Origin of the sequence: Pseudomonas sp. FYR_7 (assembly GCF_043106155.1) — a bacterium.
In the GTDB taxonomy this organism is placed as follows: Bacteria; Pseudomonadota; Gammaproteobacteria; order Pseudomonadales; family Pseudomonadaceae; genus Aquipseudomonas; species Aquipseudomonas parafulva_B.
Window position 1 is genome coordinate 1 of the sequence record NZ_JBICMI010000048.1, and the last position, 49966, is coordinate 49966.

Genomic DNA, 49966 nt, shown 5'->3' on the forward strand with positions numbered 1-49966 from the left:
GCCGGGTTTTTTGCCTTTACTCGAGGGGGCTGACTGAAAGCCGGACACATTGCCCTCTTGGCACATTGCAGAACTGCCAGGTGCGAGCCGGCTCAGGCGCTTGGGCGAGCGCTTGCAATACCTCCTTTTCCATCAACTGATTTGCCTCTGGCCCGCTGAACATGAAGGTCACCGGCTCGCCGTGCACGATTGCGCTTGCGGTTGGCAGGGTCGTGGACGTGATCTTCCGTGCGCTCTGCGCACTGTCCACTGATTCGATACGCGATCCAGCAGGCGTATAGAAAGACTTGTAATTGAAGTTCAGCGTCAAGAAGAACAGGGCGGTCAGGAAGAAGGGAAACCCAACCAGAAACCATGTATACAGCGTCTGGCTGGCTTCGCTGAGAAAGGGCAAGGTAGCCAGGGCGGAGGCTTCGATTATGCCCGCAAAGATAGCGACGATTGTCAGCGGAGCAACGGGTTGTGCTTGATTCATGGAGCCTTCTCCTGCGCTTTCGTACATCTATAACCTAGGTCCTTGCTCAGCTAAACCCTGCACTGTTTCCCATGCCGGGCCTGCGCCTGCCAAGCGCTTCAAGCGTCACGACCACGGTGTCAGTGTTTGATGTAAAAGTTGTCGGGAGTTGCCCTCTAAGGCAGTTCTTATCCGCTTTTATTAATTAGCTTGTAACAACTCTTCATCTTGTGTGTAGGAAACTTCCGTAAGTTTAGTAAGCCGTGTCTGTACGTCCGTTTCTAGGCGAAAACGCCGCGCCATGAGTTCTTCTCTCGGTTATCGTGGCCTGCCAATGCAACAGCAATGAATGGATATCGCATGAACAAAGTGCTTATCGTGGATGATCACCCTGTGATACGTCTGGCCGTACGCATGCTGATGGAGCGGCATGGGTACGATGTCGTCGCTGAAACGGACAACGGAGTGGCCGCGCTGCAACTGACACGGCAACATCTTCCCGATATCGTCGTGCTGGACATCGGCATACCCAAGCTCGACGGCCTCGAAGTCATAGCCCGCATGGCCAGTTCAAGCCCATGCAGCAAAGTACTGGTACTGACCTCCCAGGCACCCGGCAACTTCTCGATGCGGTGCATGCAGGCAGGGGCGGCAGGGTACGTGTGCAAGCAACAGGAACTGACCGAACTGCTCAGCGCGATCAAGGCGGTGTTGTCGGGCTATAGCTACTTCCCCAACCAGGCGCTGCACGCCTCGCGAGGGCGCAGCGGCGGCAGTGAAGCGGAAATGGTCAACCGCCTTTCGGCAAGGGAGATGACAGTGCTTCAGCAATTGGCGCGGGGCCGGTCGAATAAGGAAATCGCCGACAGCATGTACCTGAGCAACAAGACGGTCAGTACTTACAAATCTCGGTTGCTGCTCAAACTCAACGCGCGGTCATTGGTGGACTTGATCGAACTGGCACAGCGACACGGGTTGAACTGATGGTATGCAGAGCCTCCTGCAGGAGGGCTCTGCACCGAATTCGAGGCCTGAACGGAGAGGGAGCGGGTCTTTCGGAGGCCCGCCAGCCAGCACCTCCTAGAGATCGTAATCGAAATCGGCCAGTTGCCTTTGCAGTCGACGTTCTTCCAGCAGATTGTCGATGGTGCGACGCTTGCTCAGATTGGTTTTCGCCGGTTCTACTTGCGGCTCGACTTCTTCTTCAGCGGTCACAAAATCATCTTCAATCGTGAGGTCGTCTTTATCAGTGCTCATGAGTCGCTCCACGGCAAGGGCCAATGGCCGACCTTATAACCATAAAGTGGGCGCTGGTAAAAAAGATTTTTTCAATCGAAGCGCAATCTTTCTACTATTGCCTCAATCATCACTGGTCTTGTGCTTGAATTCACACAGGTCCTCGATTCGGCAGCTGCCGCACCTGGGCTTGCGGGCCTGACATACATAGCGTCCGTGCAGGATCAACCAATGGTGTGCGTCGAGCAAGTAATCCTTGGGGACGAACTTGAGCAGCTTTTTTTCCACCTCCAGCACCGTCTTGCCCGGAGCAATGCCCGTGCGATTGCTGACGCGGAAGATATGGGTATCCACTGCCATCGCCGGTTGGCGAAATGCCGTATTGAGCACTACGTTGGCTGTCTTGCGGCCAACGCCCGGCAAGGCTTCGAGGGCCTCGCGCGTGTCCGGCACCTGCCCGTCATGCCGCTCAATGAGTAGGCGACAGGCCTCGATGACGTTCTTGGCCTTGCTGTTGTAGAGCCCAATGGTCTTGATGTACTGGCTCAGTCCGTCGACTCCGAGCGCGTAGATAGCCTCAGGGGTGTTGGCAACTGGAAAAAGCCGCGCTGTGGCCTTGTTCACACCTACATCGGTGGATTGCGCGGAAAGGGTCACGGCTACCAACAGCTCGAAGGGTGTGGTGTAAGCCAGCTCGGTTTTGGGTGTCGGGTTGTCTTCGTGCAGTCGACGGAAGATTTCTCGACGTTTGACGGCATTCATGAATTCGTAGCGTTCCTGGAGAACGTGAGCAAGGCAGGCAAGGCGCAGCAGCCCGTGGCTGCGCGCCATCGTCGCAAGGCGGGGCCTGATGCAGGTCCCGCTTGTGGGTCACTTGATGCGCTGACCGGGCTTGGCGCCGCTGTCGGGGCTGAGCAGGTAGATTTCTTCACCGCCAGGGCCGGCGGCCATCACCATTCCCTCGGAAACCCCAAAGCGCATTTTACGTGGCTTGAGGTTGGCGACCATCATGGTCAGCCGGCCTTCGAGCTGAGCGGGGTCAGGGTAGGCTGACTTGATGCCGGAGAAGACGTTGCGGCGCTCATCACCGATGTCCAGGGTCAACTGCAGCAGCTTGTCAGCACCCGGTACGGCCTCGGCCTTGACGATCAGTGCCACGCGCAGGTCGACAGCGGCAAAGGTGTCGAAGTCGACTTCCGCCGACAGCGGGTCCTTGTGCAGCTCGCCATTACCCACAGGTGCCTTGGGCTCCTCGGCGGCCAACAGGTCCTCCTTGCTGGCCGCGATCATGTCTTGCACCTTGGCAGGTTCAATGCGGCTGAGCAGGGCCTTGAACGGGTTGAGTGAGTGATTTTCCAGGCGCGAACGGTGATCGTCCCAGGTCAAGGGGGCCACATTCAGGAAGGCCTCGGCATCGGCCGCAAGCACTGGCAGCACAGGCTTGAGGAAGATCACCAACTGACGGAACAGGTTGATGCCCTGGGCGCAGATGGCTTGCACCTCGTCTTGCCTGCCTTCCTGCTTGGCCAGCGACCAAGGCGCTTTTTCGGCAATCCAGGCATTGGCGCGGTCGGCCAGTGCCATGATCTCACGCATGGCGCGTGCGAAGTCTCGGCCCTCGTAGGCCTCGGCAATGGACGGTGCAGCTGCCAGGAAGGCTTCGGTCAGCTCTGGAGCTGCATCACCGGCCACCATCACGCCGTCGTTGCCTTTATGGATGAACCCGGCACACCGGCTGGCGATGTTGACCACCTTGCCCACCAGGTCGGAGTTGACCTTCTGCACAAAGTCCTCAAGATTCAGGTCCAGGTCATCGACCCCGCGACCGAGTTTGGCGGCATAGTAGTAACGCAGGTATTCGGGTTGCAAATGGTCGAGGTAGGTACGGGCCTTGATAAACGTGCCCCGCGACTTGGACATCTTCGCACCGTTGACGGTGAGGTAGCCGTGCACGTTGACCGCGGTCGGCTTGCGCAAGCCAGCGCCTTCGAGCATGGCGGGCCAGAACAGGGCGTGGAAATTGACGATGTCCTTGCCGATGAAGTGGTAAAGCTCAGCGCTGGAGCCCTGGTTCCAGAAGGCATCGAAGTTCAGGTCCGGGCGACGCGCGCACAGGTTCTTGAAGCTCGCCATGTAGCCGATCGGCGCGTCCAGCCAGACGTAGAAGTACTTGCCAGGCTCGCCAGGGATCTCGAAACCGAAATAAGGCGCGTCCCGGGAGATGTCCCACTCCTGCAGACCGGCATCCAGCCATTCGGCGAGCTTGTTGGCCACGGCGTCCTGCAACGTGCCGCTGCGCGTCCACTGCTGGAGCATGGCCTGGAAGTCGGGCAGCTTGAAGAAGAAGTGCTGGGAGTCGCGCAGCACCGGTGTAGCCCCTGAAATAGCAGACTTGGGGTCTTTCAATTCGGTCGGTGCATAGGTCGCGCCGCATTTTTCGCAGTTGTCGCCATACTGGTCTTCGGCCGCGCACTTCGGGCACGTGCCCTTGATGAAGCGGTCTGCCAGGAACATGCCCTTTTCAGGGTCGAAGTATTGGGTCACCGAGCGAGTGGAGATATGCCCCGCCTCGCGCAGCCGGGTATAGATCATGCCCGACAGCTCGCGGTTTTCTTCGCTGTGGGTGGAGTGGAAATTATCGAAGTCCACCAGGAAATCGGCAAAGTCGGCGCTGTGCTCGGCCTGTACGTTGGCGATCAGTTGCTCTGGCGTGATGCCTTCCTTTTCGGCTCGCAGCATGATGGCCGAGCCGTGCGCATCATCGGCACAGACATAGATGCACTGATTGCCGCGCAGCTTTTGAAAGCGGACCCACATGTCTGTCTGGATGTACTCGAGCATATGGCCAAGATGGATGGATCCATTGGCATAGGGCAGGGCGCTGGTGACGAGAATCTGACGTGGCTCGGACATGGTGGCTCGGCTACTTATCTGGCGACGGGTGAAAATGAGGATGATCGGCCACTATAAAGGGCTGACGAATATATTTCACCCCGCGCACGCATCTGCTGACGATTGACGGGTTAGGATAGGCGCTTGTTTTACATTCAGTTTGCCAATGGGAGTGTCCATGAGTGCCCTCAATCGCGCCGCCATCGAAGGCGTGCTTCGCCAGTACACCGACCCCTATCTCGACCAGGATCCGGTCACTGCCGGTTGCGTGAGTGCCATCGAAATCCAGGATGGGTGTGTCAGCGTACAGATGCAGCTCGGCTATGCCGCAGGCCTGTTCAAGCAGGGCTGGGCGCAGGTGCTGGAAACGGCGATCGGTAACCTTGAGGGTGTGACCCGCGCACAGGTGAGCATCGAGTGCGTGATCGCGGCCCACAAGGGCCAGGCCCAAGTGCCCGGCATGGCCAACGTCAAGAACGTCATCGCCGTGGCATCGGGCAAGGGCGGCGTGGGCAAATCCACCACCGCCGCCAACCTGGCGCTTGCACTGGCCCGTGAGGGTGCGCGCGTAGGCATCCTCGATGCGGATATCTACGGCCCCAGCCAAGGCGTGATGTTCGGCATCGCCGAAGGTACGCGGCCGCAGATTCGTGATCAGAAATGGTTCGTGCCTATCCAGGCCCATGGGGTCGAAGTGATGTCGATGGCATTCCTGACCGATGACAATACCCCCATGGTGTGGCGCGGCCCCATGGTCTCGGGGGCGCTGCTGCAGTTGGTAACCCAGACAGCCTGGAATGATCTCGATTACCTGGTCATCGACATGCCGCCTGGCACCGGCGACATCCAGCTGACGCTGGCGCAAAAAGTGCCGGTGGCAGGTTCGGTCATCGTGACCACGCCCCAGGACCTGGCGCTGCTCGATGCCAGAAAAGGCGTGGAAATGTTCCGCAAGGTCAACATTCCGGTGTTGGGCGTGGTCGAGAACATGGCCGTACACATCTGTTCGAACTGCGGCCACGCTGAGCACCTGTTCGGCGAGGGTGGCGGTGAGAAACTCGCCAGCCAGTACGGCGTCGATCTGCTGGCGTCGTTGCCGCTTTCGATGTTGATCCGCGAGCAGGCCGACAACGGCAAGCCTACGGCCATCGCCGAGCCTGAGAGCCAGATCGCCATGGTGTACCAGGAGCTGGCGCGCAAGGTGGGGGCGCGTATCGTACTGCGTGAGGCGGCAGCGCCAGCGATGCCGAGCATCACCATCAGCGAAGACTAGTCGGCTGTAGTACCGCAGCCTTTCAGATCAAGACCAGAGGGCGGCTCGGTGAGCCGCTCGTGCTGACAGGTCGTGCTCAGAGGAGGCCAGGCGCGTATCTGTTCAACGGGCGATCCTTGACCATGGTCAGCGCGCCCTGGCGCCTGCTGACTGAGTAGCAGGCATAAAAAAACCCGCCGAAGCGGGTTTTTTTTGAAAGCTAGAAAGCTAGATCGACTTAGGCGATCTGAACTTCTTCAGCCTGCATGCCTTTCTGGCCGCGGGTAGCGACGAAAGTAACAGCCTGGCCTTCTTTCAGGGTTTTGAAGCCGTCAGCTTGGATGGCTTTGAAGTGCACGAACAGGTCGTCGCCCGACTGAGGGGTGATGAAGCCGTAGCCTTTCTCATCGTTGAACCACTTGACGGTACCGCTTTGACGATTGGACATTTTTCTGTCTCCTTGGACAATTTGATTTCGGTCAGGAAAAACCCTGCCCGGGACTGAGCGCAAAGAGAGCAGAAAATTCAGCGATGGGCCGATCAGGATCGTGCATCAAACTAGAGATTCTCGGTGTCACGTGCAGCACAGTGGCAACACCTTACCCCACTTTGCCCAAGCTGCCAATGGCCAGACGCCGCTTTCCCCGAAAAGAGATCGACGGCGGCTACAAGCCACGCCTCGCGGGCACTGTAGCCGCGGCGGGCGGCAAACGCTGGATGGAACTTTGAAGACCGCGCCGGGACCGGTAAGATGCGCGTCTATCTTTACCTTGCAGACTCTTCAGGACATCCCGCCATGAGCATCAAATCGGACAAGTGGATTCGCCGCATGGCGCAGGAACACGGCATGATCGAGCCGTTCGTGGAGCGCCAGGTGCGTGGCGAACAGGATAACCGGGTCATCTCTTTCGGCGTTTCCAGCTACGGCTACGACGTGCGCTGCGCCGACGAATTCAAGGTCTTCACCAATATCAACTCGGCCACCGTCGACCCGAAGAACTTCGATGCCGGCAGCTTCGTCGACATCAAGAGCGACGTGTGCATCATCCCGCCCAACTCCTTTGCACTGGCGCGCACCGTGGAGTACTTCCGCATCCCGCGCGACGTGCTGACCATCTGCCTGGGCAAGAGCACCTATGCGCGTTGCGGCATCATCGTCAACGTGACCCCGCTCGAGCCCGAATGGGAAGGCCACGTGACGCTGGAGTTCTCCAACACCACCACGTTGCCGGCCAAGATCTACGCCAACGAAGGGGTGGCGCAGATGCTGTTCCTGCAATCGGACGAGCCTTGTGAAGTGTCCTACCGGGACCGCGGCGGCAAGTACCAGGGCCAACGTGGCGTCACCCTGCCACGCACCTGACCGACAGGCGTCGGGAATTTCATCGGCTTTTGACGCTCCAAGTGGTAACCCTGCCGATTTGCATAAAGCGGGTCGGCTGTTGTCAGGAGGTGCCAATGAAACTCCACCCAACGATCAGTGCGAAGTTGGCTGGCTTGCAGCCCAATCACATCGGGCTGCTGTCCTGGTCGCTGTTGGCTGACCCATTGCCGCTGCATGCCGGCGGTGTGCCAGGGCAGCCTGACCCGGACACGCCGCAGCCTGGCCAGCCGGGTGATACGCCTATGGAGCCCGGCGAGCCCACCCTTCCCGATGAGCCGCCTCCGGCGCCTGTGGCCTGATTCATTTCATAGCGGCCACACCCGGCCGGCACCGGCCAGATAGACCTGGCTGGTGCCGGCGGGCTCGATCTCCCAACCGCCTGTGAATTCTCCGAAAGCTGGCAGCAGGCTGACTTTTTCGTCGATCAGAAAGCACGGTAGGCGCAGCCGCTGGCGAGCCCTGCCGCGCAGCACGAAGACCGGGTGGACGTGCCCTGAAAGCACCGTGAGTGCCGGATGCGCCTTGGGTTCGTGTTGCAGGGCGAACGGCCCCACTACATAAGGTTCGTCTACCACGTCGATCCCCAGCTCAACAGGTGGATCGCCTGCGTTGCGGTCATGGTTGCCGCGTATCAGCACGATGCTCAACTCCGGATGACGCTCCCGCCAGGCTTGCACCCGGGCCAGCGTAGCCGGCGCCCGCGCAGTCCGGGCATGCAGGAAATCACCGAGCACGATCAGTTGCTCGCAGTCATGCTCGGCCAGCAGTGTGTCGAGCCGGGCCAACGTGGCTTCGGTAGTGCCTCTGGGAACGGGTTGGTGCAAGGCCCTGTAGCTCGCCGCCTTGCCGATGTGCACATCGGCCAGCAGCAACGCCTTGCGGGCTGGCCAATACACGGCTTTGTCCGGCAGCAGCCAGAGTTTCTGCCCGGCCAGTTCGATGGCGCAATGTGTCGTCATGTGCGGATCGCCAGGCCGTCGATGGCCAGCGATATGACCGCTACCCCATGAATGCGTTTGGTCGTTCTCTGGTTCAACCTGCAATGCTCTCCAATTCCGCTACCATCCGCGCGATGCGGTCTGCCAGTTTTTCCGTGCTGAGGGTTTCACGCAGCCCTTCGACCAGTAGCGCGAACGCCAGCGGCCCGGTGCGCTCCATCACACGCAAGTCCAGCCTGAGGTCGGTCAGTTTCAGCAACTGGGCCCGAAGCCGATCGATTTCCAACTCCTCGCTAAGTACCTCATCACGTGCCTGGCCCAGCAGCAGGTTGCCTGCGTCGTGCTTGCGGAACACCTCGTAGAACAACCCGCTCGAGGCCTGGATCTGGCGCATGCTCTTTTGCGCCGCAGGATAGCCACCGAACACCAGCCCAGCGATCTGGGCGATTTCCCGGAACCGGCGCAGCGCCATTTCCCCGGCATTGAGGCTGGCAAGCACATCCTCCAGAAGATTTTCGGTACTCAACGCCTGGGGCAGGTAGCTGGCCCAATCCACCGGCCCAGGGCTTAGCAGCTCGAAGCCGTAGTCGTTGACGGCGATGGAAACCGACAGCGGTTGCTCACGGCTGACACGCCAGGCGATCAGGTTGGCCAACCCCATGTTGGCCATGCGCCCGGCAAACGGGTACACGAACAGGTGCCAGCCCTGCCTGGATTTGAATGTCTCTGCCAGCAGCGTCCCTGTCGTCGGCAGCGCCGACCACTGGGCTTGTACCGTGAGCAACGGCCTTACTGCGCGCATTTCAGGGCTGTCGAAGCGACCGTGCGCTGCGGCGTCAAGTTGCTGGACCACAGCATCTGCCAGTTCGCTGGAAAGTGGCATGCGCCCGCCGTTCCAGCGGGCCACCGCCGCCTTGCGCGCGTTGCTGCGGCGCACATAGGCGGTCATGTTTTCCACGCGAACCAGCTCCAGCACGCGGCCGGCGAAGACGAATGTGTCCCCGGGCCTCAAGCGTGAGATGAACGCTTCTTCCACGCTGCCCAGGTTCTTGCCGCCACCGCCTTTGCTCCAGTACTTCAGGTGCAGCGAGGCGTCACTGACGATGGTGCCGATGCCCATGCGATGGCGGCGCGCCAGGCGCTCACTGGCGACCCGGTACATGCCGTCTGGGTGCATTTCAACACGTTGATAATCGGGGTAGGCGCTGAGCGAGCTGCCGCCATGGCAAACGAAGTCCAGTGCCCATTGCCACTGGCTGTCACGCAGGTCGGCGAAGGCCCAGGTGCTGCGCACTTCAGCGAGCAGTTGCTGCGGCTCGAACCCGCTGCCCAGGGCCATGCTGACCAGGTGCTGGACCAGTACATCCATGCACAGGCGCGGTGACCGGCGTCCCTCCAGGTGGCCGGCCGCCAGGGCCTGGCGCATGGCGGCGGCTTCCACCAGCTCCAGGCTGTGGGTGGGCACCAGGGTGATACGCGAGCGCCGTCCAGGCGCATGCCCGGAGCGTCCTGCGCGCTGCATCAACCGGGCGATTCCTTTGGCCGAACCGATCTGCAGGACGCGCTCGACCGGCAGGAAGTCCACGCCCAGGTCCAGGCTCGATGTACAGACGACGGCTTTGAGCGTGCCCTCCTTGAGGCTGCGTTCGACCCAGTCGCGGGTGTCACGTGCCAGGCTGGCGTGATGTAGCGCGATCAGGCCCGCCCAGTCGGGGCGCTCTTCGAGCAGGGCCTGGTACCAGAGCTCGGCCTGCGCTCGGGTGTTGGTGAACACCAGGCAACTGCTGCTGGCGTCGATTTCCCGGCTCACCTGCTTCAACATCTTCAGGCCGATGTGCCCTGCCCATGGGAAGCGCTCGATGTGCTCAGGCACCAGGGTATCGACCTGCAGCACCTTGTCCTGGCGCCCGCGGACCAGCTGACCACCTTGGGGCAGCAACACGTCCAAGGCATGTTGCAGGTTACCAAGGGTGGCCGACAGCCCCCAGGTCGGCAGGCCAGGGTGCCAACGCCGAAGGCGGGCCAACGCCAGTTGCAGCTGAACCCCCCGCTTGTTGCCGAGCAGTTCGTGCCACTCATCCACCACCACCATGCGCAGCGTCGCGAAGTCATTGCTGGCCTGTGCCCTTGTCAGTAGCAGGGTCAGGCTTTCAGGTGTGGTGACCAGCACGCTGGGCATGCGCCGGGCCTGGCGTGCGCGCTCGGCGCTGCCGGTATCGCCGCTGCGCACGCCAACGCTCCAGGGCAAGCCCATCTCGTCGATGGGCGCCTGCAGCGCTCGTGCCGTATCGGCGGCCAGGGCGCGCATGGGGGTGATCCAGATGACCTGGAGCGGCGCCGCGTGGCGCCCCTGGGCCTGGGCCTTGAACGCCCGCAGTGCCGCCAGCCAGACCGCATACGTCTTGCCAGCGCCAGTGTTGGCATAGAGCAGGCCCGACTCCCCACGCTCGACGGCGGCCCACACCTTGCGCTGGAAAGCGAACGGCTTCCAGCCGCGTTGGGCGAACCAGGCATTGGCAAGATCGGTGGCGGCGGGCATCAGGCGGGCAGTCCCTCGAAGGCTGTGCTTCTAGAGACCACCGCTGCAAGGCATTGGTTTACTTGTCAGTTGGCCAACAGATTGCCGCTGCGGCACACCTGCTCGCCGGCAACATGGGCGATCACCATGCCTGCCGTGGCCATGCGCCGCACGCTGCGCGCATACAGCAGGCCAGGCTGGCTGTTGCGCAAGGGCATGACGCGATCACTGAGCGGGTCGATGACCTCGGCAATCAATTGCCCCGCCTCCAGGTACTGGCCTGGCTTGGCGTGGTAAACCAGCAACCCGCCCGCGGCGGCCGGGATTGGCTCCACGGCAGCCAGTGGGGTGGCTGGCCAGCGCAAGGGCGGCAGGGCAGGGGCATGGCCCTGTATCACGCCGGCATGGGTCAGGAAGTCGAGAATGGCCTGGCAGTCCTGGCGCGCCAAGTCGTGGCTCACATCCGCCTGGCCGCGCAATTCGAGGGTGACTGAACACGTGCCCGCCGGGATGGGGAAGCGTTTGCCAAAGCGCTGTTGCAGCTGCCACCACAGCAGGCTGAAGCACTCGTCGAAAGACTGCCCGCCCGAATCGGTCGCCAATAGACTGGCCTGGGCACCCAGGTAACGGGCCAAGGGCTCGAACTGCGGCCAGGCGTCCGGGGTGGTATAGAGATGTTCGACAGCGTCGAAGTCGCAGTGCAGGTCCAGGACCAGGTCGGCATCGCACGCCAGGCGCTGCAGGATCAGGCGCTGCGCTTGCAGTGGAGTACGCGCCGGATGAGCATCCAGGCCACGGCGCAGGTATTCGCGGATCAGGGCCTGATTGTGGAGCGGGTCCTGGGTCAGGTGGGCCTCGACCTGATCACCGATGCTGTCTGACAGATCGACGAAATTGCGGTTGAAGTTCTCGCCACTTTGCAACTCGAACCGGCCCAGCGGGGCGTCGAGCAGCACCTGCTCAAGGCCTACCGGGTTGGCAACCGGCACCAGGATGACCTCGCACTGCAGGCGGCCTTGCTGGTCCAGTTCCAGCAACTGGCGCTTGAGGTGCCAGGCCACTAGCATGCCGGGCAATTCGTCAGCATGCAGCGAGGCCTGGATGTACACCTTGCGGCCACCGCGTGGCCCGAAGTGGAAGCTGTGCAGTTGGCGGGTTACCCCCGGAACAGGGGAGAGGATGTCGTGGGTCGAGTGGTGCATGATGGTCCTGAATACGGGGCTGGAACGGTCTGGAGCACGGGCTGAGCCTTCAGATGAAAGCACAATTTCGCTGCCAGCGCCTCACGCCAGCCCCTCACAGCTGCCTGTGATCCCTGATCAGGCCAGCAAGGCCTGTAAGGTCGCCAGGTCGTCGGCCTCCTCGACAGGCTTGTCCAGGCGCCAGCGCAACATGCGTGGAAAGCGCACGGCGATGCCGCTCTTGTGGCGCTTGGACAGAGCAATGCCTTCAAAGCCCAACTCGAACACCAGCGTGGGCGTTACGCTGCGCACGGGGCCGAAGGTTTCCTGGGTGGTCTTGCGCACGATGGCATCGACCTTGCGCATCTCCTCGTCGGTCAGGCCGGAATAGGCCTTGGCGAAGGGGATCAACGTGCGGTCCGGGGTGCCGGCAGGGCCGTCCCAGACTGCGAAGGTGTAGTCGCTGTACAGGCTGGCGCGCCGTCCGTGGCCACGCTGGGCGTAGATCAGCACGGCGTCGACGCTGAACGGATCGATCTTCCATTTCCACCAGGTGCCCATGTCCTTGGTGCGGCCAACGCCATACAGTGCCTCGCGCTGCTTGAGCATCATGCCTTCCACGCCCAGGCTGCGTGACTGCTCCCGCTGCCGGGCAAGGTCCGCCCAGTCGGGCCCTTGCAGCAGCGGGGAGAGCAGTACGGGTGCCAATGGGCAGGCTTCAAGCACACGTTCGAGTTGCGCGCGCCGCTCATGCTGCGGGCGACTGCGCCAGTCCTCGCCTTGCCATTCCAGCAAGTCATAGGCCTGCAACACCACTGGGGCATCACTCAACAATTTCTTGCCCAAGGTCTTGCGACCCAGGCGTTGCTGCAGCAGGGCGAAGGGCTGAACGGACGCCTCAGCCTTGGCATCGCTCGCTTTCCAGACCAGGATCTCGCCATCGAGCACCACGCCATCGGGCAGGGTCTGGGCCAGGCTCTGCAACTCGGGAAAACGTTCGGTGACCAGCTCCTCGCCGCGCGACCATACCCACAGCTGCCCGTCGCGCTTGACCACCTGTGCCCGGATGCCATCCCACTTCCATTCGATTTGCCACGCGCTGGGCGGCCCGAGCAGCGTATCGAACTGTTCGACCGGGGCTTGCAGGGGGTGGGCGAGAAAGAAGGGATAGGGCTGCCCGCCACGCTGACTATGCTCGTCGGCAGATTCGGGCGCTATCAGTTGAAGGTAGCGCTCGGCGGTTGGCCGGTGGCGGATGTCGGTATACCCAACCAATCGCTGGGCTACCCGTTTGGCGTCCAGCTCCGCCAACTGAGCCAGGGCGCGTGTGACCAGCAGTTTCGATACGCCGACGCGGAAACTGCCGGTGATCAGCTTCAGGCACAGCATCAGGCTGGGGCGATCCAGCCGTGCCCAAAGAGGTGGCAGACGTTGCTGAAGTTCCTCCGGGGGCAGGCCGCGCAACGGCAGCAGGTAGGTTTCGACCCAATGCGCCAGACCTTCGTCATCGCCCTGCTGGGTGTCGGGCAACAACAGCGAAATGGTCTCGGCCAGATCGCCCACCGCCTGGTAGCTTTCCTCGAACAGCCAGTCCGGCAATCCTGCCATCGCGCCGGCCAGTTCGCGCAACACCCGGGTGGGCACCAGCTGACGCGGGCGCCCGCCAGCCAGGAAATACACGGCCCAGGCGGCGTCGTGGGCCGGTGCGCTGGCGAAGTATTCACGCAGGGCCTGAAGCTTGGCATTGCTGGAGGTGGTGCCATCGAGGCGCAAGTACAATTCGGCAAAGGCTTTCATGCGCCCTTCTCCCCGGCTGTGGCGTCATCTTCCTCACCGTATTCGGTGACGAATGCGCGGGCGTCGAGCCCCTGTTCATTCAGGTAGCGCACCAGCACGCCCACCGATCCGTGGGTGACCATGACCCGTTCGGCGCCCGTCTGGCCGATGGCCCACAGCAGCCCAGGCCAATCGGCGTGGTCCGAGAGCACGAAGCCTTTGTCCACACCGCGTCTGCGCCGGGTGCCGCGCAGCAGCATCCAGCCACTGGCGAACGCGTCGCTGTAATCGCCGAAGCGCCGCATCCAGCTGCTGCCGCCAGCGGACGGCGGGGCCATCACCAGGGCCGTGCGCAACAGCGGATCGTTGCGTGCAATGTCGCCGGCATAGCGGGTTTCGGGCAGGTACACCCCCGCTTCGCGATACACCCTGTTCAGCGGCTCGACAGCACCGTGCACCAGGATCGAGCCAATGCTGGGGTCCAGGCCATGCAAGATGCGCTGCGCCTTGCCGAAGGCGTAGCAGAACAGCACGCTGGCCTTGCCCTGTTCGCTGTTGGCCCGCCACCAGGCATTGATGCCGGCGAACACATCCGCCTGGGTCGGCCAGCGGTAGATGGGCAGGCCAAACGTCGATTCGGTGATGAAGGTATGGCAGCGCACTGGCTCGAAGGGCGCGCAGGTGCCGTCTGGCTCGACCTTGTAGTCGCCCGAGGCCACCCAGACCTCGCCTTGATATTCCAGGCGCACCTGTGCCGATCCCAGCACATGCCCGGCAGGGTGCAGGCTCAGGGTCACGCCGTGGTGCAACAGGCGCTCGCCGTAAGGCAGGGTCTGCAAGTTGATGTCCATGCCCAGGCGGCTGCGCAGGATACCGGCGCCGGGGTCTGCGGTGAGGTAATGGCGATTGCCGGAACGCGAGTGGTCACCGTGGCCGTGGGTGATCACGGCGCGGTCTACCGGCCGCCAGGGATCGATGTAGAAATCGCCGGGCGGACAGTACAGGCCTTCGGGTCGAGCGATGACGAGGTCCATGGCACACGCACTGGTAGGGAGTTACCAGTTAGGAGCCGCAGCGGCCAAGGGAAGTTCGACCGGTGGTTTGTTCAGCCCTTGACCATCGCAGCTGCTGCACGCCGCGGACCTTTTCTACTTGCCCGGTACCAGGGTCAGGCGCTGGGTGCCATAGGCACGTGCGAAGTGCTGGGGCGCAAGCGGCATGACCGCGAAGCGGCCCTTGAACCAGGCATCGAGGCCATCCCCATGATGCGGGCTGGCCGGGTTGCCGGACTGGCCGCTGCTGGTCAGCACCTGCAGGGGTTCAGCCTGGCTGAAGTCCACGATCAGCCGCGCCGATGCCGGCAGGCGGGTGACGAAGTCGCTTCCCCAGGCGTAGGGGGTAAAGGCGAGCGTGCTGAAGTCGCCGCCTGCAGGCTGTGCAGGACGGCCGATGGCATCACCCAGCCCGTGGTAGGCCGGTGCAGGCCATTGGTACTGGTGCAGTTTGCCCCATTGCCAGGCGCTGCGATCGGCGCCCAGTTGGGCGATGCCCGTGTCCATTGCCGCAACCAGGCTGCGGGCCAGGATGGCGGGTTTGTCTTCCTTCTGGGGCGTACCGCGGTCGTCCCAGAACGGGCTGTCATCCCGGCCCAGCAGGTGATCGGCCTGTGCCGAGAACGACAGGCGTGCATTGCTGACGAATGCCTGCCAGGCCGCCCCGGACTCAGGCCCCAGTTCATCGAGGAACGTCTGACGGGCAACGGCCTGGAGGAACAGGGCGTACAGCGCAGCATCGGACGACACCGGGCTCAAGCGGCCATCGAATGCCTTGAGCCTGGCCAGCGCCGTACGGGCCTTGTCGCGCTGATCGGTGGGCAAGGCATTGATGGCCTGCTGCAGCGGGCCTGCCATGCCTGGCGCGTCGAACATCTGCTTGAGCTTGCCGGCCAACAAGGTGACCTGATCGTTCTGCAGCGCCATCAGGCTGCGGCCATCAATTCGGCCATTGCCGGCGAGCTGGCCCAGGCGCTCTGCACGCTCCGGGTAGTACCAGCTGCTCGACAGCTGCATGCCGTAGCCGCGCGGCAGGCTGCGCTGGTTGGCGTGGCCGATCCAGCCAGCAGTCGGATCCTGGTCGTACGGGTGCAGCATGGGGTCGGCATAGCCATCCCAGTCATAACGTCCATCCCATCCCGGCGAAGGCAACAGGCCTTGGCCTTCTCGGCGGTTGGGATAGCGCCCGCTCACCTGCCAGCCAATGTGCGAAGGTTCGGCAAAGACGAAGTTCAGCGCCGCAGCCGTGACATCACGGGTGCTGTCGAATGCGCGCTCCACGGTCTTGGCGCGGGTCAGGTCGAACAGTGCATCAAGGCTGCGATCGCCCTTGAACTGCGGCAGGTTCAGGGCAAGGCCCAGGCTGGCATTGCCCGGCTGGCCGAGTAGGGTGCCATGACGCGTGTCATGCATCACTTCACGCTGTGGGCGCTCGCCGCGCACCAGGAAGGTCTCGGTGTGTGCCCTGGCTGCAACCCATTTGCCGTCCGCCAGGTAACTGACCTGGTTGCCTTGGTGGCGCAGCTTTTCCAGGAACAGGTCCTGGTTGTCAGCCATCACCGCGCTGCTGGTCCATCCCAGCTGGCCGTTGTAGCCAGCCAGCACGATCGGCAGGCCCGGCAGCGACAGGCCGGCCACCTGGTACTTGCTGGTGTGGATCTGTACCGGGCTCAGCGCCCAGACTGCACGGCTGTCGCTGGCCAGCAGGCTCTTGCCGCTGCGGCTGCGTTGCGGGCCGATGGCCAGGTTGGTTGAACCGGGGCTGCCCAGCAGGTCAAGGTCGACCAGTTTTTGGCTGGCGGCTGCCAGGGCAGACAACCCCGGCAACTGACTGGCAAGGTCCAGGCCCTTGAGCTTGGCTGCTTCGCCTTCGGCCAGCGGTTCGTCGGCGGCGCCGGGCAGCAGCCAGGCCAGCTTGTCACTGCCGACTTTCTGCGCCAGGGTCAAGGCGCTGATCTCTTCTTGCAGGTTGACCGACTGGCTGAAGGCATACAACGCGAATATCAGCGCGGAGTCTTCAGGCTTCCAGTATTCGGGGCGGTAGCCGCTGTTGGCCAGGTCCGCCGGCAGCTTGTCGCGGTAGCGGAACAGGTAGGCGTTGACCCCGCGCGCATAGACGTCGAAGAAGCGCTTGAGCCGTGGCGATGCGTCGGCGTACAGCTGTGCCGCGCTTTGCTTGAGGTTGGCGGCGCGCATCAAACGGTCGATATCCAGTGCATCGCGGCCGGCCACTTCAGCCAGCCGCCCCTGGGCGAGCAACCGCATGGCAACCATCTGCTCGATCCGGTCCCCGGCATGCACGTAGCCCAAGGTGAACAGCGCATCATGGAATGTGCTGCTCTCGATCAGCGGAGCGCCCATGGCATTGCGCCTGACCGACACGTTCTGGGCCAGGCCCTTGAGCGGCTGCACGCCGCTGGCCGGCGGCAGGCTGTCCTGTTGGGCAGTGGTCTGGCAACCGGCCAGGCCAAGTGAACCGAGCAGCAGGGCAGCCGTTGCAGCGCGCGGGCGGAAAAAGAAAAGGGCGGGGGCGGCCATGGCAAGGCTCCTGCAAGGCGTAGCGGGAATGGAAAGGCGCTAAGGTAGTGAGCAGGCCGCCCGGGTGCAAGGCCTGCCCTGGCTTTATTTCGGCACATCGGCCCAGCGCTGGATGAGTGGCAAGACCCTGTCGGCCATTTGCCAATCCCCGGCCGTGACGCCGGGGTATCCAGGGGCGCGTTGCAGCGGGTCAAACTTCGAAATGCACAGCCATGGCGTCTGAAAAGTGCGTGCAGTTGATGCGGGTGTACCGAACGTAGTTGCGCGTGATCGCAAAGGATTCGCCAGGCATCAGCAGCACATCGTGCTGTTCGAGTTGGCGCAAGAAAGGATGCAGGTTGGCAATATCGGGGTGATGGACCCACAGGAACATGCCGCCGTGCGGCGTGATGTCGAAGCGCCAGCCGCGGTCTGTCAGCATGCGCTGGGTCTGAACCTGCTGTCGAATCAGGCGTTGCTGCAAATCGCTCATGTGCCTGGCGTAGGTGCCGTCGGTGAGGATCGTATTGACGAAGCGCTCGCAGAATGCAGGCACGGCCACGCAGGTGAGCAGTTTCAGGCGCATGAGCGGTTCGACCAGTGCAGCCGGGCAGGCGATGTAACCCACGCGCAGGGAGGCGGACAGGCACTTGGAGAAGCTGCCGATATAGATGACCTGCTGCAGGTTATCCAAGCCGGCGAAGGTCTGGCGCACACCCGGGCTGAAGTCGCCGTACACGTCGTCTTCGACGACGTAGAAGCCGTGTTCGATCGCCAGTCTCAGCACGCCGAAGGCGTTGTGCGGGCTGACGTTGCTACCGGTGGGGTTGTGGAATGTGCTGTTGCAGAAGAAGGCCTTGACCTTGTGCTGGGCCAGGTGCCGCTGCATGTCTTCAAGGTCGGGACCGTCTTGCAGCCGACGGATGCCGACCACGTGCCCCCCGGCCAGCTCGATCAGCTTGACCAGGTTGCCGTTGCAAGGCTCGTCAACGAACACGTGATCGCCAGGGGCGATCAGCAGGCGGGCCACCAGGTCCAGGGCCTGGGTGGCGCCCAAGGTGCTGATTAATTGCTGCGGGCCTACATCGATCTGGGTCATGCGCCGCAGGTGCACGCACAACTGCTTGCGCATGGGCAGGTAACCCTGGATGTCGCCATAGTCGGCCAGCGAGCTTTGCTCCAGGCGCGCCGTACGCCGCACGGCCTTGGCCAGCAGCTCGGTGTCGCGCCAGGCAGGGGGCAGCCAGCCGCAGCCGAGCTTGGTGTAGCGCGGGCCGCCTTGCAGCAGCTTGAACAGCGCGTCCCCGGCCATATGCCCGGGCGCCTCGTCCCTGGCTGGCGGCCGAGTGGTACCGGCCACGAAGTAGCCACGCCCTGGCACGGCCGTCAACAACCCTTCACTGACCAGGCGCCCATAGCTGGACACGACCTCGTGGTAGGTGGCACCCGTGCTGGCCGTGAGCTTGCGAATCGACGGCATGCGTTGCCCCGGCAGCCATTCGCTGGCAGCCAGACGCTGCCGGAGTTGATGAAGGAGAGTGTCAGCACGCATCGACTGGCCCGTCAGTGTTAGAAAAAACAGCCTAACAGTTAGCTGGAAACCGCGTCGACTGTTCGCCCGTGGCCAGCCGATCAGTGAGAAGCTTCGGCGCATTCATTTACTGCGCCTTCAGCGAGCACGCCATGACCGAAACCCTGCCAGCACGTACCTACCTGTATTTCATTGCGCAATCGGTCAACCTCACTACGGCTGTGATGTCCGTGACCATGGCAGCCCTTGTCGGTGCTGCCCTGGCGCCCGATCCTGCGTGGTCGACGGTGCCCTACGGGTTTCAGTTTCTCTGCGTAATGCTGGCGACCTACCCGGTGTCGTGGCTGATGGGGCGCATCGGTCGTCGCCGCGCATTCATGCTGGGTGCTCTGCCCTTGGCCGTATCCGGCGTCAGCGGGTTCCTGGCCGTGCAGCACCAGCACTTTTTCGCCTTGATACTCAGCCACTGTGCCTTGGGGGTGTACATCGCGTTCGCCAACTTCAACCGGTTTGCCGCTACCGACAACCTGACGCAACACCTCAAGGCGCGGGCGCTTTCACTGGTGGTGGCAGGCGGCGTGATCGCGGCCGTGGTGGGGCCGGCCTTGACCGGGTGGCTCAGGGATGTGGGCGGGTATCCACTGTTCTCGCTGTGCTATGCCGCCTTTATGGGTCTGGCGCTCGTGTCGTGGTTGATAGCCCTTTGCTTGCCCAAGGAGATGCCGGTGAATCGCCCGCAGCAGGGCCTGCAAGCGTCCGAGACGGTGCGCCCTGCGCCACGCAGGGTGTTGATGGTGGCAATGAGCGTGGCGGCGCTGGGATACGGCATCATGAACCTGTTGATGATCCAGGCTTCGCTGCACATGAAAGGTATGCACCAGGAGTTCGCCGACGTGCGCATGGCCATCCAGTGGCATGTCGTGGCGATGTTTGCGCCGTCGTTCTTCACAGGCAGCATCATTCAACGGTTGGGCATCAAGGTAACGATCTGCGCAGGGTTGGGCCTGTTCGTGGTGAACACGGCCTTGAACATGGGGTCTAGCAGTTATGCAGTGATGACCGCGGCCCTGATAGCCCTGGGCCTGGGTTGGAACCTGACCTACGTGGGCGGGGGCGCGCTGCTGGCGCAGGCATTGCAGGACAGCCCGTGCGCGGTGCGCCTGCAGGGCAAGAATGACCTGGCCATTGCCGTGTGTGCCACGCTTGGGGCCTTTACGCCTTCTTTGTTACTGGACACGGCAGGCTGGAAGGGCACCAACGGTCTGTGCATGGTGCTGTGCCTGGGGCTGTTGCTGGCCACCGCGCTACGGTTGCCAGCCAAGCCGGGCACCTCGGCGCCCAAGCTGCAGACCGCGCCGCGCCCGCGCTAACGGACAGGCGCGGTGCCGTCGAACGGCGGGGCGGCGGTCAGGCGCCGTGGCACTTCTTGAATTTCTTCTCGCTGCCGCACGGGCACGGATCGTTGCGGCCAACATCCTTGAGGGCGTTGCGCACCGGCTCCTGGTGACCATGGTTGCAGTGCGGCCCATGGACATGGCCGTGATCAGGGTGATGATCGTGGTCGTGGTCGCAGTCAGGGCCGTGAACGTGAGGCTGTTGGGACATTGCAGGGTTACTCCAGGTAATGATCGCCGGGCATTATCTCACCACCGCGCAACAAGTGCAGGTTCCGATGGATCAACAGGCCGGTGCCCAGTTCGGCCTTGAGCGTGTATTTCAAAGGCTGGTGGCTCTTGAGCATCTTGGCCAGTGGCTTGAGGCGCTGCCACAGGTTGGTACGGGCGGTGATCTTGAAGGTGCGCTGGTCGTGTCCGCCAACGCTGCGCCACAGGCTGGCTTCGTCCTCTGCCAGCAGCACATCGTTCAACCGCAGGGCATAGGACAGGTTGCGGATGAACAGGCGACTGTCGTTGGGGTTTTCCACCCGCACATGGAGCACGAATTCCTGTTGCAGCAGGCGAGCCTTGACCGTTTCCACCCTGACCAGGTGGATCTCCGGTTGCCGCCAGGGCTCACCGCCCCAACTGACGCAGCCGCCCAGAAGCATCACCAGCAAGGCAGGCAGCAGGACACGCAGGCGGGTCATCATGCTCAGCCACCCACATAGCTGGCGCAGCATTTCTTGAATTTCTGCCCGCTTTGGCAAGGGCAGGGATCGTTGCGCGTGGCGTTCAGGCCCACGGTGGGGTCGATGAAATACCAGCGCCCTTCGTGCTGCACGAAGGCCGAGCGTTCGCGGTGCTGATGATCGCCGTCCTGGTCATGCCAGCGGGCAGTGAAGGTCACGAAGCCGTGCTCGGGCTGGCCACCGATCAGCTCGGCGTCCTCCACCTCCAAGCCCAGCCAGGTGCTCTGGGCACTCCAGGCGGCCATGGCGGCGCGATCAAGGCCGGCCTGCTGGGCTGGCAAGGTGGTCGCCACCAAGTAATCGACCAGCCCCAGCACATAGGCGCTGTAACGTGAGCGCATCAGCGCCTGGGCATCCGGTGCCGGCGTGCCAGCGTGGTAATGCCCGCAGCAGGCGTCGAGCAGGTTGCCACTGCCACATGGGCAGACCGAAACACTCATCATCACCACCAGTATTTGCCGAAGTTTTCAGGGTTGGCCCAGAACCGCGCGTTCAGCCAGTCAGGGACCTGCTTGTAGTCATGTAGATCATAGGTGAACAGGCTTAACACCTGCTGGTCGCGCTGAAACTTCTCGCTGGCCGACAGGGCCAGGGCGAAGAAGTCCGTGTCCTGCCAGCCGCAGGCCGTCAGGTCGGCCAGCACTGCGACTCGACTGGCGTTGAGATTGCGGATGCCACCAAGCAGTTCCAACCCGTTGCGCTTGGGCAGGTGCTCCAGGCAATCGACCAGAAGCGCCAGGTCGAAGCGCTGTGCTGCCAGTTCAGCCGGCAGCGGGCCCGGCGGTGCGCTCGCCAGGCTCGCCTCAGGGTGGGCCAGCAGGAAGGCATCAAGTGCCGGGAACCGCGTGCCCACCAGCAACAGGCGTTGCGGGGTGACGCGCTCGAGCAAGGCAGCGAGCGCCTGCTGCGGCGTGCGTTGGGAAAAACCGTCGGTCATTGCCAGTCCTCATCAAGATTAGCCAAGACTATCGGGCCAGCGCCTGTCGGCATAGGGCCGTGGCATGCGGTCATGGCAAATGGCTGGCAGGCTGCGCAAGCAGCGTCTTTACTGCCCTGATCGGCCACGATGCCGATTCCCCCCTAGAAGAGGCTATGAAATGAGCATAGTACGCACAGCTGTACCTCTGGTTCTGCTCACCAGTGTGTTGACTGGTTGCGCGGGTTTGCAAAAGACCGACTGGCCCAAATGTGCGGCGGTCGGCGGTGTGGGCGGCGCGGCACTTGGCGCTATTGAAAGCTCGAGTTGGGCAGGTTGGGGTGCACTGCTCGGGGGCGGGCTTGCAGCGGGGTATTGCTGGGCCCATGGGGATGGCGACGAAGACGGCGACGGCGTACCGGACAGCCGCGACAAGTGCCCAGGTACACCGCGCGGCGTCCAGGTCGATGCTAACGGTTGCCCGCCGCCTGCGCCGCAGGTCGAAGCTGTGGTCGTCGAGCAGGTGGTGGTCGAGAAAGAAGAAGTGATCGTCATCCGCGACGTGCATTTCGAATTCGACTCTGCAAGGCTCACCGCTGCCGACAAGCAGCGCCTCAATACCATCGCTACACGCCTGAAGCAGGAAGCGCCTTCGGCCCGCTTGAGCGTGAGCGGCCACACCGACAGCGTAGGCGCCGACAGCTACAACCAGAAACTCTCCGAGCGCCGTGCCCATTCGGTCACCGACTATCTGGTTGAAAGCGGCATCCCGCGCAACAGCTTCGTGTCTGTGGTCGGGGCTGGCGAATCCCAACCTGTGGCCGACAACGCCACCGCCGAGGGGCGTGCCATGAACCGTCGTACGGAAATCAAGATCCAACGGTGAGGCAATGGCGCCCGCGCACCGTTACAGCGCGGGCGCTCTGCAATCGCCTTGGGCGGTAATGGCCGGAGGACTAGACCTTGCCAAGCAGGATATGCGCTGGCGCGGTTCCCGACCGAGCAGTTACTGTGAAACGGTCGCGTTGGCCATCCCGGCAGTACGCCATACGGTGGGGCAGAGCATGAAATTCATCTTGAGCCTGGGCAAGCTCCTGACCATAGTCTTCTGGGGCGTAGTGCTGTACAACCAGATGGTGCCGCAACCTGTGCCGTTGAACCTGTTGATCAACGCCACGGGCTTGATGTTGGCGCTGCTGCACCTGCTCGAAATGCTGGTGTTCAATGCCAGTCTGCGCAGCCGTAGCCATCGCTGGTTCGACCGTCTGCAGATCCTGTTGACGGGCATTTTCCACATCATGTCCATCCCCCGCGCGCAAGAGGCGCCACGAAATGCGTAATCTGATGTTGTTCGCCCTGCTGGCCGCGCCGCTTACGCAGGCACAGAACCTGGAAGTACCCGCCAATTCCATGCTGCGCCTGCCAACCAAGTCGGCCGAGGTGCACCTGGAGCAGCTCAGGGTGGCGGACGATGCCACCTTGCTGCTTCCCGCCATGCTCGCCTCGCTGACGGTCGATCGGCTGGAGCTGGGCCGTGATGCCCGTATTGCCGTGGCACCGGCCGATACCCCGCTTCTGATCGAGGCCGCCAGTGCCAGCCTGGGTGCTGGCAGTGAGTTCAGTGCGCCGGGCGCGCCTGGGACCTATGAACGTGCCGCGCGTTCAGGGCGCGGGCTTGACCTCAAGCTTGCCCAGCTAGAGGGCGAACAACTGTCCATCGATGCCCGCGGTGGCGCGGGTGCGCCAGGGTTCGCCGGGCTCGATGGCGCCAACGGCCAGGCCGGTGGCTGCACCTGGGGCCGTGCCAGCCGTGGTTTCAACGGGGATGACGGCGGCAATGGCCACGACGGTGCGCCGGGTGGTCGAATTCGCCTGAGCGTACCCGAGGCTTTCCCGGCCGATCGCATCAGGGTGCGCCTTGACGGGGGCGCGCCGGGTAAGCCTGGTGCCGCAGGCAAGGCGGGCAAGGGCGGTGCGAGCAAGGGTTGCCTGGTCTACCGCACCTCGCCGGGCCACAGTGGCCGCGCCGGGCAACCGGGTCAGCCAGGCCTTGCCGGGGCTGCTGGCGAGCTGATCCTGCAGCGACTCTGAACGCTGCGGGTACGCTCAGAACATCAGGCGGGCACTGGCCACGGCGACCACGGCCAGGCCCAGCAGCAGGTTCACCCCCACCATCCGGCGGATGCGCCCCAGCACGGCCGCTGCCCCCGGCCAATCCTCGGCCTGGACCGCCGTTTTCATTTGCGCAAGCAGCAACGCCTGGATACGCATGAACAGGGCGAACATGACGATACCGCCCCCGATCATCACCTGGACGTACCGCGGCGCGGTTTCGAAGCCATTGAAGCGCAGGTGGATCATGCCCACGCCGCTTATCGCCAAAATCGCCACGGCCACCCAGATCCAGCCGAAGAAGCGTCGGAAAACTTCCACCCATAACCGTAGCCTGGCAGGCCCGTCCAGCGCTGCAACCGTTGCCGGGCGCAGCACCATCCAGGCGAAGAACATGCCCCCCACCCAGACCAGGGCGGCCAGAACGTGCAGGGTGTAGGGCAGGGCAAAGGCAGTCATCCGGATCTCCATGCGGCATAAACAGCGTGAGCGGGGTATGATAGCCGCCCTATGCGCGATACTGAAAATATATCCAGCCCTTCGGGCGCCTGCACACCATGATCAGCACTGAACTCAAAGCCACCATCCAGGGCGCCTACACGCGGTTTCTCGAAGCCAAGAGCCTCAAGCCGCGTTACGGCCAGCGCCTGATGATCGCCGAGGTAGCCAAGGTCCTCGGGGACATTCCCTGCGACGACGAAGGCCGCCGTGCCGGCGAGCCCGCCGTCGTGGCGGTGGAGGCGGGCACCGGTACCGGCAAGACGGTCGCCTATAGCCTGGCGGCCATTCCGGCGGCCAAGGCGGCAGGTAAGCGCCTGGTCATCGCCACTGCGACCGTGGCGCTGCAGGAGCAGATCGTCTTCAAAGACCTGCCTGACCTGATGCGCAACAGCGGGCTGAATTTCAGCTTTGCCCTGGCCAAAGGGCGGGGCCGCTACCTGTGCCTGTCCAAGCTCGACATCCTGGTCCAGGAAGGCCACGCCCAGACCTCCCAGGCGCAGTTGCTGGAGGAAGAAGGTTTTCGCATCGACGTGGACGAGCGCAGCCTGAAGCTGTTCAACAGCATGATCGAAAAGCTGGCCGGCAACCGTTGGGACGGTGATCGCGACAGTTGGCCAGACAGCCTCGAAGACGAGGACTGGGCACGGCTGACCACCGACCACAGCCAATGCACCGGCCGCCACTGTCCCAATTTCCAGCAGTGCGTGTTCTACAAGGCCCGTGAAGGCATGGGCAAGGTAGACGTAATCGTCACCAACCACGACATGGTGCTGGCCGACCTGGCGCTGGGCGGCGGTGCGGTGCTCCCGGCCCCCCGGGACACCATGTACGTGTTCGACGAAGGGCATCACCTGCCAGACAAAGCCATCGGCCACTTCGCCCATTATTCACGGTTGCGTTCAACCGCCGACTGGCTAGAGCAAACCGCCAAGAACCTGACCAAGCTGCTGGCCCAGCACCCCCTGCCGGGCGATCTGGGCAAGCTGATCGAACAGGTGCCCGAGCTTGCCCGCGAAATCCGCACCCAGCAGCAGTTCATGTTCACGCTCTGCGAGCAGGTGGCCGATTTTCGTCCAGGCGAAGACAACGAAGGGCGTGAACGCCCCCGCTACCGTTTTCCAGGTGGCGTGGTACCCGATGAAATCCGCGAGGTCGGCGTCGAGCTGAAAAAAGGCTTTGCCCGCCTGAACGATGTGTTCACCCGCCTGACCGACCTGCTAAAGGAAGGCATGGGCGGCGAGGTCAGCATTGGCATCGCCAGCCACCAGGCCGAGGAGTGGTACCCGCTGTTCGGTAGCCTGCAGACCCGTGCCCAGGGCAACTGGGAATTGTGGACGGCGTTCACCGCCGAAGACCCCGAGGACAGTCCGCCCATGGCCCGCTGGCTGACCTTGGCCGAGAGTGGGGCACTGTTCGATATCGAGGTCAATGCCAGCCCCATTTTGGCGGCCGAGATGCTGCGGCGCAGCTTGTGGAACGTGGCACACGGCGCATTGGTCACTTCTGCGACCCTGACAGCGCTGGGCAAGTTCGACCGCTTCCGCATGCGTTCGGGGTTGCCCCGCGATGCGGTTTCCTGCGTGGTGCCCAGCCCGTTCGTGCACGGTGATGCAGGCCTGCTGCGGGTGCCCGACCTCAAGGCCGACCCCCGTGACGCCGCCGGCCACACCGCGGCCATCATTCGCGAGTTGCCGGGCATCGTCGAAGATGCCCGCGGCGCGCTGGTGTTGTTCTCGTCACGCAAGCAGATGCAGGACGTGTTCGATGGCCTGGACCGGGACTGGCGCAAGCTGGTGCTGATCCAGGGCAACTTGTCCAAGCAGGAAACCCTGAACAAGCACAAGGCCCGCGTCGACGACGGCCAGCACAGCGTGCTGTTCGGCCTGGCCAGCTTCGCCGAGGGCGTCGACTTGCCGGGGGCCTATTGCGAGCACGTGGTCATCGCCAAGATCCCGTTCGCCGTGCCTGACGACCCTGTCGAGGCGGCCTTGGCAGAGTGGATCGAAGCGCGAGGCGGCAATCCGTTCATGGAAATTGCCGTGCCTGATGCCTCGTTGCGCCTGATCCAGGCATGTGGCCGACTGTTGCGCACCGAGCAGGACCGCGGTGTCATCACCTTGCTGGACCGGCGCCTGGTCACCCAGCGCTACGGCAAGGCTATTCTCAATGCGCTGCCGCCATTTCGGCGGGAGATTTCCTGACGGCCGGAGCGCTTGCGCCGGCACGTTGTCCAACCTCAGTCGTGGGCCATGAGGGCCCTGAAGGAGAGACCCCGCCCTATGGTTCGCCGTACCTTGCCCGCTGTCATCGCCCTGCTGTTGAGTCCGCCGTTGCTGGCGGGGCAGCAGACGTTGTTCAGCTTCGTGCGCCCGGCCTCGGTGGTCAATGTCGCAACCGTGGATGCCGGCATGCCCCAGTACAACGCCGAGCAGACCGCCCAGGGCGAGGTGTTGCGACGCGTGGTGTTCAACGCCGCCGAGCGGCCGACCTTGCGCATGAGCCCGCAAAGCGGCACCTGGGACTGGTCTAGCGGCCGCTTCCTGACCCTGCGCCTGCAAAACGCGATGGCCTGGGCGCTGACCTTGGATGTGACGGTGCAGGGCAATGACGGCCGTACGCTGACCAGCCGTATCGACTTGCCGGCAGGGCCTGCGCAAACAGTGATGGTGCCGTTGACAGCGCGTTCGCCCCTGCAGCAAGGGCTGCGTGCAGGCCCGCCCATGCCGTGGAGCTTCGGCGGCCAGCGCGTGCTACTCGGCAGCAGCACGGGCGCGGTGGACTTGGCACAGGTCGCGGCGGTCAGCCTGAGCATCCCTGGTCCCAAGGCAGCCCAGAGCCTGCTGATCGAGCGCGTGGGCATCCAGGATGACGACCAGACGTGGCAGGCGGCCTACCGCGAACTCATCGACGCCTACGGCCAGTCAACGCGCAGCACCTGGCCTGAGAAAGTAACCAGTGATGAGCAGCTCAAGGCGAGCGCCGGGCGTGAACAGCAGCAGATCAAGGGGTGGTTGGCCGAGCGTGAAAAGCAGCCGCTGGACACCTATGGCGGCTTGACGGCAGGCACGCCCTTCGAGGCTACCGGGTTCTTCCGTACCGAAAAACGCGAGGGTCGTTGGTACCTGGTGACGCCGCTGGGGCACCCGTTCTATTCCCTGGGCGTCAATGCCGTGGCCGCAGATGGCGGGCGCACTTATGTGGCGGGGCGCGAGGGGATGTTCAAGGCGCTGCCGCAACAGGGCGAGCCCCTGTCCGCCTTCTATAGCCAGGGCAATAACGATGACGGCAATGCCTCGTCCCAGGGGCGCGCCTTCAAGAAGGGGCAGTGGTTCGATTTCTATGCCGCCAATCTCGAACGCACCTACGGAGCACCGTGCCAGGGGGCCGACCCGCAGGCGCCAGCGCAGCCGGCCAATTGCCCTCCTGCCAAGTTGGACAGCGCCCGCTGGCAGCGCCATACACTCGACCGGCTGCAGGCCTGGGGCTTCAACACATTGGGCAACTGGAGCGATGCGGCCTTGGGCGAGCACCAGCGCGTGCCTTACACCTTGCCGCTGTCCATCGTGGGCGATTACGCGAGCATCAGCACCGGCATGGACTGGTGGGGCCGCATGCCCGATCCCTTCGACCCACGCTTTGCGATGGCCACCGAACGGGCCGTGGCCATCGCCGCCCGCGACCATCGCGATGACCCTTGGCTGATTGGTTATTTTGCCGACAACGAGCTGGCCTGGGCGGCCCCGGGCGATGACCCGAAAGCGCGCTATGGGCTGGCCTACGGTACCTTGCGCCTGACCACCGACGTACCGGCCAAGCGCGCATTCCTCAAGCAGCTGCGTGACAAGTACCGAAATCAGGAAGGCTTGTCCAAGGCCTGGGGCATCGAGCTGTCGGCTTGGGAGTTGATGGAAGACCCCGGTTTCGAGGCCCCACTGCCCAGCCCGGAACACCCGGAAATCGAACGCGACTACCAGTATTTCCAGCAGGTGTTCGCCCAGACCTATTTCAAGACCCTCTCCGACTCGCTCAAGTGGCATGCGCCGAATCACCTCTTGCTGGGTGGGCGGTTTGCCGTGAGTACGCCCGAAGCGGTCAAGGCCTGCGCCGAGTTCTGCGATGTGCTCAGCTTCAATTTCTATACCCTCAAGCCTCAGGACGGCTATGACTTCGCGCGCCTGGCGGAGCTGGACAAGCCGGTGCTGGTGTCCGAGTTCCAATTCGGCTCGCGCGATCGCGGGCCGTTCTGGCCGGGGCCGGTGGAGGTCGCACGCGAGGAAGACCGCGGGCCTGCCTATGGCAACTTCCTCAAGGCGGCGCTCGCCCAGCCCACGATCGTCGGCGCCCATTGGTTCCAGTACCTTGACCAGCCTGCCAGCGGCCGATTGCTGGACGCAGAGAACGGGCACCTGGGTTTGGTTGCCATCACCGACATCGCCTACCCAGGCTTCGTCCAGGCCGTGCGCAAGAGCAATCTCGAAGCAATGGACCAGTTGCGCGCGCACAGCCAAGCGCCAGCGTCGCCGTGACGAGCGATGGGCGCCTGTAGGCAAAAGGCCGAACTACTGAAACAATGCAGGCCCTTTTGCCAACATGCCGCATGGAGAACACAGGGTGCAGATTCAGGGTCATTTTGAGCTGAAATTCGAAGCAGTGCGCGAAGCCTTCGCGGCGCTGTTCGATGATCCCCAGGAACGCGGGGCTGCGCTGTGCATTCAGGTGGGCGGTGAAACGGTAGTGGACTTGTGGGCGGGCACCGCCGACAAGGATGGCCAGCAGCCCTGGCACAGCGACACCATCGCCAACCTGTTTTCCTGCACCAAACCCTTTGCCGCCGTCACCGCCTTGCAACTGGTGGGCGAGGGCAAACTCGAACTGGATGCCCCGGTGGCGCGTTATTGGCCTGAGTTCGGTCAGGCGGGCAAAGCGGCTATCACGCTACGACAATTGCTCAGCCACCGTGCCGGTCTGCCTGCGATTCGCGAGCTGCTGCCAGCCGAGGCCCTTTACGACTGGCAGGCAATGGTCGATGCCCTGGCCGCGCAAACACCGTGGTGGACACCGGGTAGCGAGCACGGCTACGCCGCTATCACCTTTGGTTGGCTGATCGGTGAGTTGATTCGTCGCGCAGATGGGCGCGGCCCAGGCGACTCCATCGTGGCGCGTACGGCGCGGCCGCTGGGGTTGGACTTCCATGTGGGGCTGGCCGACGAGGAGTTTCATCGGGTGGCCCATATTGCACGCGGCAAGGGCAACCCTGGTGACGCTGCTGCCCAGCGCCTGCTGCAGGTGACGCTGCGTGAGCCCGAGGCGCTGTCTACAAGGGCGTTTACCAACCCACCCGCCATTCTGACCAGTACCAACAAACCTGAGTGGCGGCGCATGCAGCAACCCGCAGCCAATGGCCATGGCAATGCCCGCAGCCTGGCTGGGTTCTATGCAGGCCTGCTCGAAGGCAGCCTGCTGGAGTCGGAACTGCTGGAGGCGTTCACTCGCCAACACAGCCTGGGCCAGGACCGGACCTTGCTGACCCAGACGCGCTTCGGGCTGGGCTGCATGCTCGACCAGCCTGATGTGGCCAATGCCACCTTCGGCTTGGGCGCTCGCGCCTTCGGTCACCCCGGTGCCGGGGGCTCGGTCGGGTTTGCCGATCCGGAGCGAGATGTGGCTTTTGGCTTTGTCGTCAATACCTTGGGCCCCTACGTGCTGATGGACCCTCGCGCCCAGAAACTGGTGCGCGTACTTGGGCAATGCCTTTGATCGGTTAGTGCGGGTATTGCCCAGCCTCTTTGACTATCCTCAATGCCGACGCCTCAAGAGTGTGGGCAAAATTTCTTTCCAATTCATGGTGTATCGCTGATGTCTTCACATAAAACCTTAGCACTCGCCCTGTGCCTGACCGCTGTCACCGGCTGCGCCAGCCATTCCGAGGGTTCTGCCAAGAGCGCCAGTTCAAGCTGGTGGCCATTCGGCTCGGACAAGGTCGCCGAACAGGAAGTGAAGGCAGCAGTCACGGAAAAGGTCGCCCAGGCCGACGCCAAATCCGAAAGCAGCAGCCGCTGGTGGTGGCCGTTTGGCGGTGAGCAGAAGCAGGCCCAAGGGCCGGTGGTGCCGAAGATCGACCAACAGGCCACCCAGGCCTGGTTGGATGAGTACGAACCCAAGCTGCGCGAGGCCATCAAGGACAGCAAGCTGGAGCTCGAGCGGCGCGACAACGTGCTGGCAGTCACCTTGCCAGTAGACGGCGCGTACAACCCTGACCGTCCGAACATGTTGTTGCCCGTCACCCTGGGCCCCATCACCCGCGTGGCCAAGACGGTCGAAGGCGACCCCAAGACGGCCGTGCTGGTGCTGGGCCACGCCGACACCAGTGGCGTGGTGGCTGCCAACCAGAAGCTGAGCCTTGAGCGGGCTGCCTCGGTATCGGCCATCTTCCGCCTGAGCGGGTTGCAACGTGATCGCCTGATCCTCAAGGGCATGGGCTCGGTGATGCCTCGCGCCGCCAACGACAGTGCCGAAGGCCGTGCGCTGAACCGCCGCGTGGAAATGCTGCTGACCCCACAGAACACCATGGTCGCGCTGCTGAGCAAGTATCAACAGGCCACGCCAACGCCGTCGCCGGCTGCCATGGTAGCCGTGCAGGATGCCAAGGCACCTGTGACCAAGGCTACAGCCGCCAAGGCCCAGCCAAGCAAAGCTGCAGCCAAGCCAGCCGGCAAAACCGCTGCCAAGAAGCCTGCCGCCAAAGCCAAGTCCCCGACCAAGACGGCGACCAAAAAAGCGGCGGCCGCCAAACCTGCCGCCAAGAAAGCTGCCACTGACAAGAAGGTAGCTGCCAACAGCCCTGCGAAGACCAACTGATCGTCAAGGAACGCAGCAATGACCCAATCCCTGGCCGATATGCGCCGCGATTACACCCGCGACGGCCTGACCGAGGCTCAGGCCCCGGCCGAGCCGTTCGCCTTGTTTCACCAATGGTTCGGCGATGCCGTGCAAACAGAGCAGGCGCCGGTGGAAGCTAACGCCATGACCCTGGCCACGGTGGACGCCGATGGGCGACCGCACTGCCGTGTGCTGTTGCTCAAGGGGCTGGACGAGCAGGGCTTCACGTTCTTCACCAACTACGACAGCGCCAAGGGTAGGCAGCTGCAGGCCAACCCGTTCGCCGCCATGACCTTTTTCTGGCCGGCGCTCGAACGGCAAGTGCGTATCGAGGGCCGTGTCGAGAAGGTCTCGGCCAAGGAATCGGACGATTACTACCAGGTCAGGCCGTTGGGCAGCCGCCTGGGCGCCTGGGCATCGCCCCAGAGCCAGGTGATCGCTGGGCGCGAGGCGCTCGAAACCTTGGTCAAGGCGACCGAGGCGCGTTTCTCCGACACCCAGCCTCATTGCCCCGAGCATTGGGGTGGCTATCGCCTGCTGCCAGAGCGCATCGAGTTCTGGCAAGGGCGCGCCAGTCGCCTGCATGACCGCCTGAACTACCGCAAGGCGGCCCAAGGCTGGCATCGCGAGCGTCTCGCGCCTTGATACACGGGGCTACGAGATAGCCCCATCGGCTCTGTTCTTCAGCGCGAATACGCCGCCGCCTCCTGCGCAAGCCACTGAGCCAGTGCCTTGCGCCCCATCTTCGACTGACGCGCATGTTGCAACCGCTGCAGCATGTACGCCTGCTTGTGCGGGTCGCCACCTGCCAGTGACAGCGCCAGGTCACGGTCCATCCATCGCCGCATGCGCACGTACAGCCAGGCGTGGAAACCCAACCCGGCGAGGGTGGCGACCACGACGATGAAGTAATCCATGGTTATCCTTGGTCTGATGGGTAAGCGCCCTGCCTGACCGCGTTGGCTGTACGCTGGCTGAATGAAAGCAATTTTATGCAGTGAGTACCGTGACAGCCGTCAATGTGCAGCGTCTAATGAGTACCTGACTTATGGAGATTCTACCCATGCGTAAATCCGCTTTGCTGGTTGCGACCTTCACAGCCACCGCGCTGCTACTCGGTGGCTGTGCGTCAAACTTGAGCGGCGACAGCTATTCGCGCGATGAGGCCCGCCGTGTGCAAACCGTGCGCATGGGCACCATCGAATCGCTGCGCCCTGTGAAGATCGAAGGTACCAAGACGCCGATTGGCGGAGGCGCTGGTGCCGTAGTGGGTGGCCTGGCGGGCAGCGCCGTCGGTGGCGGGCGTGGCAGCATCGTCGCTGCCGTGATTGGTGCCGTTGCCGGTGGCCTGGCCGGTTCGGCCGCCGAAGAGGGTATCACCCGTACCCAGGGTGTGGAGATCACGGTGCGCGAAGACGACGGCAGCATGCGCGCCTATGTGCAGTCCGTGCAGGAAAACGAGATTTTCCGAGTGGGCGACCGTGTGCGCATCATGACGGTCGATGGCACCAGCCGCGTCTCGCACTGATCAACGCCCTAAAAAAAACCCGATCAGGCTTCTGGCCTGGTCGGGTTTTTTTGTACCGGCATTTCAGGGCTTGTTACTGGGCCAGCATGGCCTTGGCCACCGCTTCAGCAACCCGAATGCCATCAACCCCTGCAGACAGAATGCCACCTGCATAACCGGCCCCTTCGCCGGCAGGGAACAGCCCCTTTACGTTCAGGCTCTGGAAATCTTCGCCCCGCGTGATGCGAAGCGGCGAAGAGGTGCGGGTCTCGATCCCGGTCAACACCGCGTCATGCAGGTTATAGCCCTTGATTTGCCGATCAAAGGCGGGCAAGGCCTCGCGTATTGCCTCAATGGCGAAGGCCGGCAGGCTTGGCGCCAGGTCGCCCAGGGTCACGCCAGGCTTATAGGACGGCTCGACACTGCCCAGTGCGGTCGAAGGCTTGCCAGCCACGAAATCGCCCACCAGCTGCGCCGGTGCCTGGTAGTTGCTCCCGCCCATGACGTAGGCGTGCGCTTCCAGGCGCTCTTGCAACTCGATGCCGGCCAGCGGGCCGCCGGGGTAGTCCCGTTCCGGGTCGATGCCGACGACGATGCCGGAGTTGGCATTGCGTTCGTTGCGTGAGTACTGGCTCATGCCATTGGTGACGACGCGACCGGGTTCACTGGTGGCGGCCACTACCGTGCCGCCTGGGCACATGCAGAAGCTGTAGACCGACCGCCCGTTCTTGGCGTGATACACCAGCTTGTAGTCCGCCGCACCCAGCTTGGGGTGACCTGCATACTTGCCCAGGCGCGCCTTGTCGATGAGCGATTGCGGGTGCTCGATGCGGAAACCGACGGAAAACGGTTTGGCTTCCATGTACACACCCTGCGCATGCAACATGCGGAAGGTGTCCCGGGCGCTATGGCCCAATGCCAGAACTACATGCCGTGAAAGCAGCTGCTCCCCACTTTCAAGCACCACGCCCTGAACCTGACCTTCTTCGATCAGCAGGTCGGTGACCTTTTGTTCGAAACGAACCTCGGCCCCCAGGGCGATCATTTCCTGGCGCATCTGCTCGACCATGCCGGTGAGGCGGAAGGTGCCGATGTGCGGCTTGTTGATGTACAAGATCTCGTCAGGCGCGCCGGCCTTGACGAACTCCTCCAACACCTTGCGGCCGTGATGCTGCGGGTCCTTGATCTGGCTGTACAGCTTGCCGTCGGAGAATGTCCCGGCGCCGCCTTCGCCGAACTGCACGTTGGACTCGGGGTTGAGCACGCTCTTGCGCCACAGGCCCCAGGTGTCCTTGGTGCGCTGGCGCACTTCCTTGCCGCGTTCGAGGATGATCGGCTTGAAGCCCATCTGCGCCAGCAGCAAACCGGCGAAAATCCCGCACGGGCCCAGGCCCACCACGATGGGTCTTGCGCCCAGGCCCTCAGGAGCATGGGCGACATACTTGTAGGTCACGTCCGGCGCGGGCCCGACGTTATGGTCGTCGGCGAACCTGCGCAGCAACTCTTCTTCGTTGCTGGCATGCAGGTCGATGGTGTAGATGAACAGCAGTTCGGTGTTCTTCTTGCGCGCATCGTAGCTGCGCTTGAACAGGTTGAAGCTGATCAGCTGCTCGTCGCGGATGCCCAGGCGCTGGACGATGGCCTCGCGCAGTGCTTCATCGGGATGGTCCAGGGGCAGCTTGAGTTCGGTGATTCGTAGCATGGCAGGGTCCAGTATCCCGGCCGTGGGCGGCCGGCGGCTTAACACAAACCGCCAAGTATAAAGCTTTAGCCGCCCCGACTGGCAGGATTAAGCCGCCCGGTCATCAGTCATCGCGCGCGCCACCAAAATAACCGCAGCCTTGCAGGGTCGTGCCATCAATGCGCAGCTCGGCGCGCAGATGGTTGAACGCGCCCGTGGCCGGGTCCATGCAGCGCTGTGGCGCCAGCCAGAGTTCGACGCGCTGCCCATTGGCTTCGCTGGTCAGGGTCAAGCCGCCACCGGGTACCTGCTCCTCCAGAAAGGGCAGGGCAAGCGGGGGTTGGTCGGCACGGTTGAGCACCATGCCCCGGCTATTGGCCTTGACGTCCCAGTCAGGCTTGTGGCCACCGGCTCGCAGGGTAAGCTGCTTGAAGTTGGGGTCGATGCACCCATTGCTGGCGTGTTCTAGGCGGTACAGGCGGCGCAGGTCCAGTTGCCCATCGGTATTGGCCTGCTTGCTGCCTGTAAGCCGGCCACGCACGTCGGCGAACAGGGTGTCGTTGGCACCGGTTGCAAGGTTCGCTGCTTCCTGCAGGATACCCGTGGCGGCGGCATCGTTGATGACGAAGCTGCGGGGTTCGTTGCAGGGCTTGAATAGCAACTGCCCACCGGCAGCGTGAACCTGGCCTTGCATGCGGGTGCTGCCGATATCAGGGTCGGCGGGTTTTTCGGCCAGGAGCTGGCAGCCCGCGAACAGGGGCAACAAGGCGGTCAGTAGCAGGGAAGGGGTCAGGCGCATGACGGGCTCCGGTGTTCGAGAGGCCGTCACGTTACTGAGGCAGGCAGGGGCAATACAAGACCGGCGAAGATAAATAGACGGCTGCCACCTGCGCGCAGTCCGTGCTGTTTGATCGTGAACCGGGGGTGCAAGCGTGCAGTGTCAAGATAACGGGGCCCTGGCAGGCCCCGCTGGCATCAACCGCCTAGATAGGCGTCACGCACTTTTGGATCGGTCAGCAGCCCTTCGCCCGTACCCTGCATCACCACATGCCCATTCTCCAACACATAGGCCCGGTCGGCGATCTTCAGTGCCTGGTTGGCGTTCTGTTCTACCAGGAACACTGTCACGCCATCACGGCGCAGTTGTTCGATGATGTCGAAGATCTGCTGGATGATGATCGGTGCCAGGCCCAGGGAGGGTTCGTCGAGCAGCAGCAACTTGGGTTTGCTCATCAGGGCACGCCCGATGGCCAGCATCTGCTGCTCGCCCCCGGACATGGTGCCGCCGCGCTGGGCATACCGCTCCTTCAGGCGCGGAAACAGCTGCAGCACTTTGTCCAACTGCGCCTGATAGTCGCCCTTGTCGGTGAAGAACCCGCCCATGGCCAGGTTCTCCTCGACGGTCAGCCGGGCGAACACCCGGCGGCCTTCGGGCACCACGGCAATGCTCTTGCGCATGATGTGCGAGGAGGGCTGGCCGACCAGTTCCTCGCCCAGGTACTTGATGCTGCCGCTGTGGGCTTGGGGTGAACCGCACAGGGTCATGAGCAAAGTGGATTTGCCGGCGCCGTTGGCGCCGATCAGGGTGACGATTTCGCCCTGGTTGATCTCCACGTTGACGCTGTGCAGCGCCTGTATCTTGCCGTAGAAAGTGGAAACGTTCTCGAACTTCAGCATTTACGCTTCCCCCAGGTAGGCTTTGATCACTTCAGGGTTGTCGCGGATTTCCTGGGGCGTGCCGTGGGCCAGGGGCGTGCCCTGGTTGATGACCACAATGTGATCGGAAATGCTCATCACCAGCTTCATGTCATGCTCGATCAGCAGCACGGTCACGTTGTGTGATTCACGCAAATAGGCAATCAATGCCTTGAGGTCCTCGGTCTCTTTCGGGTTCAACCCGGCAGCCGGCTCGTCGAGCATGATGATCCGCGGGCGGGTCATCATGCAGCGGGCGATTTCCAGGCGCCGTTGCTGGCCGTAGGCGAGGGTGCCGGCGGTGCGATTGGCGAATTCGGTCAAATTGACCTTGTCCAGCCAGTACTGCGCCCGCTCCATGGCTTCCTTTTCACTGCGGCGGAACCCCGGGGTCTTGAATAGCCCGGCGAAGAAGTTGGTGTTCAAGTGCCGGTGCTGGGCGATCAGCAGGTTTTCCAGCGCCGTCATTTCCTTGAACAGGCGCACGTTCTGGAAGGTGCGTACCACCCCTTTGCGCGCGATCTGGTGCCCGGCCAGGCCTTGGATGGGCTCGCCATCGAGCAGGATGGTGCCGCCGCTGGGCCGGTAGAAACCGGTCAGGCAGTTGAACACCGTGGTCTTGCCGGCGCCGTTCGGACCGATCAGCGCCACCACTTGTTTTTCCTTGACGGTCAGGCCTACGCCATTGACCGCCAACAAGCCGCCGAAGCGCATGCTAAGGCCGCTGACTTGCAGAATTTCGCGGCTCATCGACGCAGCTCCATGTGGGGACGTTGCATTGGCAGCAGACCTTGCGGACGCCAGATCATCATCAGCACCATCAGCGCACCGAACATCAGCATCCGGTATTCACTGAATTCGCGCATCAGCTCCGGCAGCAGGATCATGACGATGGCAGCGAGGATCACGCCGAGCTGCGAGCCCATGCCGCCGAGCACCACAATGGCCAGGATGATGGCCGACTCGATGAACGTGAACGATTCCGGCGTCACCAGCCCTTGGCGAGCGGCAAAGAAGCTGCCGGCAAAGCCTGCGAAGCAGGCACCCAGGGTGAAGGCCGAGAGTTTGATCACGGTGGGGTTCAGGCCCAGGGCACGGCAGGCGATCTCGTCTTCGCGCAACGCTTCCCAGGCACGGCCGATGGGCATGCGCAACAAGCGGTTGATCACGAACAGCGCAAGCAGTGCCAGCAACAGTGCAACCAGGTACAGGAAGATGACCTTGTTGATCGAGTTGTAGGGCAGGCCGAAATACTCGTGGAAGGTCTGCATGCCCTCGGCGGCGCGTCGCTCGAAGGTAAGGCCGAAGAATTCGGGCTTGGGAATGTTGCTGATGCCGTTGGGGCCACCGGTCCAGTCGGTGAGGTTACGCAGGAACAGGCGAATGATCTCGCCGAAGCCCAGCGTCACGATCGCCAGGTAGTCACCCCGCAGGCGCAACACCGGAAAACCGAGCAGGAAGCCAAAGGTGGCGGCCATCAGTCCGGCAATCGGCAGGCAGACCCAGAAACTCCACCCCAGATAGTGCGACAGCATGGCGTAGCTGTAGGCACCCACGGCGTAGAAGCCCACATACCCCAGGTCCAGCAACCCGGCCAGGCCGACCACGATGTTCAGGCCAAGGCCGAGCAACACGTAGATCAGGATCAGGGTGGCGATGTCGACCGCGCCGCGCGATCCGAAGAAGGGCCAGATCAGGGCCACCACGACCAGCCCAAGAATCACCCAGCGCTGGGTTTTGGGAAGGGTCAGGTAGTTGCTTAGCGCAGGTGGGATCAGCTTGCGGTCCGAGCGACGGCTCATCACCGAGCTCCACTGCCGGTCGAACAGCACCCGCAGGAACATCAGCACCGAGCACACGGCGATGATGCCGATAGTGAACGAGCCCTGGCTATGCACCACCAGGCTGATGCCGTCGATGCTCAGCTTCAGGCCGAGCACCGGGAAGGCCACGGCCCATACCAGCAAGGCGCTGAAAAACGCCGGTTTGAGATTCTTGTTCATACTTTTTCAACCTCCGGGCGGCCCAGGATGCCGGTCGGCCGGAACAACAGGACGAGAACCAACAAGCCGAATGCCACGACGTCCTTGTACTGGTCGCCGAAGATGTCGGCGCCGAACGCTTCGGCCACACCCAGCACCAGCCCACCGAGCATGGCGCCCGGAATGCTGCCGATACCGCCTAGCACCGCGGCGGTAAAGGCCTTCAGGCCAACCAGGAAGCCGGCGTTAGGGTTGATGACCCCGTATTGCATGCTCAGCAGCACGGCCGCGACGGCCGCCAGGGCAGCACCGATGACGAAGGTGAGGGCGATGATGTTGTTGGTGTTGATGCCCAGCAAGTTGGCCATCTTGATGTCCTCGGCGCAGGCGCGACACGCGCGGCCCAATCGCGAACGGGAGATGAACAGGGTCAGCAGGGTCATGGCCACCAGTGTTACCACGAACACCAGTACTTGCATGTAGGACACCAGGACTTCTTCTGCGCCGCCTGGTCCGAACGAGAAGCTGCCCGGAATCAGGTTGGGAATGGACTTGTCCTTGGAGTCTTGGGACAACAGCACGGTGTTCTGCAGGAAAATCGACATACCGATGGCAGAAATCAGCGGAATCAGCCGGTTACTGTTGCGCAGCGGGCGGTAGGCAACCCGTTCGATGCTGTAGCCATAGGCACTGGTCACGAAAATGGTCGCGACGAAGGCAACGGTCATCAGGATCGGCAGCGAATGAATACCCATCATGGCCAGACCCGCCAAGGCGATGAACGCCACATACGAGCCGATCATGTAAACCTCGCCGTGGGCGAAGTTGATCATGCCGATGATGCCGTACACCATCGTGTAGCCGATGGCGATCAAGGCATAGGTGCTGCCGATGGTCAATCCATTAACCAGTTGTTGGAAGAAATGGTAGATCTCAGGCATTACAGCGCTCCTAAAAACCTGATTTGCATTTCGCTGGCCGGGGTACGGCCAGGAAACCGCGGGTGACGGTTTTAAGATTTTCAGGTGAGCCCGTCCCCGGATCGCGGGGGCGGGCCCATGAACCTCGTAAAACAAAGCCCACTGCTCGCACAGTGGGCTTCTCGGTCAGCTATTAGTCACGCTTGTTACTGAGGGGAGACTTCAGTCTTCGGTTTGCCGAAGTGCCATTCGTAAACCACGAACTTGAAGTCTTTGAGGTCACCCTTGTCGTCATAGGCCAGGGTGCCGGTAGGGGTCTTGAACGAGCCACTGTGGATAGCCTCGGCCACCTTGTCGGTGTCCTCGGATTTCGCGGCTTTGATGCCTTGGGCGATCAGCTCGACGGCCGAGTAGGCAGGGAAGACGAACGGGCCGCTCGGGTCCTTGCCGTCAGCCTTGATCGCGTCGACGATCTTCTTGTTCTCAGGGTCGGCATCGAACGACTTGGGCAGGGTGACCAGCAGGCCTTCGGAGGCATTCTGGGCGATTTGCGAAATGGAGTCGTTACCCACGCCTTCCGGGCCCATGAACTTGGCTTTCAGGCCTTTTTCCTGCGCTTGACGCAGGATCAGGCCCAGCTCTGGGTGGTAGCCGCCGTAATACACGAAATCGACGTTGTTCTGCTTGAGCTTCTGGATGATGGACGAGAAGTCCTTGTCGCCGGCGTTGAGGCCTTCGAACACGGCAACCTTGGTGCCTTTTTGCTCCAGGGTCTGTTTGACGGCCGTGGCGATGCCTTCACCGTACTGCTGTTTGTCGTGCAGTACCGCGACCACCTTGGGCTTGACGTGGTCGGCGATGTAGTTGCCGGCGGCAGGGCCTTGGGCGCTGTCCAGGCCGATGGTGCGGAAGATCAGCTTGTAGCCGCGGGAGGTGATTTCCGGGGACGTTGCCGCCGGGGTGATCATGATCACGCCTTCGTCTTCGTAGATGTCGGACGCTGGCTGGGTAGAGCTGGAGCACAGGTGGCCGATGACGAACTTGACGCCGTCGTTGACCACTTTGTTGGCGACGGCCACGGCCTGTTTAGGGTCGCAGGCGTCGTCGTATTCCTTGGCTTCGAGCATCTTGCCATCTACACCGCCTGCGGCGTTGATGTCCTTGATGGCTTGCTTGGCACCGATGAACTGCATGTCGCCATACTGGGTCACAGGGCCGGTCTTGGGCCCGGCAATCCCGATCTTGATGGTATCGGCGGCAAACGAATGGCTGGCTACCCCGGCCAGAACCATTGCGGCGAACAGCTTGGAAATCTTGATCATAGTGCTCCACTCATTCTGTTGTAATTCTTATAGTCCTGGCGGCCAGGGCTACAGACCAGGCGGGTTGCGGCGTGGTCATGCCAACGCGCAAGCCCACCTTCCCCGGAACATGTCCCGGAACTGTACCGGTACAGTGTAGAGCGCTGTCTGCGCGCTTGAAAAGCGGGCAAAAAGCGCCTGGTTTCACGGTTGTCGCTTGCTTGACACTAAAGTACAAAAAGGCGCCATCAGATGGCCTATCTTGGTAGTCGCACTTCGCAAAGACGCGGCCTGCCAGCCAATTGCATATTTGAAACCAGGTTTTTCTGCAAAAATGCCGGCCCTTTCAAAGCCAGATTTCCAGCGGATATTCCCATGACTGATCGAACAAGCACCCTCTATGCCAAATTGCTCGGAGAGACCGCCACCATCGAGTGGAAAGCCCTGGAAAGGTTCTGGGCAAAAGGTGACCTGATTTGGGTCGATCCCGCCCTGGATCTGATCACCGTGGCCACGGCAATGGCCGAAAACCGCAGTGATCTCTTCGATAAGTGGCGCACTGATGGCACTGTCGGCCCGGTGACGGCAGAACAGGCCAGTGAACTGCAAACCCGCGATCCAGAGATCTGGGCGGTGGTCGTGTCGCCGTTCATCGTCATTCAAGTCAGGCAGTGAATAGCAGCCTTGTGCTTTTTTGGTGCGCGAAAACGCGCAGGCGCCTCTTTTGGGTGCTCGTGATTGCTCAATTGAGGTAGAGGTAAGTAACAATTCGGCGTGGCGGTAACAGTTTACGGCATGCGTAAAGGTGGTCATCGCCACAGTCACGCAGCGCGGCGTTGCCCCAGCCCCTTTTTCAGCCAGGAGTACCTGATGAGCAACGCATTACCTTCACTTGGTTTCGCTGGTGTCGGTCTGATGGGCCTGCCGATGTGCAAGCGCCTGCTGGCGGCCGGCTATCGGCTGTGGGTATGGAACCGCAGCCCGGAAAAATGCCAGGCGCTGGTTGCCGCAGGCGCACGACTGGCCGCAAGCCCCGCCGAGCTTGCACGGCAGGTGGACATGGTATTGCTATGCCTGGCCGATACCGCCGTGGTGCGCGAGGTGGTATTTGGCGATCGGGGCGTTGCTGCAGGCGGGCGGCAGGGCCAGCTACTGGTGGATTTTTCCAGCCTGGAGCCTGGCGCTACCCGGGAAATGGCAGCCCAACTGGGCGCCTTGTGTGGGATGGCCTGGCTGGATGCCCCGGTGTCCGGCGGCACGGCGGGCGCGCAGGCAGGTACCCTGGCCATCATGGTGGGCGGGGAGGAGGCTGACCTGGCGCGTGCTCGCCCAGTGCTGGAGGTGCTTGGTCAGCGGGTGACGCACATGGGAGGCGTTGGCGCTGGTCAGGTGACCAAGGCCTGCAATCAGATGATCGTGGCGTGCAATGCCCTGGTCATTGCCGAGGTCATCGCGCTGGCCGAGCGTTCCGGGGTGGACGCCGGGTTGATCGCCCAGGCCCTGGCAGGCGGATTTGCCGATTCCAAGCCTTTGCAGATATTGGCCCCGCAGATGGCAGAAAGCCGTTTCGCTCCCATCAAGTGGCATGTGCGAACGCTGCTCAAGGACCTGGATGGTGCCGTGAAGTTTTCACGCGAACAGGGCGCGGCGACGCCGCTGACGGGTCTGGCTGCCCAATTGATGCGCTTGCACGGCAGTCAGGGTTACCTGGACCAGGACCCTTCGACATTGGTCGAGCAGTACCGAGTCAAACGCCAGGACTAGGTGCTGACCAAGCGCGCGGTAGGGAAACCGCGCGAGGTTGGGACGGTCTGACCTGCAGCGGCCTCATCCCAGGACGGGTAAGGCCGCTGCAGGTCAGGCGGGCCCACTACGGTCAGCCTGCGACCAGCACGCGGATCGCTTCAAGGCGCAGCGCTGCTTTGGCCAACATGGCCAGGCCTTCTTCGCGCTGCTTGCGCAACGCGTCGATTTCACTGTCCCTCACGCTTGGGTTGACCGCTTGCAGTGCCACCAGGCGTGCGAGCTCTTCGTCGGCCTCGGCGGCCAGGCGTCGTTGGGCTTCGGCCACCCGTTGCTCGTGTAGCGGGACGATCTTTTCTTCGCCGCTGCCGATACGCTTTGCAAGCACGTCGCGCTGAGCCTGGACGAACTTGTTGGCACTGGCACGGGGTACGCTTTCGAGCTGATCGTTCAGGGTCTCGAATGCGACCCGCGACGCCAGGTCATTGCCGTTGGCATCAAGCAGGCAGCGCAGGGCGGCTGGCGGCAGGTACCGGCCCAGTTGCAAGCTGCGCGGCGCGACCACCTCGCTGACGAACAGCAACTCGAGCAGCACAGTCCCAGGCTTGAGCGCCTTGTTCTTGATCAGCGCCACAGCGGTATTGCCCATCGAGCCGGACAGCACCAGGTCCATGCCGCCTTGCACCATCGGGTGCTCCCAGGTCAGGAACTGCATGTCTTCACGCGACAGCGCCTGGCCGCGGTCATAGGTGATGGTCACACCTTCGTCATCGCCCAAGGGGAAGCTGGCGTCGAGCATCTTCTCGCTGGGCTTTAGGATCAGCGCGTTTTCCGAATGGTCTTCACTGTCGATACCGAACGCATCGAACAGGGTTTCCATGTAGATCGGCAGGGCGAACTGATCGTCCTGCTCGAGGATGGCCTCCACCAGCGCTTCACCTTCGCCGGCACCACCGGAATTGAGTTCGAGCAAGCGGTCACGGCCGGTATGAAGCTCGGCTTCGAGCCGCTCACGTTCGCTTCGCGCTTCGTTGACCAGGCTGTCCCAGGCCTTGCTGTCATCGCTGTCGAGCAGTGCCAGCAGGCGGGGGCCGAACTGATGCTGCAGGGCGTTACCGGTGGGGCAGGTGTTGAGGAAGGCGTTGAGCCCTTCGTGGTACCACTGGAACAGGTGCGCTTGCGGCGTGCCTTGCAGGTACGGTACGTGCAACTCGATGGTGTGCTTCTGGCCGATACGGTCCAGACGGCCGATACGTTGTTCGAGCAGGTCGGGGTGGGCAGGCAAGTCGAACATCACCAGGTGATGAGCGAACTGGAAGTTGCGCCCCTCGCTGCCGATTTCCGAGCAGATCAGCACCTGGGCGCCGAATTCTTCATCGGCGAAGTAGGCCGCCGCGCGGTCGCGCTCCAGGATGCTCATGCCCTCGTGGAAGACCGAAGCCGGAATCCCGGAACGCACGCGCAGGGCGTCTTCCAGGTCCATGGCGGTCTCGGCATGGGCGCAAATGACCAGCACCTTGGTGCGCTTGAGCATTTTCAAGGTGTCGATCAGCCAGTCGACCCGCGGGTCGAAGCGCCACCAGCGCTCTTCCTGCGCCTGGTCCGCCTGGGACTGGAACGCCACCTCAGGGTAAAGCTCGGCGTGTTCGCCCTCGGGCAAGCTGGCGTACTGCTCTGGGTTGGGCAGTGGGTGAGGGTGCAACTGCCGCTCAGGGAACCCCTGGATGGCGGCGCGGGTGTTGCGGAACAGCACGCGTCCGGTGCCATGGCGATCGAGCAGTTCGCGGATCAGTCGGGCGCTGGCCTGGCTGTCTCCGTCGTTGACCGCCGCGAGCAGTGCGTCGCCCTCGGCCCCGAGGAAACCCTGGATGGTGGCGTGGGCCTTCGGCGACAAGCGTCCCTCGTCCAGCAGCTCTTGCACCGCCTCGGCCACCGGGCGGTAATGCTCGCTTTCGGCGCGGAAGGCCGCCAGGTCATGGAAACGGTTGGGGTCGAGCAGGCGCAGACGCGCGAAATGGCTGTCCTGGCCCAATTGTTCAGGGGTTGCAGTGAGCAGCAGCACGCCGGGAATGACCTGAGCCAGCTGTTCGACCAGCGCATATTCGGCGCTGGCGTGTTCCTCGTGCCAGACCAGGTGGTGCGCCTCATCGACCACCATCAGGTCCCAGCCCGCCGCGAACAGCGCATCCTGGGCTTTCTCGTCGTCGACCAGCCACTCCAGCGCGACCAGCGCGAGCTGGGCGTCCTCGAAGGGGTTGCTGGCATCACTTTCAATGAACCGTTCGGCATCGAACAGGGCGACCTGCAGGTTGAAGCGCCGGCGCATCTCCACCAGCCATTGATGCTGGAGGTTCTCGGGCACCAGGATCAGCACCCGGCTGGCGCGGCCGGTCAGCAGTTGGCGATGAATCACCAGGCCTGCCTCGATGGTCTTGCCCAGGCCCACTTCGTCGGCGAGCAGTACGCGAGGTGCGCTGCGGTCGGCCACTTCGCGGGCGATGTGCAACTGGTGGGCGATGGGCTGGGCACGGCAGCCGCCCAGGCCCCACAGCGTGGACTGCATCTGCTTGCTGGTATGCTGCAGGGTGTTATAGCGCAGGCTGAACCAGGACAGCGGGTCGATCTGGCCGGCGAACAGGCGGTCGCTGGCCAGGCGGAACTGGATGAAGTTCGACAGCTGGGTCTCCGGCATCGTCCGGGGCTGATTCTGCCCGTCGAGCCCGTGATAGACCATTAGGCCGTCGATGTCCTCGACTTCCCGCACGGTCAGTTTCCAGCCTTCGAAATGAGTGATCTGGTCACCTGGCGAGAAGCGCACGCGTGTCAGCGGCGCATTGCGCAGGGAATATTGGCGGGTATCGCCAGTGGCCGGGTAGAGGACGGTCAGGAGGCGGCCATCCTGCGCCAGGATGGTACCCAGGCCGAGCTCTGCCTCGCTGTCGCTGATCCAGCGTTGCCCCGGTTGATACTGCTGCGCCATACTGCCTGCACTCCCGCGATGAAAAAGCCGATTATGTTAACGGATCGGCCGGGCAGACCAAAGTGCCGAGTGCACCTGAGGGTGCCGAACGGTCTCGGCCGGTGCATCAGTCTAGCCGTTTCGTCGCTTCCTGCCGTGCCGACGAGGGTTCTGCATCCCATGCCTGCCAAGCCTCTTTGCGTTGTCTTGAGCCTCACGGTCGGCGGTCTGCTCCTGGCAGGATGCAAGCCGAAGACCTTCGAAATGTTGCCGCCTATCCCCATGGAGCAACTGGAGGTGCTGGGCGTACAGGCACCGCTCAAGAGTGTGCACTACCGGGACAGGGACGGCGAAGGGCTGTTGGTCTTGAGCCGTGTCGATGGCCAGGCCAGCGACCCTGAAAGTGAGCAGGAAGTGGATAAGGTCGTGCTCAAGGCCACCTTGTACGGCCGAAGCAAAGCGCAGGAAGCCTTCCAGGCGCGCTGGCAGATCGATCAGCAAACCACGTGTCCGGGTTTGGACCTGGATGTGGATTTCTACACCGATGTCAGCGGCGTGGCCGACCTCGACCAGAACGGTGCGGCCGAGGTGACGGTGGCCAGCCATGCGTTCTGCGGAGGAGGTGTCGAGCCCCATGACATCGCCATCGAGATGCGGGACGGGCAAAGGGTCTACAGCATCACAGGCCAGTCGCTGATCACCCCGGCAGGCGAAGACCCGATCGGCGGCGAGCGCCAGGACAGTGCCTCGCTCAAGGCCGCCCCGGCCTGGGTTCGGGCCCATATGGATGCAGTGTGGCAGCAGGTCTACCAGCGTCCCTGGAGCGAAACCGCCTTGCAGGAAGAGGATGAGGCGGCGGACGAATCGGGCTAAATGTTGTCCATGACTTCAAGGCAGCAGCAGGGCTGCCGATACAGGGGTACAGGAGAACCGCCATGCTGCCACCGATCATTCCGCTCAGCGCTGCCCCGGTCACCTCGCAGCAGGACCCGGTCAAACCGACCCCGGATATAAAGCCGGTAGTGCCGGCGCAGCCTGCGTCCGGTGAAAGTGCAATCGACCTCAAGCGCCAGCGTGACCCGCAGGACCAGCAGTTGCTGCTGCGCGAGGAGCAGCGCCGACAGCAGCAACGCGAGGGTAAAGGCAAAGATCACGATGAGCGATTCGACGCGTTGCCGGGCCATGAGGTCAACGCCGACAATACCGTGCCAGTGGTGCCCTTGATGGGCGAGCCCGTGCGCCAGGGGCTGCTGGTGGACATCGAAGTATGAAACGGGGCTGGCAAGCGTCTGGTTCTGGCCCCATCATGCAGTATCCGTAGCGTGTAGAGCCCAGTATGAGCCAAGACAATCTCATTGATTTCGATGCCGAACGTGCACGCCGCGTGCATGACATCAAGGAAAAGCGCCTGAACGAGATGCGCGATGCCTTCGAGCAGGCACTGCCCTTGAATGCTGCCAAGAAGAAGTCCAAGCGCAAGCCCAAGAAGCGCTGATGCTTGACGCAGGTCAACCCTGCACCCGCCCCGCGCGCCCGTCCCCGGGCGTCATTGACCCTGGTCAATTTCCTCCCGTCTGGCATTGGTTACTGTTCTCCCATCGGACAACGGCAAACAAATGGAGAGGTCGGCATGTTCTTCGACAACGTGGTTATCGCAGGGGTGGTAACGGTGGGGTTGATGGTGGCTTTCTTCGCCGGTCTAGGCATTTTCATCTGGAAGGACTCGAGCAAGCGCAAGCGCCCTTGACCTTCTCGATTCACGAGCACGCAAGGCATTTAGGGCGACTTCGGTCGCCCATTTTTTTGCCTGGCATTTGTTCCGGCGACGTGGGCCGTTACGCGCGGGCGTGGCTGGCAGCGGCAAGCATTTGCGTTTGATGACTGCGCAGCGCGTTCCATTCATCGTGAGGTGGGGCATGACCATTACATCCCAGGATATCTGCAATGCAGCCGAGCAGCTCAAGGGCTTCGTCGGCTTTCACGGTAAACGTGGCCTCTATATCATGCGTTTCTCCGAGGATGCCTTCGGCATGGATATCGCCGACGACAGCATCATGCCGTGCAACGAGTTCGTATGGCGACCTGAGCAGGGGCATCGCATGGCCTTGTGTCGCGAGCGGCTGGGCCTGTTGCTGGAGCAACGCATGGATGAGCGGCTGAATGTGAGTGAGCCGCTGAGGGCTTACCTACGTCGGCAGGACCTGCCGGAGATTGTGGCCGAGCGGCGCTTGCACCCGGCAGGCGTCATCGCGCCAGGGATATGAAGGCGGGGGGCTCGGCAGAAGGCGTCACGCTGGTATCGGCTCGATGAGTGGCCATGACGCGATCCCGACCGTTGCGCTTGGCTACATACAAAGCGGTGTCCGCCTGGCGTAACCAGCCGTCCGGCGTCTCCAGCGAGGGGTCGAACGGGCACAGGCCAATGCTCAAGCTGATGCGCAGGTGCGGCGTCTGCGGGTCGCGGTAGGCCGCCACGCGCTCGCGCAGGCGCTCCATGGCCTGGCAGGCCTGGGCTTCAGTGGTGCTAGGCAGTATCACGCAAAACTCGTCACCCCCGTAGCGGCCGGCCTTGTCGCCCTCGCGCAGGGCGCCGAGCAACTCGATGCTCACCTGGCGCAGCACCTGATCGCCCACTACATGGCCGAAGGTGTCGTTGATGGTCTTGAAGTGATCGATGTCGATCAGAGCAACTACCGCTTCACCGCGCTGTTTCCTGCACCCGTGAAAACGCCTCGCTAGAAGGTCTTTCCAGGCGCCGTGGTTGAGCAGCCCGGTCAGGCTATCGGTCAGGCTGAGGGTGTTGAGTCGGCGTTTGTGCTCGGCCAGCTTGATTGCCAGTCGATAGCACACCCACCCTAGCGCCGCCGGGTACAACGTCAGCATCGGCAGGCAAGCATAGACCTGAAAGGCGGTGGCGTCGGGTTGAAATCCCGCCCCCAGCAAGACGCAAGCCGTAAGCATGCCTGCCACTTGCGCCATGCCTGCGCGAATAGCCAAGGCCTTGCCGCCGGCTGCGACGTTGTTCATGGTGATCATCGATAGAACGGTAACCGTCGGCAGCGGATTGAACTGCATGGCACCGGCCCAGAACCCACCCATTAGCGAATCAAGAAAAAAGTTGCGTTGCTCGGCCTGGTAGGGGGCTTTGGACCGGGCCGCCCACAGATAGGCCAAATGTGGCCACAGCAAGCCGTTGAACAGCATGAATGCCCAAACCCAGACGGGGGGAGACAAGGGTTCTACTGCGGCCATTACCGCGAAAAGCCCCACACCCTTGCCCAGTACCCGTGGCAGATAAATCCGTTTGGCAAACGAAAGGCCCTTGCCGGTGCGTGTCTCCATGGATGTCATCTCTAATCGGGCGCTTATTGCTTAACGTGCGTGAGTATTCTGGGCCATGGGCGACGCACGAGACATGGCCTTGCAAGCCAAATCACGGGTGATGCGAGCAGTGGAGGCGAGTATGCCTGACTGGGATCTGAAAGAAGATGGCAAAGCTGGGCGGCGTTATTGGCACGCCTTGGCCCAGCTTCCTTATAGAAGAAGAGGGGATGTTACCCGTACGCCGTGAGGCTACGTTTCACTTTTGCTGACCGTCTTGAGGCGTTTGCGAGCGATTTTCATCTTTGAGTAACTGTGACGGCGACTTGCCGCTGTCGCTGCGCACCTGGGCATGGCTGATCAGACCAAAGATGAAACTGCCGCCGATGATGTTGCCGGCCAGCGTAGGCAAGGCAAAGTGCAGCAGGAAGTTACTCCAGGTCTCTTCACCTGCCCAGACCAGATACGAGACTTCTACCGACCCCACCACGATATGAGTGAAGTCGCCCAATGCCATGAGGTAGGTGATGACCAGGATGATCCAGATCTTGGCGTGCTCCATGGAGGGGATCATCCAGACCATGGTGGCGATCATCCAGCCGGACACGATGCCTTTGGCAAACATCTGGCTGACGTCGTTTTCCATCACCTTGCGCCCCACTTCCAGGAACGCGATGTCCGTCTTGGTATCGAAGATGGGCAGTTCGAGCATTACCCAGGCCACCAGCAAGGTACCGGCCAGGTTGCCGGCCAGGACCACGCCCCAGAGACGCAACAGGCGACCGAAGTTGCCTAGCGTTGGCGTCGTCATCACCGGCAGGACGGCGGTCAGAGTGTTCTCGGTGAACAACTGCTGCCGTGCGATGATGACGGCTAGGAAGCCGGCGCTGTAGCCGATACTGGCGATGACTTGCGCGCTCTCGCCGTCCGGCAGACGCGAGTACAGAAGACCCATGGCCATCAGTGACAGCCCCATGGACAAACCTGCGGCAAGGGCTGACCACCAGAGCGCAGCCAATGTTCGTTCCAGTTCCTGATCGCCCTGCAACCGGATGGTCTCGTGCAGCACTGCCGCACGTGGCGGTTGGTTGGAGCTGACCTCCTGTTGTTCGTCTGCAGACAGGCCCGGGGTTTTCTCGCTTTGCGCCTCGCTCATTACCGCTACGCTCCGTGGTGGGTTTATCTACAGATTCACCGCGGCCTCATTAAGTTGCGCGGAGTGGGGCGGTACACGCGCAAAAGTTTTTAAATCAAAGGGTTGACTCCAGATTCAAAGCGCGTATTATTCGCCACCTCGCAGCGAGTAACGCAGCGGGGAAGTCGGTCAGCGGTTGAAGTTTCAAGTCTTCGAGTAAGGCGCTTCAAAAAACTTCAAAATAAACGCTTGACAGGCAACGAGGAAAGCGTAGAATGCGCGCCTCGGTTGAGACGAAACGCTCTCAGCCAAACGCTCTTTAACAAATCGAATCAAGCAATTCGTGTGGGTGCTTGTGAGTACGGACTGATAGTCAGAAAGATTATCAGCATCACAAGTGGCCATGCGAGAAATCACATAGTCATTTGAGATTGCTGAGCCAAGTTTAGGGTTTC

49 protein-coding genes and 1 pseudogene are annotated in these 49966 nt (G+C 62.6%); 21 read left to right on the forward strand and 29 right to left on the reverse strand.

Features of this window, described 5'->3' with window-relative positions; genetic code table 11:
- Positions 1 to 16: 16 nt before the first annotated feature.
- Positions 17 to 475, reverse strand: coding sequence for a hypothetical protein (locus ACF8R3_RS11435; protein WP_058637950.1), 459 nt, complete (start codon positions 473 to 475; stop codon positions 17 to 19).
- Positions 476 to 814: 339 nt separating this feature from the next.
- Here ACF8R3_RS11435 and ACF8R3_RS11440 point away from each other — a divergent pair, with 339 nt between their 5' ends.
- A complete protein-coding gene (locus ACF8R3_RS11440; RefSeq protein ID WP_058637951.1) occupies positions 815 to 1438 on the forward strand; it encodes a response regulator transcription factor in 624 nt (207 codons plus the stop codon).
- 96 nt (positions 1439 to 1534) lie between these two features.
- Here ACF8R3_RS11440 and ACF8R3_RS11445 read toward each other — a convergent pair whose 3' ends face one another.
- The 3 genes from ACF8R3_RS11445 to metG form a co-directional block, all read right to left on the reverse strand.
- Positions 1535 to 1711 (reverse strand): PA3496 family putative envelope integrity protein, encoded by a 177-nt coding sequence (locus tag ACF8R3_RS11445; protein ID WP_178091282.1) that lies wholly within the window; start codon positions 1709 to 1711, stop codon positions 1535 to 1537.
- A gap of 102 nt (positions 1712 to 1813) precedes the next feature.
- On the reverse strand, positions 1814 to 2452 hold the full coding sequence (gene nth, locus ACF8R3_RS11450; protein WP_058637978.1) for an endonuclease III: 639 nt from the start codon (positions 2450 to 2452) through the stop codon (positions 1814 to 1816).
- 108 nt (positions 2453 to 2560) lie between these two features.
- Entirely contained in the window at positions 2561 to 4603 is a 2043-nt protein-coding gene (gene metG / locus ACF8R3_RS11455; RefSeq protein WP_058637952.1) for a methionine--tRNA ligase, read from the reverse strand.
- Between the two features lie 157 nt (positions 4604 to 4760).
- On the opposite strand from metG, the gene apbC reads away from it, so the two are divergent.
- Entirely contained in the window at positions 4761 to 5855 is a 1095-nt protein-coding gene (gene apbC / locus ACF8R3_RS11460; protein ID WP_058637953.1) for an iron-sulfur cluster carrier protein ApbC, read from the forward strand.
- Positions 5856 to 6072: 217 nt separating this feature from the next.
- On the opposite strand, the gene ACF8R3_RS11465 is transcribed toward apbC, so the two are convergent.
- On the reverse strand, positions 6073 to 6282 hold the full coding sequence (locus tag ACF8R3_RS11465) for a cold-shock protein (protein WP_016488765.1): 210 nt from the start codon (positions 6280 to 6282) through the stop codon (positions 6073 to 6075).
- Between the two features lie 348 nt (positions 6283 to 6630).
- On the opposite strand from ACF8R3_RS11465, the gene dcd reads away from it, so the two are divergent.
- Positions 6631 to 7197 carry a dCTP deaminase gene (dcd, locus tag ACF8R3_RS11470; RefSeq protein WP_023535255.1) on the forward strand — a complete coding sequence of 189 codons (567 nt, stop codon included), beginning with the start codon at positions 6631 to 6633 and terminating at the stop codon, positions 7195 to 7197.
- A gap of 95 nt (positions 7198 to 7292) precedes the next feature.
- A complete protein-coding gene (locus tag ACF8R3_RS11475; RefSeq protein ID WP_058606055.1) occupies positions 7293 to 7517 on the forward strand; it encodes a hypothetical protein in 225 nt (74 codons plus the stop codon).
- Positions 7518 to 7523: 6 nt separating this feature from the next.
- On the opposite strand, the gene pdeM is transcribed toward ACF8R3_RS11475, so the two are convergent.
- The 7 genes from pdeM to ACF8R3_RS11510 all read right to left on the reverse strand — a co-directional run bounded on the left by pdeM (position 7524) and on the right by ACF8R3_RS11510 (position 18752).
- A complete protein-coding gene (gene pdeM / locus ACF8R3_RS11480) occupies positions 7524 to 8177 on the reverse strand; it encodes a ligase-associated DNA damage response endonuclease PdeM (RefSeq protein ID WP_058637954.1) in 654 nt (217 codons plus the stop codon).
- Between the two features lie 73 nt (positions 8178 to 8250).
- Positions 8251 to 10695, reverse strand: coding sequence for a ligase-associated DNA damage response DEXH box helicase (locus tag ACF8R3_RS11485; RefSeq protein WP_058606053.1), 2445 nt, complete (start codon positions 10693 to 10695; stop codon positions 8251 to 8253).
- 65 nt (positions 10696 to 10760) lie between these two features.
- Entirely contained in the window at positions 10761 to 11876 is a 1116-nt protein-coding gene (locus ACF8R3_RS11490; RefSeq protein ID WP_058606052.1) for a succinylglutamate desuccinylase/aspartoacylase family protein, read from the reverse strand.
- Between the two features lie 117 nt (positions 11877 to 11993).
- Positions 11994 to 13652, reverse strand: a complete 1659-nt coding sequence (locus ACF8R3_RS11495) for an ATP-dependent DNA ligase (protein WP_392515618.1) — start codon at positions 13650 to 13652, stop codon at positions 11994 to 11996.
- Complete coding sequence (locus tag ACF8R3_RS11500; RefSeq protein WP_196141450.1) at positions 13649 to 14665, reverse strand: ligase-associated DNA damage response exonuclease; 1017 nt, start codon at positions 14663 to 14665, stop codon at positions 13649 to 13651. The genes ACF8R3_RS11495 and ACF8R3_RS11500 overlap by 4 nt, the downstream gene beginning before the upstream one ends.
- A gap of 114 nt (positions 14666 to 14779) precedes the next feature.
- Positions 14780 to 17221: a penicillin acylase family protein gene (locus ACF8R3_RS11505; protein ID WP_392515619.1), complete on the reverse strand. Its 2442-nt coding sequence runs from the start codon at positions 17219 to 17221 to the stop codon at positions 14780 to 14782.
- 190 nt (positions 17222 to 17411) lie between these two features.
- Positions 17412 to 18752, reverse strand: a complete 1341-nt coding sequence (locus ACF8R3_RS11510; RefSeq protein ID WP_392515620.1) for a PLP-dependent aminotransferase family protein — start codon at positions 18750 to 18752, stop codon at positions 17412 to 17414.
- A gap of 131 nt (positions 18753 to 18883) precedes the next feature.
- Between ACF8R3_RS11510 and ACF8R3_RS11515 the strand changes: the two genes are divergently transcribed.
- Positions 18884 to 20101, forward strand: coding sequence for an MFS transporter (locus ACF8R3_RS11515; protein ID WP_392515621.1), 1218 nt, complete (start codon positions 18884 to 18886; stop codon positions 20099 to 20101).
- A 37-nt stretch (positions 20102 to 20138) separates the two neighbouring features.
- Here the strand turns inward: ACF8R3_RS11515 and ACF8R3_RS11520 are convergent, their stop codons facing one another.
- From ACF8R3_RS11520 to ACF8R3_RS11535, 4 genes are read right to left on the reverse strand one after another with little or no spacing between them, the layout of a single operon-like run.
- A complete protein-coding gene (locus ACF8R3_RS11520; protein WP_058637961.1) occupies positions 20139 to 20336 on the reverse strand; it encodes an SEC-C metal-binding domain-containing protein in 198 nt (65 codons plus the stop codon).
- A gap of 7 nt (positions 20337 to 20343) precedes the next feature.
- Positions 20344 to 20820: an LEA type 2 family protein gene (locus ACF8R3_RS11525; protein WP_100851003.1), complete on the reverse strand. Its 477-nt coding sequence runs from the start codon at positions 20818 to 20820 to the stop codon at positions 20344 to 20346.
- Between the two features lie 2 nt (positions 20821 to 20822).
- Entirely contained in the window at positions 20823 to 21299 is a 477-nt protein-coding gene (locus tag ACF8R3_RS11530; RefSeq protein WP_058606045.1) for a YchJ family protein, read from the reverse strand.
- Positions 21300 to 21301: 2 nt separating this feature from the next.
- Complete coding sequence (locus tag ACF8R3_RS11535) at positions 21302 to 21796, reverse strand: DUF6231 family protein (RefSeq protein ID WP_058637963.1); 495 nt, start codon at positions 21794 to 21796, stop codon at positions 21302 to 21304.
- A 160-nt stretch (positions 21797 to 21956) separates the two neighbouring features.
- On the opposite strand from ACF8R3_RS11535, the gene ACF8R3_RS11540 reads away from it, so the two are divergent.
- The 3 genes from ACF8R3_RS11540 to ACF8R3_RS11550 all read left to right on the forward strand — a co-directional run bounded on the left by ACF8R3_RS11540 (position 21957) and on the right by ACF8R3_RS11550 (position 23866).
- Positions 21957 to 22661: an OmpA family protein gene (locus ACF8R3_RS11540; protein WP_027915328.1), complete on the forward strand. Its 705-nt coding sequence runs from the start codon at positions 21957 to 21959 to the stop codon at positions 22659 to 22661.
- Between the two features lie 178 nt (positions 22662 to 22839).
- Positions 22840 to 23115 carry a DUF1145 domain-containing protein gene (locus ACF8R3_RS11545; protein ID WP_197844792.1) on the forward strand — a complete coding sequence of 92 codons (276 nt, stop codon included), beginning with the start codon at positions 22840 to 22842 and terminating at the stop codon, positions 23113 to 23115.
- Positions 23108 to 23866 carry a collagen-like protein gene (locus ACF8R3_RS11550; protein WP_392515622.1) on the forward strand — a complete coding sequence of 253 codons (759 nt, stop codon included), beginning with the start codon at positions 23108 to 23110 and terminating at the stop codon, positions 23864 to 23866. Before ACF8R3_RS11545 ends, ACF8R3_RS11550 begins: the two co-directional genes overlap by 8 nt.
- A gap of 15 nt (positions 23867 to 23881) precedes the next feature.
- Here the strand turns inward: ACF8R3_RS11550 and ACF8R3_RS11555 are convergent, their stop codons facing one another.
- Positions 23882 to 24346, reverse strand: coding sequence for a CopD family protein (locus tag ACF8R3_RS11555; RefSeq protein WP_058637966.1), 465 nt, complete (start codon positions 24344 to 24346; stop codon positions 23882 to 23884).
- 98 nt (positions 24347 to 24444) lie between these two features.
- Between ACF8R3_RS11555 and dinG the strand changes: the two genes are divergently transcribed.
- From dinG to pdxH, 5 genes are all read left to right on the forward strand, one after another.
- Positions 24445 to 26589: an ATP-dependent DNA helicase DinG gene (gene dinG / locus ACF8R3_RS11560; protein ID WP_023535209.1), complete on the forward strand. Its 2145-nt coding sequence runs from the start codon at positions 24445 to 24447 to the stop codon at positions 26587 to 26589.
- Positions 26590 to 26667: 78 nt separating this feature from the next.
- Positions 26668 to 28914, forward strand: a complete 2247-nt coding sequence (locus tag ACF8R3_RS11565; RefSeq protein WP_392515623.1) for a beta-galactosidase — start codon at positions 26668 to 26670, stop codon at positions 28912 to 28914.
- Positions 28915 to 28999: 85 nt separating this feature from the next.
- Positions 29000 to 30145 carry a serine hydrolase domain-containing protein gene (locus ACF8R3_RS11570; protein ID WP_058637968.1) on the forward strand — a complete coding sequence of 382 codons (1146 nt, stop codon included), beginning with the start codon at positions 29000 to 29002 and terminating at the stop codon, positions 30143 to 30145.
- 99 nt (positions 30146 to 30244) lie between these two features.
- Positions 30245 to 31246, forward strand: a complete 1002-nt coding sequence (locus ACF8R3_RS11575; RefSeq protein ID WP_392515624.1) for an OmpA family protein — start codon at positions 30245 to 30247, stop codon at positions 31244 to 31246.
- A gap of 18 nt (positions 31247 to 31264) precedes the next feature.
- On the forward strand, positions 31265 to 31912 hold the full coding sequence (gene pdxH / locus ACF8R3_RS11580) for a pyridoxamine 5'-phosphate oxidase (RefSeq protein WP_058606037.1): 648 nt from the start codon (positions 31265 to 31267) through the stop codon (positions 31910 to 31912).
- Positions 31913 to 31950: 38 nt separating this feature from the next.
- Here the strand turns inward: pdxH and ACF8R3_RS11585 are convergent, their stop codons facing one another.
- Entirely contained in the window at positions 31951 to 32184 is a 234-nt protein-coding gene (locus ACF8R3_RS11585; RefSeq protein WP_058637969.1) for a hypothetical protein, read from the reverse strand.
- A gap of 146 nt (positions 32185 to 32330) precedes the next feature.
- On the opposite strand from ACF8R3_RS11585, the gene ACF8R3_RS11590 reads away from it, so the two are divergent.
- A complete protein-coding gene (locus ACF8R3_RS11590) occupies positions 32331 to 32795 on the forward strand; it encodes a glycine zipper 2TM domain-containing protein (protein ID WP_023535237.1) in 465 nt (154 codons plus the stop codon).
- 73 nt (positions 32796 to 32868) lie between these two features.
- Here ACF8R3_RS11590 and ACF8R3_RS11595 read toward each other — a convergent pair whose 3' ends face one another.
- The 7 genes from ACF8R3_RS11595 to ACF8R3_RS11625 all read right to left on the reverse strand — a co-directional run bounded on the left by ACF8R3_RS11595 (position 32869) and on the right by ACF8R3_RS11625 (position 40374).
- Positions 32869 to 34476: an NAD(P)/FAD-dependent oxidoreductase gene (locus tag ACF8R3_RS11595; protein ID WP_078478109.1), complete on the reverse strand. Its 1608-nt coding sequence runs from the start codon at positions 34474 to 34476 to the stop codon at positions 32869 to 32871.
- Positions 34477 to 34579: 103 nt separating this feature from the next.
- Entirely contained in the window at positions 34580 to 35254 is a 675-nt protein-coding gene (locus ACF8R3_RS11600; RefSeq protein ID WP_392515625.1) for a COG3650 family protein, read from the reverse strand.
- A gap of 176 nt (positions 35255 to 35430) precedes the next feature.
- The gene (locus ACF8R3_RS11605) at positions 35431 to 36132 is read right to left on the reverse strand and encodes an ABC transporter ATP-binding protein (protein ID WP_023535231.1); all 702 of its coding nucleotides are present in this window, start codon (positions 36130 to 36132) and stop codon (positions 35431 to 35433) included.
- Positions 36133 to 36900, reverse strand: a complete 768-nt coding sequence (gene livG / locus ACF8R3_RS11610; protein WP_023535212.1) for a high-affinity branched-chain amino acid ABC transporter ATP-binding protein LivG — start codon at positions 36898 to 36900, stop codon at positions 36133 to 36135.
- On the reverse strand, positions 36897 to 38153 hold the full coding sequence (locus tag ACF8R3_RS11615; protein WP_196126849.1) for a high-affinity branched-chain amino acid ABC transporter permease LivM: 1257 nt from the start codon (positions 38151 to 38153) through the stop codon (positions 36897 to 36899). The genes livG and ACF8R3_RS11615 overlap by 4 nt, the downstream gene beginning before the upstream one ends.
- The gene (gene livH / locus ACF8R3_RS11620; RefSeq protein ID WP_023535272.1) at positions 38150 to 39073 is read right to left on the reverse strand and encodes a high-affinity branched-chain amino acid ABC transporter permease LivH; all 924 of its coding nucleotides are present in this window, start codon (positions 39071 to 39073) and stop codon (positions 38150 to 38152) included. Before livH ends, ACF8R3_RS11615 begins: the two co-directional genes overlap by 4 nt.
- A 185-nt stretch (positions 39074 to 39258) precedes the next feature.
- On the reverse strand, positions 39259 to 40374 hold the full coding sequence (locus ACF8R3_RS11625; RefSeq protein ID WP_058637971.1) for a branched-chain amino acid ABC transporter substrate-binding protein: 1116 nt from the start codon (positions 40372 to 40374) through the stop codon (positions 39259 to 39261).
- Positions 40375 to 40728: 354 nt separating this feature from the next.
- On the opposite strand from ACF8R3_RS11625, the gene ACF8R3_RS11630 reads away from it, so the two are divergent.
- Positions 40729 to 41028 carry a DUF2288 domain-containing protein gene (locus ACF8R3_RS11630; RefSeq protein WP_058606030.1) on the forward strand — a complete coding sequence of 100 codons (300 nt, stop codon included), beginning with the start codon at positions 40729 to 40731 and terminating at the stop codon, positions 41026 to 41028.
- Between the two features lie 195 nt (positions 41029 to 41223).
- On the forward strand, positions 41224 to 42117 hold the full coding sequence (locus ACF8R3_RS11635) for an NAD(P)-dependent oxidoreductase (protein ID WP_392515626.1): 894 nt from the start codon (positions 41224 to 41226) through the stop codon (positions 42115 to 42117).
- 112 nt (positions 42118 to 42229) lie between these two features.
- Here ACF8R3_RS11635 and rapA read toward each other — a convergent pair whose 3' ends face one another.
- Positions 42230 to 45076 carry an RNA polymerase-associated protein RapA gene (rapA, locus tag ACF8R3_RS11640; RefSeq protein WP_058606028.1) on the reverse strand — a complete coding sequence of 949 codons (2847 nt, stop codon included), beginning with the start codon at positions 45074 to 45076 and terminating at the stop codon, positions 42230 to 42232.
- Positions 45077 to 45235: 159 nt separating this feature from the next.
- Between rapA and ACF8R3_RS11645 the strand changes: the two genes are divergently transcribed.
- The 5 genes from ACF8R3_RS11645 (at position 45236) to ACF8R3_RS11665 (ending at position 47319) form a co-directional block, all read left to right on the forward strand.
- On the forward strand, positions 45236 to 45928 hold the full coding sequence (locus tag ACF8R3_RS11645; protein ID WP_392515627.1) for a M949_RS01915 family surface polysaccharide biosynthesis protein: 693 nt from the start codon (positions 45236 to 45238) through the stop codon (positions 45926 to 45928).
- A 62-nt stretch (positions 45929 to 45990) separates the two neighbouring features.
- Positions 45991 to 46326: an aspartate-semialdehyde dehydrogenase gene (locus ACF8R3_RS11650; protein ID WP_392515628.1), complete on the forward strand. Its 336-nt coding sequence runs from the start codon at positions 45991 to 45993 to the stop codon at positions 46324 to 46326.
- A 65-nt stretch (positions 46327 to 46391) separates the two neighbouring features.
- A complete protein-coding gene (locus ACF8R3_RS11655) occupies positions 46392 to 46550 on the forward strand; it encodes a hypothetical protein (RefSeq protein ID WP_088523537.1) in 159 nt (52 codons plus the stop codon).
- A gap of 135 nt (positions 46551 to 46685) precedes the next feature.
- Positions 46686 to 46802: a cytochrome c oxidase subunit CcoM gene (gene ccoM, locus ACF8R3_RS11660; protein ID WP_023535213.1), complete on the forward strand. Its 117-nt coding sequence runs from the start codon at positions 46686 to 46688 to the stop codon at positions 46800 to 46802.
- A gap of 169 nt (positions 46803 to 46971) precedes the next feature.
- The gene (locus ACF8R3_RS11665; RefSeq protein WP_196126846.1) at positions 46972 to 47319 is read left to right on the forward strand and encodes a DUF2025 family protein; all 348 of its coding nucleotides are present in this window, start codon (positions 46972 to 46974) and stop codon (positions 47317 to 47319) included.
- On the opposite strand, the gene ACF8R3_RS11670 is transcribed toward ACF8R3_RS11665, so the two are convergent.
- The 3 genes and pseudogenes from ACF8R3_RS11670 to ACF8R3_RS11680 all read right to left on the reverse strand — a co-directional run.
- Positions 47300 to 48397: a diguanylate cyclase gene (locus tag ACF8R3_RS11670; RefSeq protein WP_392515629.1), complete on the reverse strand. Its 1098-nt coding sequence runs from the start codon at positions 48395 to 48397 to the stop codon at positions 47300 to 47302. The genes ACF8R3_RS11665 and ACF8R3_RS11670 overlap by 20 nt on opposite strands.
- Before the next feature lie 238 nt (positions 48398 to 48635).
- Positions 48636 to 49532: a formate/nitrite transporter family protein gene (locus ACF8R3_RS11675; RefSeq protein WP_196126844.1), complete on the reverse strand. Its 897-nt coding sequence runs from the start codon at positions 49530 to 49532 to the stop codon at positions 48636 to 48638.
- 183 nt (positions 49533 to 49715) lie between these two features.
- Positions 49716 to 49966 (reverse strand): annotated as a pseudogene (locus ACF8R3_RS11680) (hypothetical protein); the annotation flags it as partial.

Bases quoted from the DNA above. Each gene is read 5' to 3' on its own strand.
- ACF8R3_RS11465 (WP_016488765.1), bottom strand. From the start codon at position 6,282: ATGTCCAATCGTCAAAGCGGTACCGTCAAGTGGTTCAACGATGAGAAA.
- ACF8R3_RS11540 (WP_027915328.1), top strand. From the start codon at position 21,957: ATGAGCATAGTACGCACAGCTGTACCTCTGGTTCTGCTCACCAGTGTG.
- pdeM (WP_058637954.1), bottom strand. From the start codon at position 8,177: ATGACGACACATTGCGCCATCGAACTGGCCGGGCAGAAACTCTGGCTG.
- ccoM (WP_023535213.1), top strand. From the start codon at position 46,686: ATGTTCTTCGACAACGTGGTTATCGCAGGGGTGGTAACGGTGGGGTTG.
- ACF8R3_RS11670 (WP_392515629.1), bottom strand. From the start codon at position 48,397: ATGGAGACACGCACCGGCAAGGGCCTTTCGTTTGCCAAACGGATTTAT.
- ACF8R3_RS11530 (WP_058606045.1), bottom strand. From the start codon at position 21,299: ATGAGTGTTTCGGTCTGCCCATGTGGCAGTGGCAACCTGCTCGACGCC.
- ACF8R3_RS11605 (WP_023535231.1), bottom strand. From the start codon at position 36,132: ATGCTGAAGTTCGAGAACGTTTCCACTTTCTACGGCAAGATACAGGCG.
- livH (WP_023535272.1), bottom strand. From the start codon at position 39,073: ATGCCTGAGATCTACCATTTCTTCCAACAACTGGTTAATGGATTGACC.
- ACF8R3_RS11655 (WP_088523537.1), top strand. From the start codon at position 46,392: ATGAGCCAAGACAATCTCATTGATTTCGATGCCGAACGTGCACGCCGC.
- ACF8R3_RS11625 (WP_058637971.1), bottom strand. From the start codon at position 40,374: ATGATCAAGATTTCCAAGCTGTTCGCCGCAATGGTTCTGGCCGGGGTA.
- ACF8R3_RS11475 (WP_058606055.1), top strand. From the start codon at position 7,293: ATGAAACTCCACCCAACGATCAGTGCGAAGTTGGCTGGCTTGCAGCCC.
- ACF8R3_RS11445 (WP_178091282.1), bottom strand. From the start codon at position 1,711: ATGAGCACTGATAAAGACGACCTCACGATTGAAGATGATTTTGTGACC.
- ACF8R3_RS11675 (WP_196126844.1), bottom strand. From the start codon at position 49,532: ATGAGCGAGGCGCAAAGCGAGAAAACCCCGGGCCTGTCTGCAGACGAA.
- ACF8R3_RS11615 (WP_196126849.1), bottom strand. From the start codon at position 38,153: ATGAACAAGAATCTCAAACCGGCGTTTTTCAGCGCCTTGCTGGTATGG.
- ACF8R3_RS11500 (WP_196141450.1), bottom strand. From the start codon at position 14,665: ATGGACCTCGTCATCGCTCGACCCGAAGGCCTGTACTGTCCGCCCGGC.
- ACF8R3_RS11495 (WP_392515618.1), bottom strand. From the start codon at position 13,652: ATGAAAGCCTTTGCCGAATTGTACTTGCGCCTCGATGGCACCACCTCC.
- ACF8R3_RS11550 (WP_392515622.1), top strand. From the start codon at position 23,108: ATGCGTAATCTGATGTTGTTCGCCCTGCTGGCCGCGCCGCTTACGCAG.
- nth (WP_058637978.1), bottom strand. From the start codon at position 2,452: ATGAATGCCGTCAAACGTCGAGAAATCTTCCGTCGACTGCACGAAGAC.
- ACF8R3_RS11635 (WP_392515626.1), top strand. From the start codon at position 41,224: ATGAGCAACGCATTACCTTCACTTGGTTTCGCTGGTGTCGGTCTGATG.
- ACF8R3_RS11435 (WP_058637950.1), bottom strand. From the start codon at position 475: ATGAATCAAGCACAACCCGTTGCTCCGCTGACAATCGTCGCTATCTTT.
- rapA (WP_058606028.1), bottom strand. From the start codon at position 45,076: ATGGCGCAGCAGTATCAACCGGGGCAACGCTGGATCAGCGACAGCGAG.
- metG (WP_058637952.1), bottom strand. From the start codon at position 4,603: ATGTCCGAGCCACGTCAGATTCTCGTCACCAGCGCCCTGCCCTATGCC.
- ACF8R3_RS11575 (WP_392515624.1), top strand. From the start codon at position 30,245: ATGTCTTCACATAAAACCTTAGCACTCGCCCTGTGCCTGACCGCTGTC.
- ACF8R3_RS11630 (WP_058606030.1), top strand. From the start codon at position 40,729: ATGACTGATCGAACAAGCACCCTCTATGCCAAATTGCTCGGAGAGACC.
- ACF8R3_RS11555 (WP_058637966.1), bottom strand. From the start codon at position 24,346: ATGACTGCCTTTGCCCTGCCCTACACCCTGCACGTTCTGGCCGCCCTG.
- ACF8R3_RS11440 (WP_058637951.1), top strand. From the start codon at position 815: ATGAACAAAGTGCTTATCGTGGATGATCACCCTGTGATACGTCTGGCC.
- pdxH (WP_058606037.1), top strand. From the start codon at position 31,265: ATGACCCAATCCCTGGCCGATATGCGCCGCGATTACACCCGCGACGGC.
- ACF8R3_RS11665 (WP_196126846.1), top strand. From the start codon at position 46,972: ATGACCATTACATCCCAGGATATCTGCAATGCAGCCGAGCAGCTCAAG.
- ACF8R3_RS11485 (WP_058606053.1), bottom strand. From the start codon at position 10,695: ATGCCCGCCGCCACCGATCTTGCCAATGCCTGGTTCGCCCAACGCGGC.
- ACF8R3_RS11645 (WP_392515627.1), top strand. From the start codon at position 45,236: ATGCCTGCCAAGCCTCTTTGCGTTGTCTTGAGCCTCACGGTCGGCGGT.
- apbC (WP_058637953.1), top strand. From the start codon at position 4,761: ATGAGTGCCCTCAATCGCGCCGCCATCGAAGGCGTGCTTCGCCAGTAC.
- ACF8R3_RS11515 (WP_392515621.1), top strand. From the start codon at position 18,884: ATGACCGAAACCCTGCCAGCACGTACCTACCTGTATTTCATTGCGCAA.
- ACF8R3_RS11600 (WP_392515625.1), bottom strand. From the start codon at position 35,254: ATGCGCCTGACCCCTTCCCTGCTACTGACCGCCTTGTTGCCCCTGTTC.
- ACF8R3_RS11585 (WP_058637969.1), bottom strand. From the start codon at position 32,184: ATGGATTACTTCATCGTCGTGGTCGCCACCCTCGCCGGGTTGGGTTTC.
- ACF8R3_RS11525 (WP_100851003.1), bottom strand. From the start codon at position 20,820: ATGATGACCCGCCTGCGTGTCCTGCTGCCTGCCTTGCTGGTGATGCTT.
- ACF8R3_RS11650 (WP_392515628.1), top strand. From the start codon at position 45,991: ATGCTGCCACCGATCATTCCGCTCAGCGCTGCCCCGGTCACCTCGCAG.
- dinG (WP_023535209.1), top strand. From the start codon at position 24,445: ATGATCAGCACTGAACTCAAAGCCACCATCCAGGGCGCCTACACGCGG.
- ACF8R3_RS11595 (WP_078478109.1), bottom strand. From the start codon at position 34,476: ATGCTACGAATCACCGAACTCAAGCTGCCCCTGGACCATCCCGATGAA.
- ACF8R3_RS11545 (WP_197844792.1), top strand. From the start codon at position 22,840: ATGAAATTCATCTTGAGCCTGGGCAAGCTCCTGACCATAGTCTTCTGG.
- ACF8R3_RS11590 (WP_023535237.1), top strand. From the start codon at position 32,331: ATGCGTAAATCCGCTTTGCTGGTTGCGACCTTCACAGCCACCGCGCTG.
- ACF8R3_RS11520 (WP_058637961.1), bottom strand. From the start codon at position 20,336: ATGTCCCAACAGCCTCACGTTCACGGCCCTGACTGCGACCACGACCAC.
- ACF8R3_RS11565 (WP_392515623.1), top strand. From the start codon at position 26,668: ATGGTTCGCCGTACCTTGCCCGCTGTCATCGCCCTGCTGTTGAGTCCG.
- ACF8R3_RS11490 (WP_058606052.1), bottom strand. From the start codon at position 11,876: ATGCACCACTCGACCCACGACATCCTCTCCCCTGTTCCGGGGGTAACC.
- livG (WP_023535212.1), bottom strand. From the start codon at position 36,900: ATGAGCCGCGAAATTCTGCAAGTCAGCGGCCTTAGCATGCGCTTCGGC.
- ACF8R3_RS11535 (WP_058637963.1), bottom strand. From the start codon at position 21,796: ATGACCGACGGTTTTTCCCAACGCACGCCGCAGCAGGCGCTCGCTGCC.
- dcd (WP_023535255.1), top strand. From the start codon at position 6,631: ATGAGCATCAAATCGGACAAGTGGATTCGCCGCATGGCGCAGGAACAC.
- ACF8R3_RS11505 (WP_392515619.1), bottom strand. From the start codon at position 17,221: ATGGCCGCCCCCGCCCTTTTCTTTTTCCGCCCGCGCGCTGCAACGGCT.
- ACF8R3_RS11510 (WP_392515620.1), bottom strand. From the start codon at position 18,752: ATGCGTGCTGACACTCTCCTTCATCAACTCCGGCAGCGTCTGGCTGCC.